Below are 56,266 nucleotides of genomic sequence, written 5' to 3' on the forward strand. Positions count from 1 at the left end.
TCCACGCAAAACTGCTGGACAAGGTCAAACAGCTCGAGCGCGGACATCAGGGAGAGTCCGGGCCGAATAGCAAGGAGCACTATGCGCGGGCGGTCGAGTCGTTGAGCCGGCTTCCCTATCTCATCGATCGGCTGGACCTCGCCAAGGAGACATTGCGCGGCGAAAACTTCTACGACATCGAGCAGTACCGCGATAGTCTCTTCTTGATCGATAAATGGCTCGAGGTCGTATCAACGCTCTACTTTCCGACCCGCATGACGGTCGTCGACAATCAATTCAGTACGTATTCCATTTATTCATCGAAAGATCTGCTCAAGGCGATCAAGGACGAGGAACAGAATCCCTATCTCGATCTGTTTCGCGACCGGTTCGTGGGATCAATTCTCGACTCCGCGCCGGATCTGATCGGCGTCTCGATTACGGCCACGTCTCAGATCATTCCCGGCTTGACCCTCTGTCGCCTCATTAAAGAGGCGAATCCGGACATCCACGTGACGATCGGCGGGAGCATCTTCACCCGTCTCGTGGACAATCTGAGGCGGTGTCCCGGGTTATTCGATCTGACCGACGACATCATCGTCTTCGAAGGTGAAACGGCGCTGCTGGAACTGGTCAATCAGTTGGACGGCAAGCGCGACATGACGAAGGTCCCGAATCTCATCTACCGGCAGAATGGACGCATCGTCGTCAATCAGCCGTTCTACTCGGAGAACATCAACGATCTGCCGGCGCCGAATTATGATGGGTTTCCACTCGGCCGTTATCTGGCGCCCGAGACGGTCTTGCCGGTGCAATTCTCCCGGGGCTGCTACTACAAGGATTGCGCGTTCTGCGCGCTGACACTGGACCATCAGAACTTCAGGCAGAAAGATCCCACCAAGACGGTGGACGATCTGCAGATGCTCTCGGAAAAGTACGACACGCCGTTCTTTTTCTTCACTGATGAGTGCCTCGCGCTGTCGCCGACCAAGCGCCTCTGTCAGCAGTTGATCGACCGTCGCCTGAATCTGCAATGGACCTGCGAGATGCGGTTCGAGAAAAATCTCGGCCGGGACCTGTTGACGCTGATGCGGGATGCGGGGTGTCTGAAGATCGTCTTTGGCTTGGAGTCCTTCAACCAGCGGGTGATGGACTTCATGAAGAAGGGCATCAAGCAGGAGAGCGTCCGTCGGATTACCGAGGATTGTTTGGACCTCGGCATCGCGATCCACTGCTATATCATCGTGGGTTTCCCCACCGAGACGGAAGAAGAAGCGCTGGAGACGATGAATTTCGTGGTGCAGAACACGCGGCTGAATTCGTCGTACGGGTTCTCCTGCCAACCCTGCTTGTTCGACCTCGAGAAGGAAGCGCCGATCATGAGCGATCCGGGCGGCTACGGCATTCGCCGGATCATGCGGCCGGCGTCAGAGGACTTGAGCCTGGGCTTCTTCTACGAAGTCCAAGGCGGGATGGCGCCGGACCAGGCCGAGCGCCTCTACCAATATGTGTACGAGAAGGTGAGCGAGGTGGTGTGCGAGCTGCCGTTCAACTATTCAATGGCGGACGGATTGCTGTACATCGCTCGCGCGAAAGCCCAGGCCGGGCAGGTCGCGCAGCCGGCGGGGTCCTAAGCTCAACGGACGGACGATGAGCGCATCCAACGTCGCTGTCTCAGAAAAGGCCGTCGGGCGAGTCGACGAGCAGGGGCTCCTGTTCGAATACGCGCTCAAATTCCTCCTCGTCGCGGCGTTTCTGGAACTCGTCCTCTATCGCTTGGTGTCTCGGCTCGGGATGCATTTGAGCAAGCTTGCCGCGCAATACGACTGGATCCGACTCCTGTTCAAGGGACTGTCGTCGATCGGGTTTACGCTGTTGAACGTCGTGTCGCTGCTCGTGTTCCTGTGTCTGGGCGTGCTGCTCATCGTGAAAGCCAAGCACCTGGGCCGTCGAATGTCGGAGACGCTGCTCGTCGGCGCCGTCTCGCTGCTCCTGGTGCTCACGATCGTCTTTTTGTTCCTGCCGCCGACCATGCTCGCCCCGATTGCCTACAATCTCGTGACGACGGTCGCGCTCGTGATCCTGGCGGGTCAGTATCTGAAGAGCCATGAGTCGATCGCCCAGCGTGTGATGCTCTTGACCTTCGTGCTCGGGATCGGCGGTTGGCTGTACTATCAGACCATCTCAACGATGTACGGGTTTTGGGAAATCCTTGATGCGCCGCCGCTCGCGCACGAAGTGAACCGGATCGGCGAAGCGTTGATGGTGCTCTCGAGCATCGTGGCGTTCTGGGCCTATGGCGGGGTGTCGTGGCGGACGACCAATAGGCGGCAACGGCGCCGCACGTGGATCGTTGCCGCTACCGCGGCCTCGATTTTCACGGGCCTTCTGCTACTCGACTATGTCCTCGGGCTGTACGATCGAACACTGGCCGATTCGATCCGGAAGGCGGGAGAGGGGATCGGGTGGATTTTTCAAATGGGGATGGGCTACACGTTCTATCTCCCGTTCGCCTTTTATGTGGCGGGCTTGTTTGGATGGTCGTACGCCGTGATCAAGCAGGTGTCGATGGGGCGGCTCGCGGGGTACGGTCTCGCCCTCATGTTCATGGCCGGCTACGCGCTGCAATTGTCGCATCTAACGTTGATGGTGGTCTTGGGACTGTTGTTGTTGAATGCGGACCGGCAGCGGCTCGCGATCAAGGTCTCCGAGTCTGTCGGACAAACGCCGCTCATGAACACGCCGGGCACAATGGTGGGCGAGCGGATTTAGGTAACTCAGCAGTGAAAGAGGAACGAGGACCATGGATCAGCAGAACGTGACGCAGGCGGAAGCGGGTGGCGCGATCAGCGAGCAGGAACGGCCCTTGTCGCCGGACGAAGAGATCGCTGAACTCGAAAAGCTATTGGCGACCGACGGCGAGGATTTCCAGGCGCGGTGCCGCCTGGGCGAACTCTATTTCAGCAAGGGGCGGCTCGATGACGCGCTGAACGAGGTCAAGAAATCGATCGAGATGGCCGAAGCGCTGCGCCTGGAGATGAACCGTTCGCTCGCCATGTACTATTCGAATCTCGGGACGATCTACGGGACCAAGGGGATGATTGATGAAGCCGAGGCTCAATTCAAGAAGGCCTTGGAAGTCTACCCCGACGACGTGCTCGCGCTGTTCAATCTCGGTCGTGTCTATTCCGACAAGCGCCTGTTCATGGACGCGCGCAAATACTATGAACGCTTGGTCGAAGTGACGCCGGAGGATCCGATTGCGTGGTACAACCTAGCCGGCGTCTATGTGGAGCTGGATAATCCTGCCGTCTCCGATTACAACACCATCGACATGGCGATGCAGTGCTACCTGAAGACACTCGAGCTGGACCCGCGGCACCTCGAGGCCAGCTTCAAGTTGATGGAGATTGCGCTGAACCACAAGAAGACGGATTTGGCGATCAAGGTGATGGAGGAGGCGGTCGAGCATAACCCCGACGAGCCGCTGGCCTACTACAACTTGATCAGCACTTACGACAAGTGCAAGATGTTCGAGCAGGCCGAGCAGACCCGGCAACGGCTCAAGGAGCGTTTTGCGAAGCGGACCCGCGAAAGCGGACGGTCTGCATAGCCATAAAGGAGAGTATCCATGTTTGGGAGCATCGGTTTTACGGAATTGATCCTCATCTTGGTCATCGTGCTGATTATCTTCGGCGCCGGCAAGCTGCCGCAGCTTGGCGAAGGTCTCGGGAAGGCGATCAAGGGCTTTAAGAAGTCCGTGCACGAAGCCGACGCCCTCGAGGCCGAAGCCCGACAGGCGCAAGCGCAGCCGGAGATGACGCCACCGCCGCCGCAAGTGACCGCGCAGCCGGCACCCGTCGCACCTCCTGTTCAAATGGCCATGGCCGAACCGCAGCCCGCCCAGAAGGGGTAACGCGCGAAGTCCGGTTCTCTGGCATCGAACGGGGGCACAATGGGTACGGAGCTCGAACTCGCAATCGGGCACATCGAAACGTTTGCGGGCAACGGAAAGGCACGCAGCACGGGGGACGGAAAGCTGGCCGTCAAGGCCGGGATTCCGTTGCCGCATCACGTCGCGCTGGATAAAGAGGAGCGTTATCTCTATATCGCCGAGTCCGGATCAGACCGCGTTCGTCGTGTCGATGTGCAGGAAGGGAAAATCTACAACTTCGCCGGCATCGGCGAGACCTGCTACAGCGGTGACGGCGGACCGTGCGGCGAAGCGGGTCTCTATCTCCCGCTCGACGTCGCCTTCGATTCCGAAAACAACCTGTATATTTGCGATTCCGGCAGCAACCGAATTCGTCGTGTCGATCGCGACACCGGCATCATCACGACGGTGGTCGGGACCGGGCAGCACGGGCTCAATGGAGACGGTCCCGCGCTCGAAGTGAATCTCACCTGGCCGGGCGCGATCGCGTTCGATCCCGACGACGTCCTGTACATCGCCGACACACAGGCCCATCGCGTGCGCCGCTACGATCCGCGTACCGGCATAGTGACGACAATTGCGGGCACCTGGTCTGCGGAGGATGATGCCCGCGAACAGCCGTTGGTGGCCAGAAACCTCGTCGTGCTGTCCGGTGATGCGATCGGGATCGACTTCAGCGACGATCACGGCTGGCTGATGCCCGTCTGCTCCGATGGCCTCGATCTGTCGCTCTATCTCGACGACGGCCGGTCGGCCATGGACGCACGGCTCTACGATCTGGTCGGGATCGCGACTGACAGCCAAGGCCATGTGTACGTGGTGGACAAGGGCAGCAATCGCGTGCGCAAAATCGACAAGTATACCGGCGTGATTTCGACGCTCGCCGGCGTCTGCCGCTACGGTTGGGATGGAGATGGAAAACCGGCCGTCAAGTCCATGCTCAACGCGCCGGAGGCGATCATCTTCGACTCTCACGACAACGCGTACATCTCGGACACGATGAATCATCGCGTGCGGCGGGTCGACGCGCAGACCGGCGTCATCACGACGGTGGCCGGCAGCGGTGACAGCGGGTACGAAGATAAGAATATGGGCGGATGCGGCGCGGCGCGATTCGTCGCCAAGGAATCCGCGGGACAGCTCAAACATGGCGACGGCCTCCTCGCCGTCGAGGCGGTCGTCAATTCTCCCGTCGGGCTTGCGCTGGCGAGCAACGGGGCGTTGTACATCTGCGAGCGCGGCGAGAACAAAGTCCGCCGTGTCAAACTCTGGTAGGGCGCAACCGCTGATCCGCTCCGAGTCGGTTCGGCGGCTCCGATCGCATGGGCGTTCGGTTCGTGCGAGGTCTCGATGGGACGATGGCAACGGGTGCGTGACGGACAAGACTCAGTCGTTCCTCTCTTCCTGGCGATTCTGATCGTTGCGTCGGTGCTCGGCGCGCTCGGCGTGCCGATGGTGAGTTCGCAAGGACTCGTCATTCGGTCGCATTTCCTTCCCGGTACCATTCCCATCACACCGGACGATCCTGCATGGGAGAAGGTCAGCCCGCTGACGCTGCCGTTGAGCGGCCAGGTCATCACACGGCCCGTCTGGCCGGAGCCCGCGGCGCGATCCCTCACGGTTCGCTCGATTCACAACGGCACCGACATCGCATTCCTGCTGGAGTGGCAGGACAATACGAAGAACGACCGCTTGACGCCGGGGACGTTTCGCGACGGCGCAGCCATCGGCTTCCCGCTCGGTGATGCGCCGGCCTTCTTTTGCATGGGGCAACTCGACCACTACATCAATATTTGGCATTGGAAGGCGGACTGGCAGAGCGATGTCGACCGGCGCGCCGCACGGACCAGCGAGCGAAAGGGCGAAGGCGAAGTGCGACGCTTTGAAGTGATCCCGCGTCGTGCCTCATCGGTCGAAGACCTGATCGGGGGCGGGTTCAGCACCCTGACGAGTAAGCAGTCGCAAGGGCGCGTCCAGGGAAAGGCCATTTGGAAAGACGGCATGTGGCGCGTAGTGATTCGTCGGCCGCTCGCCAGTACCGATATGGAGAACGAAGCGCGGCTCGAGCCGGGTCGTCTTCAGACCATCGCCTTTGCGATCTGGAACGGCGAAAACAAAGAGCGCAACGGGCAGAAGGCCGTGGCTCCCTGGTTTCAACTCCTGATTGATCCTGTGACGCAAGTGTGAGGGGCGAACGTGCAACCGAAGCCTCTCGACGGCTGATCGCAGAGCCATGGCAACCGAGAGGATGATAGGTCGAGGCCGAGCCCTCCCATGCATGGGTAGGGCTTTTTTCATAACTCTGTTGGCTTGGGTGACGATCTCTCTGCCGCTGCCTGTGGCATCGGGAGCGACAGGGGAGAACGGCGAGATGACGGAGGAGGAGGTGCTCGCGCTGGGCGAGCAGTTCGGAATCGTCGTGGGCCCGGTGGATGAAGAAATCCAGAAAGAGCTCAAGATGCAGAAGCCGGAAGGCGTCGTCGTCTTTGAAGTGATCGGCGGCACACCGGCCGATTTGGCGGGCATCAAGGTGCGCGCGGTGATCAAAGAAATCGACAAAGAAGAAGTCCGGACGCTGAAAGATTTTGGGCGGGCGCTGAAGCGCGCCATGCCGACGTGCAACTTTACGGTCGGGACCTATGAGCCGGCCGACCCGGAGACGCAGGGCGTCGGCGGGGTCCTGAACTTTCATTTCGTCGGGTGCAAGCGGGACTGAGCGGCGCACCAGGGCCGAGCGAACGGAACAGCATGAGGACTCGACACATCGTAGCGGCGCTCGGGCTGTGCAGTCTGATCGGTGTCGGCGCCGCCCTGCTCCAGGAAAAGGCGGCCGCTCAAAAAGCGAACGGCCAAGAACCGGAACCGTGGGTTGCCGAGATCGAAAAGGTCTTCATCCGCTCAGAGGATTGTAAGCAGTGCCACGACCGGCATTATGAAGAATGGAAGGGCATGCGCGAGCAGACGCCGGACCTCAAGACGTTCGGCCGGGTCGATGCGGCGCTGCTCCATGGGACATCACTTGAATCTCCGGTGTTCCGGACGGTGTTGGGCCTATGGCTCAAGACGAATCCCACGCCCGAGCAACGTGTGCAATGCCTCTCCTGCCATGTGCCCGCCGTCACCGTCTTTCCGAAGCATGTCGACAAGATCAACCGACAGGTGCTGTCGGGGAAGGTCGATGTCGAAGGCATCAGTTGCGCCTCGTGCCATTTGATCGGCTCTGTCGCAGACCATCCGGGACCGCCGCCCACGTTCAAGCTCAAACCCGGCGAGACGCTGTACGGCCCATATAACGATCCCGAGGAGAACCTCGTCCATCCATCCGAGCAGTCAGACCTGTTTCGAGGCGCCAATTACTGTACCTCGTGCCATTTTGATAAGGTGAAGGACGTCACACGCCGCGATCTGCCCGGCGAGATCCTGCAGGGCACGGTGTGTCAGGATTGCCATATGGAGCCGTCGACGGGAAGCTCGACCTCGAAGCGGGGCGCCATGACGCGATCGATCGGGCGGCACTGGTTCCGAGGCGTCGTGATCCCGGGCATCATGTTGCGGAATAGAAATCTGCAGGCCGAGTGGATGCCCCGGCTCGACATCGACGTGGCAAAAGGAAAGGACAAGATCGAGGGGACGGTGTTGGTGCGGACAGGCAGTTTGCCGCATAGTTTTCCTGATGGGGACCCGGTGCTCAAACAGTTTTTCATTACGATTTCCGTGAAGGATGCGAAGGGACGGACGCTCGTGTCGGAGGTCAAGCGCTTTGGCTTGTCCTATGAAGAGATTTTGCGCGGACCGATTCCCGAACCACTCGTCAAAGGTGGCAGCACGCGGCGTATTCCCTTCACGCTCGCCGTCGGCGCAGGCGACGCGCCAGCCACCGTCGAAGCTCTCCTGACCTACGCGTTGATCCCCGATCCCTCGCCCGACTTGAAAGCCGCGTATCTCTCGACCTTGCCCGGCGACAAGGAGCGCGACGAGGCGAGCAAGGTGATCGAGGACTACACGCAGCCGCGCGTACTCACGTTCCGAACCAAAGCACTCTAGGCCAAGAAGAGAAAGGGGACGGCGATCGTGACGAGAGCTCTGCGAATTGGTCTGATGATAGCCGCTCTGGCGGCGCTCTCCGCCCTGGTCGCGCAGTTTGGGCTCGCGCAAGACACCAAGGGTAAGGCCGTCGTCGAGAAGGTGTTCCCCAACTCGAATAAGTGCAAGCGTTGCCACGAACGGGCGTTCGAAGAATGGGAAACCTCGCCGCTCTCGAAATCCATTCACTCGCCGGTCTTTCGCGCGGCCCTCGATGAGTACCTGACGTTTTCCGGCGGCAAAGACAAAGGCCTGTGCTTCAAGTGCCACTCACCTCAGATCAACGAATTCATGGATCAGGCGCCGCTCTTCGTCCAACAGACGCAGGGTGGCGAACCGACGATCGACGGTGTGGGTTGTGCGGAATGTCACCTGATCAAAGCCATCGATCGCTCCAACCATCCGCCGGTGCCGAAGTATGAGCCCGGGAAGACACTCTTTGGTCCGTACAAGGACGCGGTTCAGAATCTGGCGCACCAGTCGATGGAATTGGACCTGTTCCGCAAATCGGACCTCTGTTTGAATTGTCATCTCACGGTGCCGGCCGCGGCGAACTTGGGCAAGAGCAATGATCTGCTCGGCAGTTGGGAGACGAGTAAGGCCGTGAAGTCGGGCAAGGAGTGTCAGACCTGCCACATGCCCGAGCAGGTCGGCGAATCGGCCAACGGCGAGAACAAGCGCAAGGTCGCGAACCACACGTTTCCGGGCCGCATCGGGAAACTCCGCCAGGAAGCGGCCAAGCTGGAGATCGCCACCGACATCAAGGGCGATCAGACGAAAGTCACCGTGACGGTCCAGAGCCTCGTCCCGCACAATTTGCCGACCACTCACCCCGGTTGGGCGAGCGTCGTCCTCGATCTTTCAATTCTCGGGAAAAATCTCAAAACGGTGTATACCGACAAGCGGGTTTACGGCCGCACCTATGCGGATGCGAAAGGGCAGAAGACGGTCTTCGATTTTCAAGCCGTCAAGGTGCTCGAGGATACCGTCTTGAAGCCGGAAGAAACCCGCGTGGAAACGTTTACCTTCCCGACTCCGAAAGACACGCGCTCGTTCGATGTCGAAGCCGCATTGAACTACGCTCCCGTCAGCGGCCCGCCGCCCTTCCTCCAGCGCATCGAAGCCGAGTCGCCAAAAGGCGCCCAAGACCCCGCCTTCCAACCGATCCCGATCGTGAAGAAAAGCGTGAACGTGCCGGTGACGAAGTAGGAACGGGGCGCGGCAGGGCCGCTTCGCTCGCGGTGCCTTCCGGAACGGCTGGCGGCGTCTTGCGGGACGGAAGCCTTCGGGTATTCTCTCGCCCACGGTCTTCGACCGCGATGGCTCGGTCAGTACCCGCTTTCCATCCCGCAAGACGCCGCTCAGCTTTTTCGTTCCTCACGGCAAGGCTCGCTTCGGGCCCTGCGCACGCCCTTTGAGATGAAAGTGAAGATAAGGAAGTAACAGCGAGGAGCGGGGTGGGCAGGGCCTTCCGCTCCGGCGCTTCCGGAGCGGCTGGCTACGGCCTCGCGGCACGGAAGCCTTCGGGTATTCTCTCGCCCACGGTCTTCGACCGCGATGGCTCGGTCAGTACCGCTTTCCATCCCGCAAGACGCCGCCTAGCTTTTTCGTTCCTCACGGCAAGGCTCGCTCCAGTCCCTGCCGCACCCCTTGAGAAGAATGAAAGAAGTAAAGGATTAGAAAGGTGAACGGTGCTGCAGGCCGCTCCGCTCGCAATGCCTCAGAAGCGGCTGCTTGCGGAGGCGCGTAGCGGAAGTCCTTCTGGAATTCCCGCCGGTCGCGATCTCCGATCGCGGTGCCTTTGGTCAGTTCCAGCTTTCCTTCCCCGCGCCTTCGCAAGCAGCTTTTTCGCTCCTCTCGGCAAGGCTCGCTTCAGCCTGCTGCACGCCTGTGTAGTTGAAAGTGAAGATAATGATGCCCGCATCAATTGCCTTAGTTAATTGCACTCAGAGAGGGAACAGCATAAACTGTTCACCAACACATAACTGCAGATGATCGATTTTTAGCCAAATGAGTCTAGAAGACGTTCTCCAGAAAATAGAGCCGGACCCTGAAGGAGAGCAGAAACGTCAACTATGCCTGGCTCGCGTCCGAGAGATCTCGTCGAGATCAATTAAACCTGCTGACACAGAACTGCTCCAACTCATTTCCGATCTCTTTCAAGATGTTCATGCAGAGACACCCTTCACCAGCAACGATTGTAAAGATTATGATCATCTAATTGAGAGCCTCTCTTTCACAACCAAAGACCTTTCTCAGGTCGATGCAGGCGAACTGAAAACGGCGTGGTCGAGATTTTTGAGCGTAGGTCGAGTTGAGTTCGGATGGCCTTTGAACGTAGGAGTGGCCGGATGGTATTCCGAACACGGCAAAGTCTCGCATGCGCTGGCGGTCTATGAACATTTGTACGCTCTGATTCGACAAGGTGAGTTACACGAAGAATGCGGGGAGGAATTTGAGGGATGGCTGATTGATCTTCTCAGTCTGCGCGTTGAAAGAGGACTTCATCAGCGAGCAAGGCATCTGTGCGAGGTCATTGAGGATTTCTATAATGATGGTTACATGTCACTTGAGGTGTACTTCGAAAGCTTATCTTTTCGGACAGAACTGGTACATGCTGCAATTAAGACACAGATTGCGGCAGAAAAGCAGGCTACTCAAGTCAGACTGGAACACGAAGGGATTCCTTTATTGGACTTTGGCCTTCTAACCCGAAGCCTCATCGTTGAAGCAGAATTATGGAGTAGTGATCACTGGAATCAGATTTACCCCGGGGGTGCCCCTCTATACTGGACCCTTGCCATCGAATCGGAATTTCACGATAAGGTATTCGTCCGAAACCGTGAGCGGCTTCAAAAACTTCTTGAGAAAGGCTTGCCACGTGGCCAGAAAGTGTGTGGGCTAAAGCAAATTGAACGAGTAATTGAGGAAGCTCGACAAATCTCTGGTTGAAATCAATCTTTGCTGATATGCATTTTTAAAATCATGGCAACCGAGACGGAATTGAACTTTATCTGAATACAGGGCCGAGCTATGGGCATCCCAGACTACCAGTCGATTATGCTGCCATTACTGCGTTTCGCTGAGGATGGCAAGGAACATTCGTTGCGTGAGGCGATCGAACGATTGGCTGAAAAGTTTGGGCTGACAGACGCTGAAAGGAAAGAACTGCTACCGAGTGGGCAGCAACCAACCTTCGACAATCGCGTTGCATGGGCTCGAACATATATGAATAAAGCCGATTTGTTGCGCGCTACTAAGCGCGGCTATTTCGAGATAACGGAGCGCGGCCGCGACGTCTTATCCAAGAAACCATCTGAGATCAATGTCAAATTCTTGGAGCAATTTCCCGAGTTCATCGAGTTCAGGGCGAAACGACGCGAACGCGGAGGGACAGCGGATTCAGGTCAAACGGAAATTCTTCAGACCCCCGGCGAACTTTTGGAAACGGCATATCAGAAACTCCGCGATGATTTATCCACCGATCTTCTAAAAACAGTCCAACAGTGCTCGCCCGCGTTTTTCGAGCGTCTCGTTGTCGATCTCTTAGTGAAGATGGGGTATGGCGGCACGAGGAAGGAGGCCGGTCAAGCAATTGGACGGAGTGGCGATGAAGGAGTTGATGGAATCATTAACGAAGATCGTCTTGGTCTGGATGTTATCTACATTCAGGCCAAGCGCTGGCAGGGTGCTGTTGGTCGTCCAGAAATTCAAAAATTTGCTGGAGCGCTTCAGGGTCACCGCGCGAGAAAGGGCATTTTTATCACGACGTCTTTACAAAGGATGCTGAAGATTACGTCGCCAAAATCGACTCAAAGATCGTCCTAATCGACGGGGAGCAATTGGCTCAACTCATGATCGATAACAATGTCGGTGTTGCGCCAGTTGGCTCATTCGAAACGAAGAGGGTTGATTTGGATTATTTCATAGAAGGCTAGTGTTGACTAACGGTCGCTTTAGGTAGAAAGGCTCTATCGAAGCCGCTACTCCGCCACAATACTCGAGCCCGGGGACTTCATCTTAAAAATCTGAATGGCGGAGTAGATGTTCTTGGCGGGTTGGTTGAGGATGAGTTCGGAGTTGGTGATGTGGGTGTCGATCAGTTCGAACGGGCCGCCGCTGTAGTAGACGCGGCAGTGGTCCATCTGGCAGTTCTTGTAGACGTGGTTGTCGAGCGGCAGGTCTTCCTTCTCGAACGTTTTCCCTTCGATGATGATGTATGACGGGCCCACGAGGTCTCTCCTGCTGCGCACTATAACAAACTCCTTCGACGCCTCGCAAACGGCGCTTGCCCGGCCCATCCATCGCACATCGTTTGATCTGTTGCGCCTTTTGGCTTGATCATTGCAGTGCGCCTGTATACAATGGGCGCGCTTTTCACATCGTTCACGCTTTCACTTGCTTCAACGAGGGGCGGCACGTTTCGCTGAGTAATCCAGCGCGGGGGTGCGCCTGCCTCACGCAGCAGTACACTGACGAGGAGGGAATTCTGTGGATTTGACAACGGGGGTCGTCCTGTTCGCCATCGTCTCGGCGGCCGCGGGCATCGCCTACGGCCTGTACCTGGCGTTCTGGGTCTTCAAGCTCGACGCGGGCAACAAGGACATGCAGGTCATTGCACAAGCGATTCAAGAAGGCGCGGGCGCGTACTTGAACCGGCAGTATCGCACGGTCGGCATGGTGGCGGTCGGCTTGTTTCTGTTGTTGTGGCTGGCCGGCTTCTGGTCTGACAAATTCGGGTTGACGACGGCCATCGGATTTCTGGTCGGCGCCGCCGCATCCGCGACGGCGGGCTATGTCGGGATGTACATCGCCGTGCGGGCGAACGTGCGGACCGCGCAGGCCGCGCATCAAGGGTTGAATGCGGCCCTGACCGTCGCGTTTCGTGGTGGGGCGGTGACCGGTCTCCTGCTGATCGGCTTGGGCCTGCTGGCCGTCACCGGGTTCTATGCAATTGGGTCGGCATTGGCGGGGCAGGAAAAGGCGGTGCACGCGCTGCTCAGTCTCGGGTTCGGCGGAAGCTTGATCTCGGTATTTGCGCGCGTGGGCGGGGGCATCTACACGAAGGCGGCCGACGTCGGTGCCGATCTCGTCGGGAAGGTGGAAGCCGGCATTCCGGAAGACGATCCTCGGAATCCGGCCGTGATTGCGGATAACGTCGGCGACAACGTCGGCGATTGCGCCGGCATGGCCGCCGACCTGTTTGAGACCTATGCGGTGACGACCGTCGCCGCGATGGTGTTGGCCTTTACGATGTTCAATGGAGCGGCCGAGCCGATCCTGTACCCGCTCGTGCTCGGCGGCATGACGATTTTGGCGACGATCATTGGAATCCTCTTCGTCAAGGTCGGTCCCGGCGGGGGGATCATGCCGGCCTTGTACAAGGGCCTGTTCGTCGCGGGCGGGCTTGCTGCGGTCGCCTTCTATCCTATTACGATGAAGATGATGGACGGCGCGGGAGGCGTGGCCGGCGGCAATTATTACATCGCGGCGCTATTGGGGCTTATCGTCACGCTCGCGATGGTGTTCATTACCGACTACTACACCTCGAAGAGCTTCTCGCCAGTGCGGGAGATCGCCAAGGCGAGTGAGACCGGCCACGCGACCAACATCATCGCCGGTTTGGCCGTCGGCATGCAGGCGACGGCGTGGCCCGTCGTCGTGATTGCCGCGGCGATTCTGATCAGCTTTTGGGCCGGCGGTCTCTACGGAGTTGCGGTCGCGGCAGTCTCCATGCTCTCGATGGCGGGGATCGTGGTTGCGATCGATGCATTCGGTCCGATCACGGACAACGCCGGCGGCATTGCGGAGATGGCGCACCTCGGCAAAGACGTGCGGAACATTACCGACCCCCTCGATGCCGTCGGCAACACCACCAAGGCCGTGACGAAGGGCTACGCGATCGGGTCGGCGGGATTGGCCGCGGTCGTCCTCTTTGCTGAGTACGCGCGGGCCGCCGCCGGACCGAATCCATTGGGCGGCGGCTTCGATCTCTCGAATCCGTCAGTGCTCGTCGGCTTGTTTCTTGGCGGCATGCTGCCCTTTCTCTTCGGCTCCTTGTGCATGAAGGCCGTCGGACAAGCGGGAGGCTTGATCGTCGAAGAAGTGCGCCGGCAGTTTCGGACGATCAAGGGCATCATGGAAGGCACCGGCAAGCCGGAGTACGGGACGTGTGTGGACATCGTGACGCAGGCCGCGATTCGGAAAATGATGGTTCCCGGCTTGATTCCCGTGCTGTCGCCGATTCTCGTCGGGATCATCCTGGGACCGCAGGCGTTGGGCGGTGTGCTGGTCGGAAGCATCGTCACCGGGCTCTTCGTGGCCATCTCCATGACGAGCGCCGGCGGCGCCTGGGACAATGCGAAGAAGTACATCGAAGAGCAAGGGAAGAAGGGAAGCGAGACGCACAAGGCTGCCGTCACCGGTGATACGGTCGGCGATCCTTACAAGGATACCGCTGGACCTGCGATCAATCCGATGATTAAAGTCATCAATATTGTAGCCTTGCTCATCATCCCCCTGATCGTGCGCTAGCGGACGCTGGCTCGTCAGGTCGTCGGGAGTCGTCTGCTTGACGCCACTACAGTGGCGGAGTATTGTTAGGTTCAAGCGCCTGTAGCAGGAGGCTCCCATGGAAAAACAAGAGCGGAGGCCGGAACGCAAGGAGACTCAGGCCAAGGAGGAGGTCAAACCGAATCCAAAGGTCGTTGAGAGCGGAAAGAAGCTCAAGGAAGACATCGATAAACTCGTCGACGAAATCGACGACGTGCTCGAAGAAAACGCTGAAGAGTTCGTCAAGAACTATGTCCAGAAGGGTGGGGAGTAACCCCCACCTTTTTGTTTTCCCTCCGGTCGCTTCGTGTCTCGCCGCTGCTCCTCACCCGTACGTTGTGTGGTTTGACAAAGGACAGGCCCGTCACTAGTATGCGCTCACTCATCCTCTCACCACACGAGGCGCATGCTTGCCAAACGCTGGGTTTTTCCTGATGTCGATCTCCGTCAATCCATAGCCCTCGCGCAGGCTCTCTCAGTCTCACATATCACCGCCGCGCTGCTGCTCGCACGTGGCGTGCTGACCAAGGAGCAGGCCGACCGATGGCTTTCTCCTCAAGAGTCGATCCGCCACGATCCCTTTCTCATTCCTGATTTGCCGGCCGCCGTCGACCGGTTGCATGACGCCGTCGTTCAGCGCGAACGCATCTGCTTCTATGGCGATTATGATGTCGACGGCATGTCGGCGACGAGCATCTATACAGAGTTTTTTCGCGGTCTCGGTGCCGATGTTTGTTGGTATATCCCGCATCGACTCCGCGAGGGATACGGGCTGAACGAAATGGCGGTCCGGGAGCTCGTGGCCGACGGTGTTCGCCTCTTGGTGACGTCGGATTGCGGGACGACCAGCCATCGAGAAATCGAGGCCGCCCGACGTCTCGGCGTCGACGTCATTGTCACCGATCATCATCAGAGCGATGCCCGCCTGCCGGATGCCTTGGCCGTGATGAATCCCCATCGGCCTGATTCCGCCTATCCGTTTGCGCATCTCTGTTCGGCCGGGCTGGCTTATAAAGTCGTTCATGCGTATGCCAGTCGATACGGAGCGTCCGCCACCGTTCGCCCCGAGTCTTTCCTCGACCTTGCCGCGCTCGCGACCGTTGCCGACATGGTCCCGCTTCAGGATGAAAATCGTGCCATCGTGCGGGCCGGCCTCGATCTCATCTCGTCCGGTGTACGACCCGGGCTCCGCGCGTTGAAACAGGTTGCGGGAATTAACTGTCCATGCAGTGCGGCGACCATTGCGTTTCGATTGGCACCTCGCATCAATGCCGCCGGTCGGCTGGCACACTGCGATCTCGGCGTTCGATTGTTGACGACCCAATCGGAGACAGAAGCGTGGGACCTCGCGACTCAGCTCGAGCAGCTGAACGCGGAACGCCAGCGGATCGAGGAGCAGATGACGCAGGAAGCCGTGACGGCTGTCGGTGAGGGAGAACCGCCCGCGGCCATCGTGGTGGCATCGCGCCAGTGGCATCTCGGCGTCGTGGGCATTGTCGCGGCGCGGCTCGTCGAGCGATTCCATCGGCCGGCAATCGTGCTGGCGGTTAACGACCACGGCCAGGCCAAGGGGTCAGCCAGAAGTGTGCCGGGGTTCGATCTGTATCGGGCGCTGGCCCAATGCCGTGAGGTTCTCCTAGGATTCGGGGGGCACCCGAGCGCCGCCGGGCTGACTTTGGAGGAAGCACGCATTCGGGAGTTTACACCGATGTTTCAACGTATTGCCGCCGAGTGGGCCGGTGGGGAGGCGCGTGATCCCTTGCTTCGCTTAGATGCGGAGGTTAAGCTGATGGACATTGATCCACGCGTTATTCGGGAACTGGATCTGCTCCATCCCTTCGGCGCCGGGAACCCGGAGCCGGTCCTTGCCGTTCGTCACGTCACGATCCTGAACGCCCGAACCGTGGGCGATGGTCATCTCAAGCTGATCGTCCGACAAGGGCGGTCGCTCCCGTTCGAAACCATCGGCTTCCGGATGGGTGCCTTGGCGGCGCGGGGATTGGCCACTGACCGGCCGGTCGATCTGGCCTTCATGCCCGAGTTGAGCCGTTGGAACGGATTCGATCGCATTCAATTGAGGCTTCGGGACATCAGAATCGCTGTCCCGCACTGACATGCCGACAGAGACGATTACCGATATCGATCAATTGATCAAACGGCTCCAGAGCTACAGCCCGGAAGCCGAGACGGACCTCGTGCGTCGTGCATACGAATTCTCTGCCCACGCACATGCCGGGCAGACCCGTCAGTCCGGTGAGCCGTACCTCAAGCATCCGCTTGCCGTCGCCGGCGTGTTGACGGCGCTGCGCTCCGATGTAACTGCGATCGTCGCCGGCTTGTTACACGACACGTTGGAAGATACCCTCGCGACGCCGGCCGAGCTCGAACAGCTCTTCGGCAAGGAAGTCGCGCGGCTCGTCGACGGCGTGACGAAAATCGGGAAGATTCAGTTCCGGAACTACGAAGAGAAGCAGGCGGAGAACTTCCGCAAGATGGTTCTCTCCATGGCGGACGACATCCGGGTCGTCCTCATCAAATTGGCCGATCGCCTGCACAACATGCGGACGCTCGAACATCTACACGAGGCGAAGCGTCAGCAAATCGCCCAGGAGACGCTCGAAATCTACGCGCCGCTGGCGAACCGGCTCGGCATCGGCTGGATCAAGAACGAGCTGGAAGACCTGTGCTTGAAGTACTTGAAGCCCGAGATTTACGCCATGCTGAAGATGCGCGTGTCGAAGCGCGACGAGGAGCGCCACGCCTACATCGAAACGGTCATCCAGCAAGTCAAGGCGGCGCTGGCCGAAGCGGGCCTCAAAAGCGACGTCCAAGGGCGGCCGAAACACCTGTACGGCATCTATCAAAAAATGGAGCGGCAGTCGATCTCCTTCGAGGAGGTGTACGACCTCACCGCCCTTCGCGTCATCACCGACGTGAAGATGAACTGCTACGCAATCCTCGGCCTGATTCACTCGCTCTGGCGCCCGGTGCCCGGCCGCTTCAAAGATTACATCGCCATTCCCAAATCGAATGGGTATCAGTCGCTGCATACGACGGTCGTGGGTCCTAAGGGCGAGCACGTGGAGTTTCAAATCCGCACCGAGGAGATGCATCGGATTGCGGAGTACGGCATCGCGGCGCATTGGAAATACAAGGAGCGCGGACAGATCGACGACAAGGAAGGGAAGGTCTTCAGTTGGCTGCGGCAGTTCGTCGAATGGCATCAGGATCTGACCGACAACCGCCAATTCATGGACACCGTCAAGCTGGATCTGTTCCATGACGTCGTCTATGTCTTCACGCCGAAGGGCATGGTCAAGGAGATGCCCAAAGGCTCGACGCCGCTTGATTTCGCCTACGCGATCCATACCGAGATCGGTGATCACTGCGTCGGCGCGAAGGTCAACGGCAAGATCGTCCCGCTCAAGCATCAGTTGAACAGCGGCGACACCGTCGAGATTCTGACCGCGCCCACTCAAGTTCCCCATAAAGATTGGCTGAAATTCGTTCGCACTTCGCGAGCAAAAACCAAGATCAAGCACTGGCTCAAAATCGAGGAGCAAAAGCGGAGCATCGAAATCGGGCGCCGCCTGCTCGAGCGCGAGTTTCGCAAGCACGATTTGCCGCCCGCGCAAATGTTGAAATCCGACCGGCTGCTACAAGTCAGTCGCGATCTCGGTCATGACTCGGTGGATGAGCTGATGGCCGCGGTCGGCTATGGACGGCTTGCCACGGCGACCGTGCTCGGACGATTGATGCCGAAGCCGGACGGCGAGAAGGCGCACGCGGTCGAGGAGGTGGCCGAGAGCAAGCCGTCGGCGAAATCGGCTGAAAAAGGCGTAAAGGTCCAGGGCGGCCGTGATCTCTTGATGCAGCTCTCGCGTTGCTGTAACCCGGTTCCCGGCGATCGGATCATGGGTTACATCACGCGTGGCCGAGGGTTGACGATTCATTCCGTCGGGTGTCCGAACCTCGAAGCACTGGATTACGACAAGGAACGGCTGGTCGAAGTCGATTGGGATACGAGTTCGCAGAGCATTCACAGTGTCAAGGTCTCGGTGCTGGCGGTAGACAAGCCGGGGGTCTTGGCGAATATTTCCTCGTCGATTTCAGGGAGCAACGCGAACATCAGTCGGGCGGAGATTACGACGCGCGACGATCAGAAGGCACAGCTCGATTTCGTCATCGAGGTCACGGACACGGGGCATCTCGATCGCGTTCTGAAGGCGATCGAACGCATCGAAGGCGTGATCCGGGCGAGGCGTGTTCGGGCGTGGCAGGAACGGTAGCGGCAGGATGTTGAAACCGCGGGCTCCGATTACTGCATCGGTACCTGGAACGAGAGCACGGACCCTCGCTGCAGTTTCAAGCTATCCGCCATCCCGGCAGCGAGTTCGAGAACATAGAGGGCGTTGTCGTTGGGTTGGTATTGCGGGCAGCCATCGTCGCTGCGGCTGCAGGTCGGCACGTTTCGTTCGACGTGGACCACGCGTTTTTTTCCGTCGAGCCAAATGATGTCTAACGGGATGCGGGTATTCTTCATCCAGAACGACCACTGCTGCGGTTCGGCGAACGTAAACAGCATGCCTCGATCCTTCGGCAACGCGTCTCGGAACATTAGCCCGCGGGCCCGTTTCTGTGGGGTGTCCGCGATCTCTGCCTGCACGACCGCGCCGTTCGGCATCTTGATGGCCACCAGTCCCTGGTCGTTCCCCGACGCGCCGGCCGCCGGCCAGGCCGATAGCAGCACAGCGAGCCATGTCGATAGGATCATCACCATGATGGCGCGATCCTAGCGGCGATCCTCCCCGCCGTCAAGCGAACGACAATGAAGCCAGTATGGTTGGACCAGTACGATGCGAACGTTCCCCCGACGCTGTCATATCCACGGATCACGCTGCCTGCGCTGCTCGGTGAGGCGGCAAGACGATACGGCGGCCGGCCGGCGGTCCGCTATTACGGCGCCACGCTCACGTATCGGCAACTCGACGAGATGACGGGCCGGCTGGCCGACGCGCTGTGTTCGATGCGCGGCGCATCGGGCGGCAAGGTCGCGCTCATGCTGCCCAACGTACCGCAGGCGATCATCGGCTACTTCGGCGCATTGAAGGCCGGTGCCGCCGTCTCTCCCATCAATCCACTCTATGTTGAACAGGAGATCGAACGGCAGGTGGTCGATGCGGGGTGCGAGACGATCATCGCGCTCCGGCAATTCTACCCTCGCATTGCACCGCTGCTCGGCCGTACCTGCCTGAAACACGTCATCCTGACGGGGCCGGAAGATTATTTGCCGTGGCTCAAGCGGCTGCTCTTTCCCTTCATCCAGCGCGGACAACGTGCGAATGTCGAGGTCGCAGAGGGCGGTGGAATTCATCACTTCCGGCGGCTGGTCAGCCGAGGGCGACCGACCTCCGTCTCCCATGGCTCGCCCGACGACGTCGCGCTGCTTCAATACACCGGCGGAACGACCGGGGTGCCGAAGGGGGTCGTGCTCACGCATCGGAACCTCGTCGCCAACACGTGGCAGTGCCGACATTGGATGCCCTCGTTGCGGTTGGGCGAAGAGCGGTTCTTGAGCGTGCTGCCGTTTTTCCACGTCTACGGCATGAGTGCCTGCCAGAATCTGGCAATCAGTATCGGCGCTGCGATGGTCCTTCTGCCTCGGTTTCAGGTCGGCGAGGTGTTGGAGACGATCGACAAGGAGTGCATCACGGTCTTCCCCGGCATCCCGGCGATGTATGCGGCGATCAACAATCACCAACGGCTGGAACGGTACAATCTGCGCTCCATTCGGTTGTGCATCAGCGGTGCCGGCGCGCTGCCGGCGGAGGTTCAGCGGAAGTTCGAGTCACTGGCCGAGGCAAGGCTCGTCGAGGGGTACGGCTTGACGGAGGCGTCGCCGGTGACTCACGTCAATCCAATTGAATCGAAGGGGCGGTCGCGCAGCATCGGCCTCCCGCTGCCGGACACCGAAGCCAAAATTGTCGATGCCGAGCGCCCGGAGCGGGAGCTACCGGTGGGCGAGATCGGGGAATTGGTGATTCGCGGGCCCCAGGTCATGCAAGGCTACTGGAATCGGCCCGACGAGACGGCGCAGGTTCTCAAAGACGGCTGGCTCTATACCGGCGATCTGGCCCGCATGGATGCTGACGGGTTCTTCTATATCGAGGATCGCAAGAAAGACATGATCAAGTCCGGCGGGGAAAACGTCTACCCGCGTGAGGTCGAAGAGGTGCTGCTCCGTCACCCGAAGGTCAAGGAGGCGGTGGTCGTGGGGTTACCCCAAGACCTGCGTGGTGAGCTCATCAAGGCCTATGTCGTCCTGCACGACGGGCAGCGTGTGGCGGCGGCGGAGTTGTTGGACCACTGTCGTCAGGAGTTGGCCAAGTTCAAGGTGCCGCGGAAGGTGGAGTTTCGCCAAGCGCTCCCGAAGACGATCATCGGGAAGGTGCTGCGGCGGGTGTTGATTGAAGAGGAACTGAAGAAGCGCGCCTCCGCCGCGCCTTGAATTGTGCGGGACCCGTATGCGATGCTGTCCCCAGATTGTGGAGGAGTTATGAAAGAAAAACGGCGCGTCCTGTACAAGAAAGGCGTCTTTGTCTGCCCGAAGTGCCGGCAGTCCTACGTCCAGGAAAAGTGGATCGAAGAGTGGCGGATTCGCTGCCACAAGTGTGACTATCGGGGGACGCTCACCGAGGTGTCCGTCGAGGAGCATATGGACGAGGAGACGATCCGGCACTAGTTCCCCGCTCTGTCGCTGTCGCTCATCGGACCTGTTCCTGCCTGTCCAGCGTCTACACCAGACACCAGATGTTGATGGAGGTTCGCGATGAAGCTGATCGCGCCGGCTGCTCTTCTGCTTGCATGCTTCTTTATAAACTCTGCGCGCGGCGCCGAGCCGACGATTACCGTCCTGGTCGCCTATCACTCGTTGACAGGGCATACCGAGCACATGGCCGAGGCGGTCGCCGAGGGGGCGCGCTCGGTGGCCGCGGCACGCGTGGTCATGAAGCGGGTCGGCGAGGTCACGGCCGATGAGTTGTTTGCGGCCGATGCGCTGGTCGTCGGGTCGCCCGTCTATTGGTCGAACATGGCGGGAGAGGTCAAGACGTTCTTCGATAACTGGCAATTCAAGTTCGGGGTGTTTCCAGAGTTTAAAATGCGCAACAAAGTGGGCGCGGCCTTCGCGACCGGCGGACAGATCTCCAGCGGGAAGGAGCTGACGATGCTGTCAATCCTGGCGGCCATGCTGGGCAATCAGATGATCGTCGTGAGCGGAGGCGGGGCCTTCGGGGCGTCGGCGACGACCGAGGGTGACAGCCCCGGGATCGACGAGCAAGAATTGGCGGCGGCCCGGCAACTCGGCCGCCGCGTCGCGGAGGTCGCGCGAATGCTGAAAGCCGGAATGCCATGATCCCTTAACTGTCCTTCTTGATCTGCTCGCTGAGATAGTTTTCGATCCCCACCTGCTTGATCGTCTCCAGCTGGGTCTCCAACCAATCGATATGCTCTTCCTCGTCCTTCACCATGTCTTCGAGGATGTGGCGGGTCGTGTAGTCGCCGACCTTGGCGCAGTGGGTGATCGCTTCGGTAAACAGCTTGACGGCATCTTGTTCCTGCTGGAGGTCGAGTTTGAGCTGCTCGAGCACCGTCTCTCCGACTTTGACCGTCCCCAGGCGCTGCATGTTCGGGACACCTTCCAGGTAGAGGATGTGCTCGATCGTCTTCTCCGCATCCTTCATTTCATCGATGCTGAACTCGCGTATCTTGTGATGGCGGCGTTCGTATCCCCAATTCTCCGACATCTTCGCGTGAATGAAGTACTGGTTGATCGCAGTGAGTTCATTCGTGAGGATGCGGTTGAGAAAGTCGATCACCCCTTCTTTGGCTTTCATCTGATTCCTCCTAGCGTGTCATCGGTTGGGTGAGGCGCGCTCGGGGAGCCGAGTGTGGGACAGCGAGATGTGAAAGGAGCGATGTGCGCCTGAATGGATTATCGAGCCGAACCAGGAGAGGTGTCAATACGGCGGGCAGGCAGTCAATAATGCTCCGAGAGTCAATCCTTTGATTGAGCAACAGTGCCGTGGCGACTAGGGGCAGCTCATCGAATTGGTGGCGATGGCGACGAGATCATGGATATTGCGCGCACACCGACCACAGCAATCATCATCCTCGAGGCCGAAACAGGCCTTCAACTTTTCCGGACATACCTGTCCGGTTCGACCCACCTGCTGAACATCCGCTTCCGTCAGCCCCTTGCACAGACATACATACATGCGCGGCTCCTTCAGGATGAATGGATGAACTGTGATGCCGGCAACAGCGAATCGATTATGAGAATAATTCTCAAAACCATAGCTAATAATAGGCTGCTCGGCCGGCCATGTCAAGAGCTTGTCGGACCGAGCAGCAGGGAGAAGGCCCAGGTGGGAAAACGTGTGAAGGTCTGCGGAATTAGCGCTGTGTCCGTTCGAGTTCTACGACCATCTCTTGGATGGTGTCGAATCCCGATTGCCAGAATGCTTCCGATGTCATATCCACGCCAATCCCGGCGAGGATCGTCGCCGGACTCTCTGATCCTCCTGCGGCCAAGAGATCCAAGTATTTCGGCACGAACCGAGGCCCTTGTTCTTTGTATCGCCGGTAGAGCGCGAGGACCAATAGATTTCCGAAGCTGTAGGCATAGCAATAGAACGGACTCGCGAAGATATGCGGAATCGTCATCCATTCCCAGCGGAATTCATCGGGAACTTTGACTGCCCGGCCGAATTGCTCACGCAGATTAGCCAGATAGGTCTCCGCCAGATCCTTGACGGTCCCCCCGTTGGCGACCAGGTCATGGGCCGCTCGCTCGAACAACACGAAATAGGCCTGACGCAGGATGGTCGCATACATGTCGTCGAGTTGGGCAAGGAGCAGGCTCTGCTTGACGGCCTTGTTGGACTCGTTCGCGAGCAGTGCCTCCGACAATAGCCGCTCGCCGAACACCGACGCGGTTTCCGCCAACGGCAGCGTCGAGTGAAAGGTAAAGACCGAGTGATCGGCCGCCATCATCGCATGGACCGCGTGGCCAAGTTCATGGGCGAGCGTGGCCACATCACGCGCTTCGCCGGTGTAGTTCAAGAGCACGTATGGCATGCCGCCTGGCACGACGCTGTAGCAAAAGGCGCCGCTCAACTTCCCAGGGATGGTCCGGGCATCGACATGGCGGTGCTTGAAAACTTGTTGAGCGAGTTCGGCCAACCGCGGAGCGAAGGCGTCATAGGCTTTCAGAACCATGCGCACGGCGTCCGCATAGGGATAGCGCTTTCGTTCGGCGCGGTGCGGAGCATAAATGTGATAACGGCTCATCGAGCGAATCCCGCAAATCCGCGCTTTGAGCCTGAAATACTGTTGAAAGACTTCGCCATTCTTCGCGCAGACGCGCAGCAATGCCTCGACCGCGTCATCCGGCACGTCGTTCCCAAGATTGCGCGCGGCGATCGGGGACGGAAAGTGCCGAAGGTGCGGATTCTCGCTTCGCCAATCGTTCACCAGGGCGGTGTACATCTCCCCGATGACGTCGCGTTGCGCTGCAAACACCCGGTACATCTCGTGGTATGCCGCTTCGCGCATCCGAGGTTCAGGACTGCGGATGTACAGGTTCAGTTCTTCGCGGGTGAGCTTTTTGCGGACCCCCTTCACCGTCAGTGTAAAGGTCATGGCGTTCGTCAGCACATCGTAGAGCGTGTTGATGGCGCTACGTCCCGTCGTGTTCTTGAGGTTGATGACCTTTTCTTCCGGTTCCGAGAGCGTATGAGTCTTGTACCGCCGGATCGACTCGAGGTAATAGCGGTAATCCCCTGAAGCGGCCAGCAATCGGGCCGCATTCGCGTCATCGACCCCTTGCCACCAGAGATCGAAGAACAGCATGCGGTTTTGCAACGCGGTCAGTTGCTCCTCAACTTTGCTTTTGAACGCGCGCGCGTCTATGTTCTTCGTGTCTTCCGAGAACCATAGATAGGCATAGGCGCTGATCGTCGCCGACTGACGAGCGATCGTCTCGGCGGATGCCAGGATCGACAGAAAGGTCTCTGTCTGCATCGACGGCGCAAGCTGCGATCGGGCCGACTCGAACTGCGCCACCTCATCATTCAGTTGAGCCATCAACTCGGCAAATTGGCGGTCGCGGTCCTCGAGTAAGTCTCGAAGGTCCCACCGGTCGGAAAGGCCGCGCGCCGTGGATCGGGGGGATGTCGGCTTGGCGCCGCTGTGGCGCTTGGGAACGGTGCGTTTCATGGCTCCCTCTTGATTGCCTTTCATGATAACATCACCTCACCCCACCTGAGTGAAGCAAAAGATGCGGTCTTTCAGTGTTTTAGGCGATTGAGCCGCGAGAAGGGCCTTGAGCCCCGGCTTGGCAGGGAGACCAGTATCGATGACTGAAAGCGAAATCAACCGAGCGGTGCAATATGTCGTCGCCCGCACTTCCTATGGCCGTGAGACGGTAGCCGACATCGTTCGGATCGGCTTTTCGGAACTGTCGTCCTTGGCTGCCAGCACGTCCCTCTCCATGAGGCGTGACACGCTCTTCGAATACGTCGTCAGGTGGACGATGGTGAAGACAGGGCAGCCGGAACCCTTGGTTCGCGAGGTGTTAGGATGCGCCGGACGATGGTTGGACGAGTTGTACGAGACGTTGATGAGGGAGCGTCCTGAATTGCTGCGGCCAGCCGATTCTTAGCGCCGAGGCATACAGGACAGACGAGGATGAAGAAGGTCGGACGAAGGACGATCGCTCAACGCGCCTTGTCTCGCTATGCGGGGTCCCGGTTTCCTCCACGGGCCTCAACGGAACGCGTAGAGAAGTGGCGGCGGGCCATGGAGCGGGCGTGCCGGGTCCTCGCCATGTCGTCTACTGATCAGACCAGCGAGGTGCGGCTTGCCCATTTGCGAGGACGTTTGCAGAGTCATGATCGTGGAGCCGTAGAATCGGCGTCCGCCGAACTCGAAGTGGCCATGCTGCTACTCGGTGCAGGGGCTCAGGTCAGTTTCTTGCCGGAAGCACGGGCGAGGACTGCAGACTTGGAATGCACGACCGGTGTGATCGGTTTTTCGTCGAAGTGACGGCTATGGTCGGACGCCGGAGGCGACGAAAGGCGAATCGAGGCGGACGTCCGCTCGTGGGGAGAGCCGAGAGTGACAATCCCCCCGAGCCGCTCACAGCCCGTGTTGCGGCCCGCGTCAATCAGAAGGCCAAGCAGTTACAGGACTATTGTGCCCCCGTGCTGTTGGCGATCACCCATCCACCTGCTGAACGTGGCGCGGCTGTACGCCCCGCGGCTCTTCGCAATGGCCACGTCGAGACCGAGGCAATCGATCTGAAGCGGCTGGCGGGGACGATGACGCTGCTGCTCGCGATGATTCTTCATGTTTCTGCGGTCCTTCTGTCGCTCTGGGACCTTCATTCGAATCCGCAACGATCAGCCGTGCGGTTGGCGAACGTTCATATCGTCGAGCGACCGCACGGCCGGCATGACCTTCCACCGCTTCGCATGCTCGTGGTGAATCCGAGCGCCAGGTATCAGTTGAGTGGGGAGCTGCTGGCGTCGCTCAGAGCGAGGCTTTAGGGAGAGGGGAGGGTTTGCTTCAGCGCCTCGAGATTCTTCGTCACCATGGCGTCGCCGTTCGCTCTTGAAACGTCGATGCCCTTGTCGCATACCGTCCGACAGTCGTTGATCCGCCCTAACCGTTGAAGCGATTGAGCCAGTGCGAAGTAGGCCGCCGAGTACGCCGGCTTGACGGCAATGCACTGCTCCAAGGCGCGGGCGGCTTCCTCGAAGTTGCCATCTTCCATGTAGGCCTTCCCCAGCCCGAACCAGGCGACATCGTCCCGAGGATCGACGGCCAGGACTTTTTTCAAGGGCTCGATACGGGGATTGGGCATGAGCGGGCGTCTCTGAGAGGACCGGACACTAGCATGGCGGTCGCCACATTGTCTATGGGATTTCCTGCGTGTTACGATCGCTCGCACGAGTTGAAAAGGTGCAACGGGAGCATGGGTCGGACGGGTTTGGTCACGCATCCAGCGTACTTGGAACACGACATGGGGTCGGGCCACCCGGAATCGCCCGAGCGTCTCCGCGCGATCCTCGCCCGCCTTGAGCGGAACCATCTGATGGAGCGGTTGGTGCGACTCTCACCGGTTCCCGCGGCGGATGAGTGGATCGCCCAGGTCCACTCCACCGCCTACATCGAGTCATTGAAGCGCCACGCGCCCACAAGGGGGCGGGTCTCCTTGGATCCTGACACGTCCATGTCCCCGGGATCGCTCCCGGCCGCCTATCTGGCCGCTGGCGGCGGGCTCACGGCCGTGGACAGCATCGTCAATGGTCAGATCGACCATGCGTTCTGTGCCGTCCGCCCACCGGGACACCACGCCGAGCACAATCGGGCAATGGGATTTTGTCTCTTCAACAATGTCGCGATTGCCGCTCAGTACGCCCAACGACGGCATGGCGTACACCGGGTGTTGATCGTCGATTGGGACGTGCACCACGGTAACGGCACGCAGCACACGTTCTATGACGATCCCTCCGTGCTCTTTTTCAGCACCCATCAGTATCCGCACTATCCCGGGACCGGACGGGCGACCGAACGCGGTAGTGGAGCGGCCGAAGGCTTGACGATCAACGTCCCGATGACCGCCGGGGACGGAGATGACGAATATCGAGAGGTGTTCCAAAAAGTCTTGATCCCGGCCGCCGACCAATTTCGCCCGGACTTCGTGATCGTGTCGGCCGGCTTCGATGCGCACAAGGACGATCCGCTCGCCTCCATGGGATTGACCGAGGAGGGCTATGCCGACCTGACCCGCCTGGTCGTCGGCATTGCACAGCGTCACTGTCGCGGCCGCCTTCTGTCGTGCCTGGAAGGCGGCTACAACCTGCAGGCGCTCGCGGCATCGGTCGAGCGCCACGTGTTGGCGCTTTTGGAGGCGTAGCCATGGCGACGGTGGAAGGTCCGGCTAGAGACAGCCAACGAAAAACGAGGCATCCATGAATCATCCATTGCTCATCGATACGGAAACATTGGAGCAAAACTTGGGGCGGCCCGGTCTTGTGGTCATCGATGTGCGAGGGAAGGCGGCCTATGCGTTCGGCGGCCACATTCCCACCGCCGTCCATGCGACATGGCACGAGTTCAGTGATCCCAACGCGGTGGCGAAAGGGTTGCTCGATCCGGATATCGGTCGGCTCGAACAGAAGATCCGGGCACTGGGGATCAGCAACGACAGCGATATCGTGATCTATTCGAACCCGTTCGACAATTGGGGTGACGAAGGGCGGATGTTTTGGATGCTGGAATACCTGGGCCTCACCCACTTGCGAATTCTCGACGGTGGCTGGGTGAAGTGGGTGGCCGAAAAGCGGCGGTATGAACATGGTGGCGCCAGCGTGAAGCCGGGCACGTTTAAGGCGTCCCCGCGATCGGAATTGATCGCGATGAAGGATGAACTCAAACAACTCGTGAAGCGGCCGCATCCGCATACCACGATTGCGGACGCAAGAAGCCTGGAAGAATACGCGGGCAAAGAAATCGCCGGTATCCCGAGGCCGGGGCATATCCCGTCCGCGATCAACATTCCCTGGAACGGGTTTCTCAATCCCGACGCCACACTGAAAGATTCGCGTACGATTCGCACACTGCTCGAGGACAAAGGGTTGCACGAAGGCCAAGAGGTGATCTGCTACTGCACGGGTGGCGTGCGCTCGGCATGGCTCTATTTCGTGTTGAAGGTCGTCGGATACGACAAAGTCCGCAACTATCCGGGATCCTGGTGGGAGTGGAGCCGCGATTTTGCCGCCCCCACGGAGACGGACACGAAGGTGCTGCACAGGATCCTCAATCCGGAGGCCCGGCCGTCATGACATCGCCTTGACACTCAGAAAAATCACGTGTTAAGGTCGACCGGTCCTCGCTGCATTCAATTCATCCGATCAAAACTCAAAGGAGGTGTGGGCATGAGGAGAAAATTTCTTCTTGGTGCATTGGCTCTGAGCGCGATCACCGGGTTCTTCAGCGTGTCGCTCCTCGCCGGGCTTGCTCTTGCGGCTGAAAACAAGCACGTGTCGGAAGCCGTTGAGCACGCCAAGGAAGCCGTGGAGCACGGAAAACAAGGGCATGCCGACGCGCTGGTGAAGCACGCGGAAGGCGCCCTGAAGCATGCCGAAGCCGCCCAGAAAGATATGAAGAATCCACACCTCACTGAAGGCATCAAAGGTCTCAAGGATGCGATCGAGCATGGCAAGGCTGGACATGCCGATGTCGCGACGAAGTCAGCGGAGGGGGCGGTCATGCACCTCTCCGAAGCCAAGTAAACATTCGACACTGCTCCTTCGGACGGGCAGGGGTAACCCTGCCCGTTTTTGTTTCTACCGCGGGAAGGGGACCATCCCTGAGGCGGGTGACAAAGAAGGCCGCGTACGGACATGAAGGTTGGGTTCTATCAATTCAATCCGACGTTCGGTGAGATCAAGCACAACCTCGACACGGTCGCTGCGCGTCTCGACACGGTGACGTCCGATCTGGTCGTCCTTCCCGAGCTTTTTGCGACCGGGTATCAGTTCTCGTCCGTTGAAGAAGTGCGGGCGCTCGCCGAACCCATTCCCCACGGGCCGACCACTCAACGGCTTCTCGACATCGCCCGTGACCGCCAGGTGTTCCTTGTCGCCGGTCTCGTCGAACACGATCGCGGGTGTATGTACAACTCGGCGGTCGTCGTCGGGCCGCGCGGCGTGATCGGCTGGTATCGCAAGGCCCACCTCTTTTTCGAAGAGACCTTATGGTTTACTCCAGGTGATACAGGATTTCGCGTGTGGGATATCGGCAGCGCAAGAATCGGCGTGATGATCTGTTTCGACTGGTTCTACCCAGAAGCCGCGCGGACGCTCGCGCTCGCGGGCGCTGAGATCATTTGTCACCCATCCAACCTGGTGTTGCCGTATTGCCCGGACGCCATGGTGACGAGATGTCTGGAGAATCGGGTGTTCGCCGTGACCGCCAACCGCATTGGGTTTGAAGAGCGAGGGAACAAGCCGCGGCTGAGCTTTATCGGCAGCAGTGAAATCGTCACGCCGCGCGGACGGATTCTCGCTCGCGCGCCCAGGGATGAAGAGGCGGTCACAGTCGTCGAGATCGATCCGGCCGAGGCACGGGAGAAGTCGCTCAACCCATACAACGATCTCATGAAGGACCGCCGGACGGACCAGTACCGACTGTAATGCGAACTTGCCTTCAGTACCCCTGGTGTTAACTAATGTCAGGACAAGGAATGACGTCGTGGAAGGTCAACTCGGCAAAGGTATGTTCCTGGTCGCCTCTCCGGCCCTCCGCGATCCGAACTTCCGGCAGACCGTCGTGTTGCTGTGTGAGCACGGCGCTGAGGGCGCGCTCGGAGTGGTCGTCAACCGCCCGACCGGCATGTTGATTACGGAGGCGTTGCCCCAGATTCCAGTGCTGGAGGGGCAGCGGCATGTTCTGTTTGCCGGCGGACCCGTTCAGCCGAACCAAGTTCTCATCCTCTATCGACTGACCGAACGCCCGACCGATACGCATCACGTCGTCGACGGAGTCTATCTCGGCGGAGACCTGGATACCGTCGAACGGGTACTCAGGGAACCGTCGGGAACCGAAGCCTTTCGCGCGTATGCCGGCTATTCCGGCTGGGGGCCCGGGCAGTTGGAACAGGAGATGAAGACCGGGTCTTGGCTCACGGTGCCGGCCGATCCCACAGTGATCTTTCAGCACGATCCGGCACACGTCTGGAGTGATATTTTGCGTTCGCTCGGAAAGCCATACGATTTTTACGCCGAGATGCCGTTCGATCCTTCCCTGAATTAAGCTGGCCATCACTATCCCGCCGCTCATGAGTCGGCCCTTGCTTCTCTTCAGCTGCCTTCGCCAGGGAGATCCTGCGCGGGATGGTCGGGTTCTGTCGGTGAGGCGAGTCGACGGGAACACTGTCCGTCGTTATGAAGAGCCGAGGACTTCCTTGAGGAATTGGCCGGTCTGTGATCCGTTCACCTTTGCGATGTCTTCCGGCCGGCCTTCCGCGATCAAATAGCCGCCAGCCTCACCGCCTTCCGGGCCAAGATCGATCACCCAGTCCGCCGTCTTGATGAAATCCAGGTTGTGCTCGACGACGATGACGGTGTGTCCCGCGTCGATGAGCCGACTGAGGACCGCCAGCAACTTTTTCACATCGTGCAAGTGGAGCCCGGTCGTCGGCTCATCGAGGATGTAGAAGACGTCCCGCGATCCGCTGTTTTTAAGTTCGGCGGCGATCTTCAATCGCTGGGCTTCGCCCCCGCTCAGCGTCGTGGCCGGCTGCCCGAGCCGGAGGTAGCCGAGCCCGATTGAGGTCAGGAGGTGGAAGGACGAGGCGACGCGCGGACTATCTCCGAAGAGCGCCAGGGCTTCACTCACGGTCAGCGCCAGAACTTGATCGATGGATGTGCCGCGATACCGGACGGTGAGCACGTCCGGATTGAAGCGACGCCCGTGGCAACGCTCGCACGTCACATAGATATCCTCGAAGAAATACATCTCGAGCTTTTCCGATCCGCTTCCTTGGCACCGTTCGCACCGGCCCCCCTTCGTGTTGAAGGAGAAATGAGCCGGCGTGAGCCCGAGGCGCCGTGCGGCGGGTTCGGCGGCAAACGGGCGGCGAATCTCGTCGAACGCTTTCAAATAGGTGACCGGGTTGGATCGCGGCGTCCGGCCGATCGGCTCTTGGTCGATCAGGCGGACGGTTCGAATGTGCTCCAAGCCCTTGATCGCCGTGAACCGTCCCATCGGAAGCGAGTCGAGCCGAAACGCCCGTGCGGCCGCCCGATACAGCGTGTCCTGCACCAGCGTGCTTTTCCCCGATCCCGACACACCGGTCACGCACGTCAGCATGCCGAGTGGGAAGCGCACCGTGAGGTCCTTGAGGTTGTGTTCGCGGGCGCCGGCGAGAACGAGGAACCGGCCGTTCCCTCGGCGGCGTTGCTTGGGAACGGAAATGCTGTCCTCGCCACGTAGGTACCGCGCGGTGATCGAGAGTGGATGCTGCACGAACTCATCCTTGCGCGCCGCCGCGACCACCTCGCCGCCTCGGTCTCCCGACCAGGGGCCCATCTCCACGATGTAGTCCGCCGCGGCCATGATCCGGCGGTCGTGTTCGACGGTGACCACGGTGTTTCCTACCGCGGCAAGGTCGCGCAAAATATCGGCGAGCATCGCGGTGTCACGGGCGTGCAGCCCGATGGTCGGTTCATCGAGCACGTAGAGCGTCCCGACGAGCCGGGCGCCGAGCTGGTTCGCGAGTGCGATGCGTTGCGCCTCGCCGCCCGAGAGCGTCCGAGTCTGCCGAGTCAACGTCAGGTAGCCCAGGCCGACGCGCGCGAGAAAGCCCAGCTTCGCCCTGAGCTGACGCAGTACGTCCTCCGCGACCCGTCGTTCGAAGTCCGACAGCGCCAACGTTTCGAGCCAGCGGAGCGTGACCGCGATCGGCCAATTGGAAATCGAGTGGATATCCTCACCGTCCACCTTCACGTGCAACGCTTCGGGCTTGAGCCGCGAGCCCTGGCACGAGGGGCAGGGGAAGGGGCTTCGGTACCGGCTGAGGAAAACGCGCACATGGAGCTTGTAGCGTTTGCGCTCGAGATATTCGAAGAAGTCAGTGATGCCATCGAAACGGCGGTCGCCCGTCCAAATCAGCGCCCGTTCCTGGTCGGTGAGCTTCGCATAGGGAGTTGACACATCGATGCCCCGACGCTTCATCGCGGTGAGCAGCTGCTTCTGCCACCAGGTCGTTCCGGGCTTCGTCCACGGTTCGATCGCCCCACCCGCCAACGAGAGGTTTTTGTTCGGGACGATCAACTCCTCGTCATAACGAAGGACATTCCCGAAGCCCGTGCACTCAGGGCAGGCGCCGAGGGGATGGTTGAACGAGAACATCACGGGGCGAAGCGCGGGAAACGACCGGCCACAGCGCTGGCACAGAAAGTTGGTGCTGTACGTGAGCCGGCCGTGACCAATGATCTCGGCTCGGCAGATCCCGCCGCCTTCGATGCACGCCGTCTCGACGGCTTCAGCCAACCGCCCTCGGCTCTCGTCCCTGAGGATCAGTCGATCCAGCACGACATGGATCGGCTGGCGCGGCGACCCTCGCCATGTGAAATCAGGATGAAGGTCGAAGACCTGGTCGCCACAGAAAACGCGAAGGAAGCCGCGGGACAGCAGGGAGCGCGCTAGCTCCTCGTCCACCTGGTTAGGCGCATCTACCGGGAACAGGATCATCGCGCGGCCGTTCGGGAAACGACTCAGCAGGTCATCGACGATCTCGGCCGGCGAAAAACTTCGTGCTTCCTCATGGCAATCGGGGCAGATCGGCCGCCCGATTTTCGCGAACAGCAAGCGCAGGAGGTCAGCAATTTCCGTGGCGGTACCGACCGTGGAGCGCGCCGTGCGCACGGGGTTCTTTTGCTCGATGGCGATAGCGGGCCGAATGTTGAACAGCCGGTCGACCTCGGGGCGGTTCACCTTTTCGAGAAACATTCGCGCATAGGTCGACAAGGACTCGACGTAGCGCCATTGGCCTTCGGCGAACAGCGTATCGAACGCGAGCGAAGACTTCCCGGACCCCGACACGCCGGTAATGACCGTCACGGCGTTGTGGGGAATGCGGAGCGAGACGTTCTTGAGGTTGTTTTGCCGGGCGCCTTCAATGATGAGGTCGCCGGTAGGTTCGGAAGGTCGTGGTGCGGTCACAGAAATTCCTGTTCTGATGAGATCATACTTACCCCTCGGGGCCGCGCGCAAAGGAGCCTTGCGATCCAGCGTATCATCGTAGAACCATGCGGAGCAGGCCGACACAGACCATATAAATGGTAAACCCGCCGAGCATGGCGATCCAAAATCCCAGCCGGGGGAGGACCAGGATGATAAAGCTCACGTAGGCAAGCCACGGCGGCACGAACCACAACAAATGCTTGGCATACGAGAGCGTGTTGTCGGCGCCCCCGTTGAGATAGATCAGCACGAACGTCATGCCGGTAATCGCCGGGAACGTACTCGCAAAGGCCGCGAGAAAGCCGCGCCCCATCGAGCCGACATAGGTCGATGTGCTGACCAGCAATCCCCCGAGGAGGAAGTAAAGCCCGTACTTCACGATGTCATTCATTCCGTCCCCCTGCCGTCACGGATCTCTTCGGCTCCCGTCACGTCCCTGTCGTCATCCTACCTGAATCCTTGTAGCGGCCGCTTGCGGTCGATGCAATGCCGTACCGCTCGTCGGGTGGGCGGCAGATCGCCTGTCTGTCAGATTACTGAATTGCCACGGCTTGCCGTGCGCCGTCCTCGGCGGGTAGGCTGAAACAGCAACGACGCGTATGAGACCTCGTCGCACACATTCGTCGCTGAAGCACCACCTCGGCATCCTTGGGGGACTGACCCTCGTCCTTCTCGCCGCCACGCTGGGCCTGGCGATCTTGCTGCTCCGTCAAACCGAGTCGGCCCGCTTGCACGAGGCCGACAGGCTGTTGACTGCGTCCGTCGACGAACTCGTTCGCCGATACGATGATGTGCGGGGGGCCTTCGCCGATCCGCGGCTCCCGTCGCATGTAGACTCTCAGGACGAGAATGTATTGCAGGCCGTGACGCAGGCGACATTGGCCGGTGTCCCCGGCGCCGAAGGCGGATTTTATGCCGTCGAAGGCCATCGCTTTGTAGGATACGCCTATCCCACGTATCCCGGATCGGGGCGCAAGACCGACGTGCCGGCGGCCGAGCGGAATACCATTGAGCGGGTCGTGCTGGCGGCGGTGAGCCAGAGTCGGCACGCAGTCGATCACGTCGCCGCCGGGTCCGACGTCATCCTCTTTCACGCGCGGCCGCTGCCCCGGCATGGCGATTCCATCGCCGCGGCATGGGTCATGACGCGCCTCAGCGGCCTTCATGGCACTCCATCGGTCGTCTCTACGATGGCGATGCTCGGGGCGCTCGTCCTTGCCGCGGTGATTCCCCTCACGGCGTGGTTGACGATCCGACGGCTCGACGCCGGGGTGGCGACCGTCGAAGCGGGATTGAGCGCGATGGAAAAGGAGTTGGGACGGTCATTGCCGCCCATCGGCATTGAGGAATTGGATCGAATCGGATCGGCGATAAGCCGTCTCGGTATGACACTCGAGAAGCAGCAGGCGGACCGGCGGGAGCTGGAACAGCGGCTCCATCACGCGGACCGCCTCGCCGCCGTGGGTCGGCTGGTGGCCGGCGTGGCCCACGAACTGCGAAACCCGTTGGCCTCCATCAAGCTCAAACTCCAGCTACTGGAGCGGGGCCCGCTGAACGAGGAGCGGGTGTCCGGCACGCGTCACGTCCTGTTGGCCGAGGTGGGCAAGCTGGACCGACTCGTTCAACGACTGCTCACTCTCGCCAAGCCGCAGGCAGCCCCGACCGTCACCGACGTGAGCCGCTTTCTGGCCGAGCGTCTCGAGCCATGGCGCGTCCGTGCGGAGGAGCAAGGTGCCGCGGTGACCTGCGAAGTGGATCCGGCCGTGAACACGCTCTCGCTCGATCGGGACCGGCTGGGTCAGATCCTCGACAATCTGGTCGCCAACGCACTCGATGCCGTGAAGGATCGTTCCGGACGCGTGCTCATTCAGGTGGCTCGCGATGAAGGTCATCAGGTCGTCCTGCGCGTCGTCGATAACGGGCCGGGTCTGCCGGCGGATGTCCTCGAGCGACTGTTTGAGCCGTTTGTCACGACGCGAGCGGAGGGGACCGGGCTGGGCTTGTTCCTATCCGCCGAGTTGGCCCGTGCGCTCGGCGGGCATCTTCATTATACCGGCTCGTCGGCGGGCGCTCGCTTCGAGCTGAGATGGCCATGCTGACTCGGCCCACCACCGTGCTGATCGTCGATGATGAACCGCACCTGCGTGCGAGCCTCGTGGAACTGCTCAAAGGGGGAGGGTACCACGCGGAGGAGGCAGGGAACGGGGATGACGCGCTGGCGATGATCGGCGCACGCGGGATGGTCCCCGACGTCATCGTGCTCGATCTGAAAATGCCGGGCCGAGGAGGCCTCGCCGTGCTCGACGCGTTGAAGGCCGGGGAAGAGACCCGGAACGTTCCGGTCGTCGTCTTGACCTCGTACGGCGGAAGCGAGCCGACGATTCAGGCGATGAAGGCCGGCGCCTACGACTATCTCACGAAGCCGTTCGACGCCGACGATCTCATGCGGTTGATCCGACGTGCGACCGAGGTGAGCCGCCTCAATCGTGAAGTGGCGCGGCTGACCCGCGTGCGGAGCGAGGGGGAGCAGGAGGGCATAGTGGGCCGGCATCCGCTCATGCAACACGTCTTCAAGGTCATCGGCAAGGTGGCGGGCACGGATGCGACCGTGTTGCTCACCGGCGAATCGGGGACCGGAAAGGAACTGGTTGCACAGGCGATCCATCGACACAGCCCGCGCGCCTCACGGCCCTTCGTCGCGGTGAATTGCGCCGCGATTCCCGACGCCCTCTTGGAGAGCGAATTGTTCGGTCATGAGCGCGGCGCGTTCACCGGGGCCGTGCAGAGTACGGTGGGCCGGTTCGGAGCCGCCGACGGAGGGACGCTGTTCCTGGATGAAATCACCGAACTTTCCGCCGGGCTCCAAGCGAAACTGCTCCGGGTCTTGCAAGAGCGTGTGGTCGAGCGACTCGGGGGCGCGCGTCCGTACCCGGTCGACCTTCGCGTGATCGCCGCGACCAATCGCGACCCGACGCATCTCGTGCGCGAAGGCCGATTCCGTGAGGATCTCCTCTATCGCTTGGACGTGGTCCGGATCGACCTGCCTCCGCTCCGCGCGAGGCGGAGTGATATTCCATTGTTGATCGACGCCTTTCTGCGTCGCTATCGGCACGAGCACGGAGCGGGGCCGTCCGCGCTCGGCGATGACGCGCTCCATGCGCTGCTGTTCTATGAGTACCCCGGAAACGTCCGCGAGCTTCACAATCTGATCGAGCGTGCCTGTGTGTTGGCCCGGGGACCGCTGATCCGCCTCGAGGATCTGCCCGGTCTGCAGTCGGGCGGTCCGGCTCGCGGCCTCGATCCAGAACTGCGTGATCTGTTGACGATGCCGTTGCCCCAAGCGACGGCCTCGTTGGAGCGTCTGCTTATCAGCCGCGCCTTGACTACGGCCAACGGCAACAAGGCCGAGGCCGCGCGTCTCCTCAACATTCACCGTCAGCATCTCTACGCCAAACTCAAAGAACTCGGGCTCGATGACCCCGCGACCTGACGGGAGCGAGGTGACCGGCGGGAAGCTTGCCCGCCTGTCCGCCTTCGCGACGCACGACCGTTTGCAATCCGGACATCCTTCACGTTCGTTCGACGCCATCCCAAGCATCGGCGGGCCATCGAGCGTGGTCCGCTCCATGCTACGGCCTTGCGGCGAACGGTATGAGAAGGATATGTTTCATTCTGATCATCGTCGCGGGGACGCTCGATCTGTCCGCACTTCCGTGCTCGGCGTTCGACTGGGTGCCGTCCGCAAGGGAACTCGACCGCTATCGCAACAGTTGGAATCCGATGTCCAACGGCCCGATCCTCCTGACGGCCGTGGACATCGATCCGAAGGGCCAGTTCCACAGTCAATATTTCGTCTTCGCCGAATCCGGCCATCAGCAATTCGGCAATACCTTCACAACGCACCGCTTCGACTCGTCGTTTCATTTGAATGCCGTCGAGCCGCTCGTCGTCGCGGGCTATGGTCTGACCGATCACGTCGAGCTGAACGCGGCCTTTACGGGCCTGTATTGGAACGCGACCCAGCGGACGGTCGAGGGCTCACGCACCTCCACCTCGTCGATTGGGTTGGGGGATACGGCGCTCTATTTGAAGTATCGGCCGATCGTCCAGGACCCCGGCGGCTGGCGGCCTTCCATCACCATTTACAATCAAATCACGGTGCCGACGAGCACCTACGCCGGGACTGCGCAGATTCCCGGCAACTTCTCTCCATTGGGGAAACTGCCGGCGTCTCCGTTCGGCGGCCTCGCCTTGACCGAAGGGGTGCTCTTTCGAAAAAACCTCCGGCCCTTTCGCATCAGCGGGGGCGTCTTCTACACGTACACCGCCCCGGGCCATACCACCGACTCGACCTCGTACGTCGGCGATATCGTGAATACCCGCGTGGTGGTCGAGCATATTCTGAACGAGGAGCGCGGGTTCGGTACGAACATCGAGTTCGTGAGCATTCACGGCCTGCCGTTTCGGGCGGATGGGCACGGCCTCACCCTGCCGCCGTCCAGCTTTCAACTGTTCGGCGTCGAACCGGCCGTGGAGTACAAGTTCAGCAGCACCTGGTTGGGCGGTGATCTGGTCGGCGCGGTCGGCGTCCTGTTCACGATCGCGGGGCAAAACGACATCGCCGCGATCTATCCGAACCTCTCGCTGTACTACTACTGGGGAAAAGGCGGCAAGGCGGTGATGCGGTGAGGCTGCGTTCAACCCCGGAAGGCCTCCCGGGCTTCATCGACGATCGCCTGGCCGATCCCCGTGTAGCGTGGCGAGAAGTGAAACACGATGAGCTCGCGGACGCCCGCTTTCTTCGCCATCAGTCCGGCTTGGCGGGCGGTCAGGTGATAACGCTCGGCGGCTTTGGCCGCGTCGCGATCCAGGTACGGGGCTTCACAATAGAACACGTCCGCACCCTGCGCGAGGTGGACGATCTTCGCTTCATTGCGCTCGTCGTATCGGAGGTCGACCACGTACGCCACCTTTTGCCCCCGCGTGATCGTGACGAACGCCTCGCGCACGTCCCCCAGGCGAAACTCCCGCTCCTCCTTGCGGTGCTCGAAGTAGAGCGTCGCCCGAAATCGGAAATCGTCCGGGCGGCCATCCCACAGGTGCTGCTTCACGTCCTTGAGCCACGAGCCAACCGGGAGCCCGGCCGCATGCAGCTTCTCTTTATTGATGTTGACATGGAACTGCTCCTGCAGCGCGTAGCCGAAACACGGGATACGATGATTGAGGGCGACCGCGCGCACGGCGAACATCGGGTCGCTGAGCACGGTGAACGGTTCATCCCCGGCCACCGGGTGCTCTGCTTCTCGTATGTCCCGGCCGCGGAACCCCTCGGCAGCCAGAAACTCGGTTGCGCGCAGCCGGCCGCCGTCGAACTCGGTCACCTCGATGGTCAACGGATAGCCGTCGACGAGGTTCCAAGTATAGCCGCGTAACTTCCCCGCCACGTTGTCAATCAAGCCCGGCGGACCGTGCAGACGCAAGGTCTTGCCGCGCCCGAGGGCGATCCGCAACACCCGGTCGAAGCCAATGAAGTGGTCCATATGCGTGTGCGAGACGAAGACATCACTCGCTCGAAGCAGGCGGGTCGGACTGACCGGCGCGTTGTCACCGAGATCGAAGAGCAGGCCGCGCCTGGCCCATTTAATCTCGACATAGAGTCCCGGATCGCCGAATGGATCATTGACGAGATAGCACGAGAAGGACGGTGTCATGTCAAGACGAGCTTCAGCACGCCATACATCACGAAGACCTCGACCGCGTGCGCCGCGATCGTGGCGGTGAGGCTGCGCAGTCGTACCCACATCATACCCCACACGAGTCCGTCCCAAACGGCGATCCAATGCAGATGGCGAAACGTCGAGACCATGAAGGGATCGAAGGAGAAGGCCAGGGCGCTGAGCGCGATCGCCGCGGCGACGGTGACGGGCCCGGGAAGCGGGGCTTGTTGAAGGAGCATGAGCAACCGTCCGAGAAGGAACCCTCGAAAGTTGACCTCGACGAACACGGCGATCAGGCCGATGAACCACGGCACCATGATGGCCGCCGGCAGGCGAGCGTGCGGGGTGTCGCGTAAAAACTGAATGTCCGCCCCGAGCGCGGGCACGATGGACAGGATCACCGCCGTGTTGACGGCGCCAAGCAGCAAGCCGACAAGGATACCTGTGCGGAGGCTGACGACGATGGTTGCTGGGTCGAGCCCCAAACGTTTCAATGGGTGGTCGTTGGACCCGGCCCAAAGGATCAAACACGCGTAGGCGACTCCCTGTGGCGCAAAGACAACGACCGCTGTTTCTTGCCAGCAGGCGGGAAGAAGGTAGAACAGGCCGGTGGCGCCAATGGGCAAGAGTGCCAGCCAGGCGAGCCGTTCGCCATGCACGCCGGCCATTGTGGCTACTGCAGGACGATACTGTACTTGTCGAGCGTGGTCGCCTTCTGGCGTGCGAGGTTGGACAGCGACTTGTTGTAATCGACGATGGCGCGCAGTTCGTTCGCGCGCGCGGTGGCAAGATCACGCTGGAATTGCAGGACGAAGATCGTGGTGCTCAAGCCGACCTTGAACCGCTCCTGTTCGGCGGCCAATTGCTTTTCCGCCAAAATCCGGGCCGCCCGGGTCGTTTCGATCCGCTTGAAATCGGTTTGCACGCGCCGAACCGCTTCCTTGACCGCGACGATGACCTGTTGCCGCACGCTCTGCAGCGTGGCTTTCGCATTCAGCGCTTCCAGTTGGCGCTTGTTGTACTGACTCCACGCCGACCGATTGCCGAGCGGGTAGCTCAAGACGAGGCCCCCGCCGTAGTTGTAGAAGTCGCCGCCGAAATTTCGCGAAAACATATCGCCCGTATTCGCACCCAGTCCCGCCAAGCCGACGGTGCCTTGCGCCGCCAGGCTCGGCAGCAGTTGGTTCTTGGCGAACTTGGTATTCAAGTCGCTGGTCTCGATGTTCTTGTTCGCTTGGAGAATCTCCGGCCTGCGGTCGATGGCGGCATCGATGGCCTCCTCGAGCGTCAACGGCTCAAGCATCTGAACCGGCTGATCCAGGGGGATGAGCCGGACGTCCTGGCGGAGATCGAACTCGTCGGGATTCAAAAGACGCCGAACTTGGTCTTCTTGATCCCGAATGGTCTTCTCGGCGACAAGGATGGCTTCGACCTGCGAGGCCACGCCGGCCTCGGCTTGCAGGACCTCGACGGCTGACAGAACGCCGGCCTTGGCCTTTGCTCGATTGCCCGCCAGCAGTTCTTCGGCGGCCTTCAAGGCCGCCTGCGCGACCTTCAGGTTCTCATTGGCAAAGACCAATTCCCAATAGGTCTGCTCGACCGTGGCGATGACCGTCAAGACGCGATCCGTGAAGGCCTGCTGTTCGTTTTGCGCATTGTTCTGAGCGATGCGAATGAACGTCTTGTTGATCTCGACACCGGCGCCGCGCAACAACGGTTGCGTCAGCGTAAAGGCCAGGCCGCCGGTATACGCGGGATTGAACAAGAAGGTGTTCCGTCCCGCGACGAAGGTCCGCTGGGGGCTGTAGTTGATGTCGTAGTTGGCGCCGGTCAACAGGTTTTGGGTGAGGTCCAGGGTCACGGAGCTCGTGTTTTGATCGAAGGTCGTAATTTGGTTCAGCGCGGAGCCGGTGAACCCGAGGACCGGTCGGTTCAACGGCTGGACCAATCGGTTGTATTGCGCGTTGAGGCTCATGGTCGGATCGAACTTCGATTGCTCGAAGATGATGTCCGTGAGCCTCGACTCTTTCGTCTGCCGGCTGATGGTGATATCGAGATTGCGCTGCAGCGCTTGGAGCACGGCATCTTTGACGGTAATGGCGTCGCGACGCTCCGCACGCTGGTCACCTGCGTCCGCGGGCCAACCGTCATGCGGCAGGCCAAGGACCGTCCACAACACGGCGCACGAGACTACGAGATGGACAGCACGCATAAGTCCCCCTAGTTGCAGATGACGACCGGCGCTATACTAGAGCATTCGCAATTCAGTGTCATCTCACTCCACACTCCATGAGGTCATCATGCACGTGAAGCTGAGCGTCGGGCCGAGTCGGTGGGGAGGAGTGATTGGGCTCACCATCGTCATCGGTCTCATCAGTGCGGGAAGCCTGGGCGCGCAAAGCGTGTCGGGTGTGCGCGCCTTCGGCGGCGGCGTGGCACCGTTCTTCAATTTGGTCGGCCCCGGCAACTTGTACCTCGACAATCAGGGGACGACGGGGTTCATGTACAACCCGGGGAACAATTTCGAATCGTTCAACTTCCGCAATCCATCGACCGGCCAGGCGTGGAGCGGGGCGATTATGACCCTTGGCCCGCAGTTATCCGTCGGCCTCATCCAAGGCGCGAATCAGACCGGAACGCCGACTCTACTCGTGCCGCCGCCCCGCATCCCGCCGCCTGTGGCGCCAATTCAATCGGACCTGTTAGACATCCCTTGAGGTCGTGTTGGGTGAGGGCTCCGAGGGAAGAGGGCAATCCTCACTGAACGCTATTCGTTCGCGAGTTGCCATGTTAGGACGGCGACGTATCGCGTGACAGCCGCAAGAACGTCGGGGTTGATCGTTTCCACGGTGTCCCCCGGCTGGTGGAAGTTCGGGTGCGCGCCGCCGCTCACGATCGTCACCGTCGGCACTCCAGCTTCCTTGAACGGCACGTGGTCGCCGCCCGGGAAAAAGCCGAAGACATCGATGAGCTGGCTAAGGTCCGCCTCGTCGGCCGCCTTCAGCGCCACATCCTTCGGGCGTCCGGCGACTCCCACCGTCAACCGACCATTTCCGATCCCGGCATGATCGACATTGATCATCGCACGCGTGACGGCTAAGGGCACCACCGGGGTGTCGACATAGCGCTTCGATCCCAGCAGCCCTTGCTCCTCCCCACTGAACGAGACAAAGAGAATCGACCGCTTCGGTTTCTCCGCCAAGTCGCGCAGGAGCCGCGCGACTTCGAGGAGGACTGCGGTGCCAGAGGCGTTGTCATCTGCACCGTGAAAGACCAGCCCCGCTTGCCGGCCAAAGTGGTCGCGATGCGCGCCGACAATCACCGTTTCGCCGCCGTCGAACCGGTTGTCACGTCCCGGCAGGAGACCGACGACGTTGTACATCGTGCCGCTCGTCTCGTACCGTTCCCAGCGCAGGGTGACGGTGACCGGCATCGCGCGTGATCGCGGCGTGAGAGTATTGAGGTCTGTCTGAAGCATCCGTAGGGGTGTCTTCGTCGGCCCTTCAGAGGCTTCAAGCAGACGTTCCGCCAGGTCCGTACTGATCCACGCGCCCGGCAACATGTCCGTCGCCGGCACGCCGCCATACGCGGCCTTGGGCGCGTGGCTCGGATCCCGGCGGGCTTCGTATCCCGTCATCACCGGTGGAGTCGCCGTCATGACTCCCACCGCACCGTGAGCGCGCGCGATTCGTGCCTTGTCCGCGTGCGTCAGGAAGGTCGGATAGCGTTCGGGCTTCCCACGGAGGACCAGGACCACCCGGCCGCGCACGTCGACATCGGCGTACTCGTCGAATTGCCGATCGGGATCGGAAATTCCATAACCGACGAACACGAGCGGTGCGGTGAGGTCGACGGATGGCGAATCGAGGATCGGAAGGTAATCGGAACCGGGCTGCGCCAGGAATGCTGTGCCGCCAGCATGGAATTCGAGCCGTGGAGCGGGGGCAATTGTCGTGACGCTGGCGGGCGCGGCCATCAGTGCGGAAGAGCCGGGCGGTAGCTGCAACCCGAGCGATGAAAACCGGTGTGCGACGAATTCCGCCGTCGTGCGGTCAGCCTCCGTCCCTGTTTGGCGTCCTTCAAACGTCGCGCTGCTCAATGCCGCGACGTCGGCCAACAGCCGGGCTGTGGAAGGAGAAGGAGAGGGAGAAGGAGAAGAAGAAAGGATGGGGAGAGTCGGCAGATCGGCGGCTATTGCGGAGGCCCAGAGGGCGAGCAACGCCAGCCCTCGCGTCCCGTGCTGCCATGTGATCAACGGTCGGCGTGTCCCGTCTTCAGCATCGCCAATTCTCGTTGAAGCTGGGCGACCTGCTTTTCCAGCGCCATCATCTTCAATTCACGGCCCACGACGACGTCCTGAAACGTCTCCAGGTCCACCACCTTTTCCTGGAGCTCCGACTTGGATGCTTCAAGGTCATGGACGACCTTCGTATAGGCTTGCGTTCGCTGATCGAGCTCTGCATGCAGGGAGGTAATCGTCTCTTCCGTCCGCTGGCGATCCGTCACGTCGATGCCGATGCCCAGCACATAGCCGTGCTGCCCATCGCCGCCTTGAATAGAAATGCAGCGCCACTCGATCAGCCGCTCCTCGCCCGACTTCGTGAGCCAGGGGCTCCGATGCGGAGCCGGAGGGCTGTCGTTCGGTGCCTTCAGCCGCTCCTGGACGTCGGTGGCACGTGAGGGAGGAATCAGCAGATCGAAGATCGACCGGCCGAGCACTTCGTCGCGACCGTACTTCGTCAACGCCTCCGCCGCGCGATTGAACAACAGCAGCCGACCCTCGCCGTCGACGACGACCAAGACATACGGAACCGCGTCGATGATCGATTCGAGCAGGCGTCGACTGTCACGGAGGCTCTGCTCGATGCGCTTGTGCTCCTCGGCCTGCCGGCTCAGGTGACGCACATGGATCGCCCGATTGACCGAGCCGAGCAGGTAGTCGCGATCGACCGGTTTGAGAATGTAATCATAGGCGCCGCCGCGTAACGCCTGCATCGCCAGCGTTTGATCGCCATAGCCGGTCACCAGGAGGGTCGGCGTCTCCGGTCGCATGGTCTTGATATGCTCGAGGAGCGTCAGGCCGTCCATATCCGGCATGCGAATGTCCGAGATGATGGCATCGTAATCGGTCGTCTCGATGCGGTCCAAGGCCAGCCGCGCCGAGCCGCAGAGGTCGACGACGGCACCGGGCATCCAGAGACGAAACATTTCAGGCAGGGCGGTCAACACGGCGGGATCATCATCGATGATGAGAATGTGTGCGGTAGACATGAGCCGTTCGTACCTTACGCTCGTTCGCTTAGCCGGTCAATCGGCAGGTCGGCGTACGTGTTCTTCCCCGGCTCGGCCGGCTGTGCTTCAGTTGCAGGTCGGCGAATGATCCGGGTACTATTCCGCCCGATCATCAGAGTGGGGGATGACGATGGCAGGTGAGTCGCCATACTTCGATCGATACCGGAAGTTCTTCGCGGAGCGGGAAAAGGCGGAAGGATACGAATTCCATGAGGCGACGGCAGAGAACGTGCCACCGCCAAAGGTCACCTTTCTGGAGCGCCTCCGGTGGTGGACCTTGAACCGAGGTGAGCGAATCAAGAAGATCCGAGCCGAGCGGGATCGCCGGCAGCAGGAGATCTTCGACATCAAGCGATCGCAGTCGCGGTCCACCCACTCATAAATTTCCCACAGCGTACCGACAGTGAACAAGGGCGCGAGAGTCACTCCGTTGCGCTGTGGCTGCTCGGTCTCGTTGGCCGTGGTCGTTCTGATGAGCATAACGAGACGCATCTGCGCTGGACCGTGAAGCGGGCCGTGCAAGGCGATGACCTTGGGCGCGCCGACCGCATCGTGAAGAAGGAGTGATGGGAATGCCTAGCAAGCGACCGGTGGACGAGAGCGAGCGACCGCTGTACGAGAGATGGAGAGGTGTGGTCCTGTTGATCGCGATGGTCATGATCATTGCGTCGACAGCCAGTGGCGAAGATCGTGGGCAAGAGATCGGACCCACCCGGCGCCCCGTGCCGCTCGACCTGTTCAAGACCTGGAATTTCGACAAGCAGCCGGCGGCTCAGCCGCCGACCGGCTTTTCTCCGCTGACGGTCGGCGCGGGCGAGGCGGCGCTGTGGCTCGTGCAAAGCGATCCCAATGCGCCGTCGCCACCGAACATCGTCCGGCAATCCGCGCCTTGCCCGTCGGACGAGTGTTTCCAAGTGTTGCTCGTCGATGAGCTGGTGTATGAATACCCGGATGTGTCGGTGCGCTTGCGACTGGCCGAATCACCGGCCGATGCCAATGGTGCCGCGGGCATCGTCGTTGCCGCTGACGACGGGAAGCGCTTTTACGCGGCGACGGTCGATATGGCCGGTCAACAGATCGAACTGCTCCGCGTCGAGAACGGAGTGGCCACGGTTGTAGGGCGAACGCCTGTCAAACCGAAATCTATTCCGTGGCACGTCTTGCGCGTTCGCCGCAATACAATCATCAGCAAGGAATTCATCGAGGTCGTCTACGACGGCGTTCAGGTGCTGTCGTACGAGAGCAAGAGCCTTCAACCGGGTCAGATCGGTGTGGTGACACGAGGCCCGGCCATGGTCGGATTCGATAATTTGAACGCCGCCCCGCTCTACTCCCAGCGACCGCTGTCTCCGCCCGCTGCCTATTGACTCCGTACATCTCGTGGCGTCGGCGTTTTCTCATGCGGTCGTCGCGCTCGCGCTCGGGAAGACGGTGGTCGGCGTCCCGATCGCCAGGCGATTTTGGGCGCTCTCCGTCGGCTGTTCGATCCTGCCGGATGCCGACGTCCTCGGCTTTGGCTTGGGCATTCCCTATAGCCACATGCTGGGGCACCGCGGGCTGTCGCATTCATTGGCCTTCGCGCTCGTCCTCGCCGTGGTCGTGGTCCGTTATGGGTTCCGTGAGGTGGCGGTCGGATCGACGCGATGGTGGCTGCTCCTAAGCCACTTCTTCCTCGTCGCGGCTTCTCACGGCCTGCTCGATGCGATGACGAACGGCGGACTCGGCGTCGCGTTCTTTGCGCCCTTTGACGACACGCGATACTTCCTGCCCTGGCGCCCCGTGTACGTATCGCCGATCGGCATCGCGCCGTTCTTTAGCCGTTATGGCGTGACCGTCCTGGCGAGTGAAGTGCTGTGGATCTGGGTTCCGGCCCTCCTCATCACCGCTGCCGCCGGCGCGGCTCGCAAGGTCTGGCGCTGAGCGGGCGGACAGATCCGTCCGGTCATCGAGCCGACCTCTATGATAAGATGACCGCCATGCCGCGATTCACATTGGAAGCACCGTTTACGCCCAAAGGCGATCAGGGACCGGCGATCGAGAAGCTGGCGATGGGGGGCAAGGCCGGCCTGCAGCACCAGGTGCTGCTGGGCGTCACCGGCTCAGGCAAGACCTTCACGATGGCGAATGTGATCGAGCGGGCGCAGAAGCCCACGCTCGTCTTGGTGCACAACAAAACGCTCGCGGCGCAGCTCTACCAGGAGTTCAAATCATTCTTTCCGCACAACGCGGTCGAATACTTCGTCAGTTACTACGACTATTACCAGCCCGAAGCGTACATCCCACAGAGCGACACCTACATTGCCAAGGATGCCTCGATCAACGACGCGATCGATCAGATGCGCCACTCGGCGACGCGGTCGCTGCTCGAGCGCAATGATGTGGTGATCGTCTCCTCGGTGTCCTGCATCTACGGCCTGGGGTCGCCCGAGGTCTATCACGGCATGCTCCTCTATCTCGAGGAAGGCATGGAGATCCGCCGGGAGCAGATTCTCTCCAAACTCGTCGAGATCCAATATTCGCGCAACGACACCGACTTTCATCGCGGCACGTTCCGCGCGCGGGGCGACGTGATCGAAATCTTCCCGGCGTCGAGCGATGCGATTTCGGTCCGGATCGAGCTGTTCGGCGATACCGTCGATGCGATCCATGAGATCGATCCCTTGGCCGGGAAGTCGATCCAGCGGCTGCCCAAAGTGCCGATCTATCCGAACACGCACTATCTCATCGCGCCGGATCGCTATGAGCGTGCGCTGACCGGCATCGAGGAGGAACTGGAGGAGCGCATTCAGTATTTCAAGGATCACGGCCAATTGCTGGAAGCGCAACGCATCGAGCAGCGGACGCGCTTCGACCTGGAGATGATCCGCGCGATGGGCTACTGCCACGGCATTGAAAATTATTCGCGACACTTGAGCGGACGGCAGGCGGGCGAGCCGCCGCCCACGCTGATGGACTATTTCCCGAAGGATTTTCTCCTGATCATCGACGAGTCGCACGCGACGATCCCCCAACTGCAAGGGATGTATGAAGGCGATCATTCGCGGAAGAAGGCGCTCGTCGAATACGGCTTTCGGCTGCCCTCGGCGTTTGACAACCGGCCGCTGAAATTTCCCGAGTTTCAGACATTCATGACGCAAGTCGTCTACGTGTCGGCGACGCCGGGTCCGTACGAGCTCAAGCACGCCGGCTCCCAGATCGTCGAGCAGATCATCCGGCCGACCGGCCTGATGGATCCGGTGATCGAGGTGCGGCCTGCCCGGGGACAGGTCGATCACCTCTTAGGCGAAGTGCGGGCGACGATCGAACGCGGCGGTCGGGTGCTGGTCACGACGTTGACGAAGCGGATGGCGGAGGATCTGACTGAGTACTACCACGATCTCGGGATCAAGGTGCGGTACCTGCATTCCGACATCAAGACGCTGGAGCGGGCCGAGATCGTGCGCGACCTGCGGCTCGGCGTGTTCGACGTGCTCGTCGGCATCAATCTGCTGCGCGAGGGGCTGGACATTCCCGAAGTCATGCTCGTCGCGATCCTGGATGCCGACAAGGAAGGCTATTTGCGGTCCCATCGGTCGTTGATCCAAACCGCGGGCCGGGCGGCCCGCAACGTCGACGGCCGGGTCATTTTTTATGCCGACGCGATCACGGATTCGATGCGGCACGCCCTCGACGAAACGGCACGGCGCCGGGCGATCCAGGCGGCCTTCAACGAGGCGAATGGGATTACGCCCGAGACGATCAAGAAGAGCATTGGGACGCTCGAGTATCAGATGGCGGAGGCCGACTATCTCGAACTCCCCATGGCCGCTGATGGGAAGGTGGAATACGAGACACCCGATGCGATCGAGGCCGCGATCCGGAAGCTTGAAGGTGAAATGAAAGCGGCGGCCAAGATGTTGGAGTTTGAAAAGGCGGCGCAGCTGCGCGACCGGATCAAGGCGCTACGGATCAAGGAGCTGCAGGTGGAAGCGTGAGGGAGAGGTTGTGGCTGAGATTAAGGTTGAGCGGAGCCGAATGTCGACCTCAATCTCAACCTTCCTCCTAGGCCTGCTTATAGAGGTAGATGCCGAGGAAGATGCCGAGAAAGGTCAGGAGGTTCATTTTGACGACGATGCCAAAGGTGATCTTGAGCAGCACGAGGTTGACCGTGACGGGCGGCTCGATCCCCGGCATGATAGCTTGTGTGAAGATGTTTTGAATCGTCCCTTTTGGCGCCATCACGCGCAGAATCTCGCCGAGAATTCCTCCCAGCAACCCGCCCAGCAGGATAAAGACGAGCAGGATCCATGGTGATTTGCGCACCCGCGCCTCCCTCCGGCCAGAAATTGCGGCGCACCTTAGCGAAAGCTCTCTAGGAAGTCAAGAAATCAGCGTCGACCATTCGATCGACGTTTCGATGCGCGATCGCCTTGGAAAGACGGCCATTCCCTTGACTTCAACCCCCTCGTTGTTTAGACTGCCGTGTTGCCCTTTTTGTAAGTTTTTCTAAGTGCTAGGAGATGTACGGTGCTCGACGCGCTGAGCGAAAAATTTGAGCGCATCCTGAAGAAGCTGCGCGGCCACGGCGTCTTGACGGAAGACAACATCGCCGAAGCGCTGAAAGAAGTGCGGCTCGCGCTGCTCGAGGCCGACGTCAATTTCAAGATCGTCAAGGAGTTTCTCGATCGCGTTCGGCAGCGCGCCGTTGGCCAAGAGGTGCTGCAGAGCCTGACCCCGGGCCACCAGGTTGTGAAGGTCGTGTGGGAAGAGCTGTGCGCCTTGATGGGGCAGGGCCAAGCGGGCCTCACGCTCGCGCCGGTGCCCCCGACGATCATTATGATGGTGGGTCTGCAGGGATCGGGGAAGACCACGACGTGCGGCAAGCTGGCCCGGTACTTCAAGCAACAAGGACGCCGCATCCTGCTGGTAGCCGCCGATCCGCGGCGTCCGGCCGCGACCGAGCAGCTCGTGAGCTTGGGACGTGATCTCGATGTTCCGGTGCATCGCGCGGATCGGCCGGGGACGTCGAAGGCCGATGTTGTGGCCGTTTGCGCGAGTGGCGTCGAGCGGGGTCGCGATCAAGGCTGCGATGTCGTGATCCTCGATACCGGCGGGCGGTTGCACATTGACGATGAGTTGATGGATGAACTCGTCGCGGTCAAAGCGTCGGTCCGTCCGCACGAGGTCTTGTTGGTCGCCGATGCGATGACCGGGCAGGACGCGGTCACGATGGCCGATCGCTTCAATCAGAAGGTCGGCGTGACCGGCATCGTCCTAACCAAGGTCGAGGGCGATGCACGCGGCGGGGCCGTGCTGTCCATCCGCGCCGTCACCGGCAAACCGGTGAAGTTCCTGGGCGTCGGTGAAAAGCTCGATGCGCTCGAAGTGTTTCATCCCGACCGGTTGGCGTCCCGTATCCTCGGAATGGGCGACGTTCTGTCGCTGGTCGAAAAAGCTCAGCAGGCCTATTCCCGGGAGCAGGCCGAAGCCGTTCAGAAAAAACTGACGTCCAAGACGCTGACGCTCGAAGATTTTCGGGATCAGATCAAGCAGGTGAACAAACTCGGGTCCTTCGATCAAATCCTCGGCATGCTGCCTGGCGGACAACGGCTGAAGGATATGGCGGCGGGCGGCGTCCCGGATCGTGAAATCAAACGGGTCGTCGCGATCATTGATTCGATGACGCCGCGGGAGCGTCGCGACCATACGATTATCAATGGCAGTCGGAAAAAGCGGATCGCACGGGGCAGCGGCACGAACGTGCAGGACATCAACCGCTTGATCAAGCAATTTCTCTCGGCCCGCAAGATGGTCAAGGCCCTCACGGCCGGCGGCGGCCGACGGCAACTCGCTCAACTGTTACGAAGCCAAGGTTAAGCCCGACGTGAGGCTGAGTTTCAGTAGGCAACGGTGAGCACAGGCGTGTAACTTTTCGGTCATCCTCAACCTTAGCTTCAATCTCAACCTCAACGCAAGGGAGTGACACGTGGCAGTTCATCTACGATTGACGAGAGCAGGACGACACAAACGGCCCTTCTACCGGGTGGTGGCGGCCGATTCCCGGATGCCGCGCGACGGCCGGTACCTTGAAGTGCTGGGCACCTACGATGCGCTCAAGAATCCGCCGGTGGCCGAGCTGAAAGCGGACCGGGTGCAGTACTGGCTCACACATGGCGCGCAACCGAGCGTCACCGTCCGTACCGTTCTGAAGCGCGCCGGTCTTCTCACCCCAACGGCGACCAAGAGCTGACGGCCCGTTCGCGTGACTCGTATGGGGAATCCGGTGATGGCGGATCTCGTGGTGATTGGCCGCATCCTCAGGCCCTTTGGGGTGAAGGGGGATGTCCGCGTGCAGTCGCTCACCGATGTGCCGGGGCGCTTCGAATCGCTCAAGCAGGTGACGTTGCTGACGCGATCGGGCCAGTCGGTGGCGACGAAGATCACTCGCCTTCGCAAGGATCACGACTCCTATGTCGTCGGCTTCGATCTCTTTTCCACGCCCGAAGAAGTCGGGAGCTTCCGCGGCGCGCTGATCCAGATACCCGAGGAACCGGTTCCGCCTCTCGGCGAGGACCACTATTACGAGTTTCAGCTCATTGGCCTCACGGTGCAGGATGTGGATGGGCACGTGATCGGAACGCTCGAGGAAATTTTGGAGACGCCGAGCCGGCCGGTCTTCGCCGTCCGAGCCGAGGGGCGAGAGCGACTCATCCCTGGTACCAGACAGGCGGTGTCGTCAATCGACCTCGCGCGCCGGGTGATGGTGGTTCGGCAATCGGCCTTGATGGAAGACGATGATGCGGTGTGATGTCCTGACCCTCTTTCCCGACATGGTGGCTCCCGTGCTCGGGCAAAGCATTCTCAAGCGGGCGCAGGAGAAGGGCCTGCTCGACGTGCGCGTCCACAATCTGCGCGACTATGCCACGGATCGCCACCAAGTAGCCGACGATACGCCGTATGGCGGCGGTGCCGGAATGGTGATGAAGGCGGAGCCCGTCTTCCGAGCCATCGACGCGCTTCGTGCACAGTACGCCGACGAGGCGTCGTTCCGGATCATCATCCCATCGCCCCAGGGTCGGGTGTTGACGCAAGGCATCGCCCGAGAACTGCGAGACGAGCCACGGCGCCTGGTCTTTCTCTGCGGCCACTACGAAGGATTTGACGAGCGCGTTCGTCTCGGCCTGGGCGCGGAAGAGCTGTCGATCGGCGACTATGTCGTGACCGGCGGAGAGCTGCCGGCACTCGTCATCATCGACGCGGCGGCCCGTTTGATTCCCGGCGTCCTCGGCGATCCAACCTCGGCCGAGTACGACTCGTTTTCGGAGCCGCTGCTTGATTATCCTCAGTACACCCGGCCGCCGGAGATTCGGGGACTCACGGTGCCGGACGTGTTGCTGTCCGGCAATCATGAAGCGATTCGCCGATGGCGCCGAAAGGAGGCGTTGCGAACCACGTATCGAAAACGTCCGGAGTTGTTGCAGGATCGGCTTCTGACCGAGGAAGATCGACGATTGTTGGATGAAATTCTAAAGGAAGAGCCGAGAGCGCAGTCTGTGTTGTGCGGAGAGGAGGAGTTGCGACCATGAACCAGTTAGAACGAATCCAACGATCGTTGGCCAAGAAGACGATACCGCCACTTGAAATCGGTGACACCGTGCGTGTGCACGTCAAGGTCGTGGAAGGCGAAAAAGAACGCATCCAGGTGTTCGAAGGCACGGTCATCGCCCGCAAGGGGACACGGAACAGCGAGACCTTTACCGTCCGGAAGCTCTCGTACGGTGTCGGGGTCGAACGAATTTTTCCGGTCCATTCGCCGACGATCGCCCGGATCGACGTCGTCCGCCAAGGCAAAGTTCGGCGCGCCAAACTGTACTATCTCCGCACGAAGAAGGGGAAGATGGCCAAGGTCGGAGAACGAGAGTTCTCGCCCGAGGCCAAGCAGCAGGCCGCGGCGAAGGAGGCGAAAGCCGCAGAACCGGTCGCCGCCGAGCCTGTTCCTGCCGGGACGTGATCTGAAGAGGGTTAGGTCGAGGTGAAGGGCGACAGGGGAAGCGCGTTCCTCTTGTCGCGTAGCCTCAACCTGAACCTTAACCTCAAGCTGCTGCACGCACGTTGTGGAGCCGACCGACTTTTTTGAAGCGGAAGCCCGGCGGTGCGGCTATGACGCGATCGCGGGGTTGGACGAGGCGGGCCGCGGCCCGCTGGCCGGCCCGGTCGTCGCCGGTGTAGTGATTCTGCCTCGTCGCCTCACCCTTCGAGGCCTCAACGATTCGAAGCAAGTTCCAGAGGCCGACCGTGAACGTCTCTACCGAGACATTCTCAAGAAGGCGGTTGCGGTCGGCGTTGGGACGGCCAGCGAGCGTGAGATCGAAACGCTGAACATCTTGCAGGCGACGAGGCTGGCGATGTGCCGGGCGCTCGCCGCATTGAGTGTCTCGCCGGATTTCCTTCTGCTCGATGCCGTGCGCCTTCCCACAGTCCGCCTTCCCCAACGACCGATCATCAAAGGCGATGCGTTTTCCGTGTCGATCGCGGCGGCGTCGATTGTCGCGAAGGTCACTCGTGATCGGCTGATGCACGAATACCACCACCGCTATCCCGATTATAATTTTCGCTCTCATAAAGGTTACGCGACGCCCGAACACTTGCGCCTCCTCGATCGGCATGGGCCTTGTCCGGCGCACCGCCAAACCTTCAGGCCCGTTCTCGCTGTGCAAGACGTCGATCAGTGGGAGATGTTCGAATGACGGACAGCAAGGCGTTCGGGCAACACGCGGAATCGGCGGCGGAGCGGTACCTGCGCCGCCGTGGGTACCGGATCGTCGAACGCAATGCGCGCTCCTCGTATGGTGAATTGGATCTGGTCGCCGAGCACGGCAACATTCTGGTGTTCGTCGAGGTCAAAGCCCGGCGAACGTCGGCGTTCGGCGGCGCCCCCTACGCGGTGGACGGACGCAAACGGGACCGGCTGATTCGGCTCGCCGCCAACTACCTGGCGCAGCGCAAGCTGAAGGAGCGGCTGTGCCGGTTCGACGTCGTCCTGTGCACCGGCGACGGCGATCAGCCGGGGGATATTCAGCATATCGAGAACGCGTTCGAGGTCCCCGGGGACGAACTGCAGTGGTAAGAACCAGCAATGGGCACGGCGGCGCCATGACGACCGCGGAGCCTGGTCCCGCGTGATGATCGAGATCGATCACGTATCCAAGCAGTATGGCGGCCGGCTGGCGCTCATCGACGTCAGTGTGCACATCGGCAAAGGAGAATTCGTCTTGCTGATGGGACCGAGCGGGGCGGGCAAGACGACCCTCTTGAAGTTGCTGTTCGCCGCCGAGCGGGCCGATGAAGGGCAGGTCTTCGTGCAGAACCGCAATGTCGGCCGCATGGGTGCCTCGGAGATTGCCGAGTTCCGGCGGTCGATGGGATTTGTCTTTCAGGATTTCCGGCTGTTGCCGAAGAAGAACGTGTTCGACAACGTCGCGATGCCGCTCGTCGTCCAGGGCGCCTCGTACGCCGAGACGCGGCGCAAGGTGATCGAGGCGCTGAAAGCGGTCGGGGTCGAGCACCGTAAAGAAAGTCGCCCGGCCATGCTGTCGGCCGGTGAACAGCAGCGGGTCTGCATCGCGCGCTCCATTGTCAATGGCCCAACCGTGCTCCTCGCCGATGAACCGACCGGCAACATGGATGCGGCGTTGGCCGCCGACATCATCGACTTGTTCAAGTTGATCAACGCGCGCGGTACGACGGTGGTGATTGCGACCCACAACCGGGAGGTCGCCGAACGGGTGAAGCGCCGCATCATCGTGTTGGACCAAGGGCGGCTGATCTCCGACAGCGGAGGCGGATCTTGAGGCGGCTGAGCTATTTCATCAGCGAGGCGCTCGCCAACATCCGGTTGAACCAGACGACGACGATCGTGGCGGTGGCGACGACGGCCTTCACCATGGTGTGTTTTGGAGTGTTTCTGCTTCTCTATCTCAACCTTCGTGCCGCGACGGCTTCATTGCAGGACGATATTAAGGTGATCCTGTACGTCCAGGACGGTCTTTCACTGGCCGAGTTGTACGAGGTCGAGAAGCAACTCAAGGGGGAACGAGAAGTCGCAGCGGTCGAATATGTCTCCAAAGAGCAGGCGCTCTCGGAGTTCCGGCAAGATTTTCCGGCCGACAGTGTGTTGCTGCAAGGGTTGGGCGAGAACCCGCTGCCGGCGTCGTTCGTTGTGACGATCCGGCCGCAATATCGCTCCTCGGAATCGGTGACACACTGGGTCGAACGAGCGAGAGCGCTGCCCGGCATCACTCAAGTTCAGTACAATCAGGACTGGATCGAGAGTCTGGCGACGGTCGTCCGCTATATCGAGTGGACGGCGATCGCCGTGGGGGCCATCTTATCGGCGGCGGCGACAACGATCATTGCCAGCACGATTCGGTTGGCGCTCTATGCGCGCCGGGACGAAATCGAGATCATGCGCTTGATCGGCGCGACGCCGATCTTCATTCGTGTCCCGTATTTGATCGAGGGGGCGGTCCTCGGAGCTCTGGGAGGCGCGCTGTCCGTGTCTCTCTTGAAAGCCGGATTCGAATTCTTCAAACTTCAGCTCGGGAGCCACGGCCGGCTGTTGGCCGGTCCGTTGTCGTTTGCCTTCTTGCCGCTTCACGTGTCCTTGGCGATGGTCGCCGCGGGATTGACGCTCGGCTCGATCGGCAGCTTTGTCTCGCTGGCGGCGTTCGAGCGGACCCGCTCATGAAACAACGAACGTCCATTGTCCTCTGGCTGCTCTGTGCCGGCGCCCTCCTTGCCCCGATGGCTTTGGCGAAGGACCGGTCCCCGGATCCGATTGCCGAGAAGTTGGAACGCGAGCGGCGTGCGCTGGAGAAGCTCCAACAAGAGATCGAACGAAAAAGGCAGCACGCGCACGAGACGGAAAGGAAGAAGGAGTCGGTGCTCCAGGCGATTCAGGATTTGGACGATGATCTCACGAGCAAGCGGCAGGAACGCGCGGCCATTAGTCGCAAGTTAAAGGAAAAGGATCACGAGATTGAACGCATCACGGCGCAGTTGACTCTCGTCCGCGCGCGATTGGACGACCGCCGCCAGTCGGTCCTGGCCCGCCTCCGGGCTCAGTATATGGAAGGGCGCTATGGCCACCTCGCCGCCCTCCTGACGGCCGACACCTATGAAAGCCTGCAGCGCCGCCTCCGGTATCTTTCCGCAGTATCACAGCGCGAGTATGATTTAGTAGAATCGTATCGCGAAGACGTCGGCCGCTTGGAGCAGATGGAACGGCAGCGCGAGGCTGTCCGAAGCGAGATGCTGGCCTATAAGGCCCATACCGAGCGTCAGTTGACGGAGATTCAGGGCCTCAAACGGCACAAGCGGATCTTTCTCGCAAAGATTACTCAGGAGAAGGAGTCCTATGACCGGGCCGTCGCCGAATTGGAGCGGTCCGCGGCGCGAGTAGACGGCTTGATCAAGGAGATGGAGCAGCGGCGACGGGCCTTCGCCGTCGTGCCGCCGAAGAATGTGGGCGGCGGCCATGTGCTCAAAGGCGCGCTGCATTGGCCGGCCGACGGGGAAGTGGTCTCGTTCTTCGGCCGTCAAAAACATCGCACGTTCGATACCTACGTTCAGCGCAAGGGCATTGAAATCCGAACGGATGAAGGAACAGCCATTCGGGCCGTGATGGCCGGCACGGTCGTGTACGCGGATTGGTTGAAGGGCTACGGACAGGTCGTCATTCTCGACCATGCCAACGGCTTCTTTTCGCTGTACGCCCATGCCTCCAAATTATCGGTGAAGGTTGGCGAGCAGATACCCACCGGCCACGTCATCGGGGAGACCGGGGACACGGGATTTACGGGGGACAGCACGCTATACTTTGAACTTCGAGAGGGTGCGGAGCCGGTTGATCCGC

Annotated in this window: 57 protein-coding genes and 1 pseudogene (2 of these 58 only partly in view); 44 read left to right on the top strand and 14 right to left on the bottom strand. The window is 60.7% G+C overall.

From position 1 onward, the window contains the following. The 11 genes and pseudogenes from AC1U7K_RS01045 to AC1U7K_RS01095 form a co-directional block, all read left to right on the top strand. Positions 1 to 1,613, top strand: the 3' portion of a protein-coding gene (locus AC1U7K_RS01045) for a B12-binding domain-containing radical SAM protein (RefSeq protein WP_480248963.1). 169 nt of this gene lie to the left of the window's left edge; only the last 1,613 of its 1,782 coding nucleotides appear in the window; its start codon lies off the left edge, out of view; the stop codon is at positions 1,611 to 1,613. Between the two features lie 16 nt (positions 1,614 to 1,629). Then, complete coding sequence (locus tag AC1U7K_RS01050) at positions 1,630 to 2,751, top strand: hypothetical protein (RefSeq protein ID WP_480248964.1); 1,122 nt, start codon at positions 1,630 to 1,632, stop codon at positions 2,749 to 2,751. A 31-nt stretch (positions 2,752 to 2,782) separates the two neighbouring features. Further along, positions 2,783 to 3,592, top strand: a complete 810-nt coding sequence (locus AC1U7K_RS01055) for a tetratricopeptide repeat protein (RefSeq protein ID WP_480248965.1) — start codon at positions 2,783 to 2,785, stop codon at positions 3,590 to 3,592. An 18-nt stretch (positions 3,593 to 3,610) separates the two neighbouring features. Continuing rightward, on the top strand, positions 3,611 to 3,895 hold the full coding sequence (gene tatA, locus AC1U7K_RS01060; protein ID WP_480248966.1) for a twin-arginine translocase TatA/TatE family subunit: 285 nt from the start codon (positions 3,611 to 3,613) through the stop codon (positions 3,893 to 3,895). A 39-nt stretch (positions 3,896 to 3,934) separates the two neighbouring features. Next, positions 3,935 to 5,188, top strand: a complete 1,254-nt coding sequence (locus AC1U7K_RS01065; RefSeq protein WP_480248967.1) for an NHL domain-containing protein — start codon at positions 3,935 to 3,937, stop codon at positions 5,186 to 5,188. 75 nt (positions 5,189 to 5,263) lie between these two features. Beyond that, positions 5,264 to 6,100, top strand: a complete 837-nt coding sequence (locus tag AC1U7K_RS01070; RefSeq protein WP_480248968.1) for an ethylbenzene dehydrogenase-related protein — start codon at positions 5,264 to 5,266, stop codon at positions 6,098 to 6,100. A gap of 127 nt (positions 6,101 to 6,227) precedes the next feature. Then, complete coding sequence (locus AC1U7K_RS01075) at positions 6,228 to 6,629, top strand: hypothetical protein (RefSeq protein ID WP_480248969.1); 402 nt, start codon at positions 6,228 to 6,230, stop codon at positions 6,627 to 6,629. Between the two features lie 32 nt (positions 6,630 to 6,661). Further along, a complete protein-coding gene (locus tag AC1U7K_RS01080; RefSeq protein WP_480248970.1) occupies positions 6,662 to 7,957 on the top strand; it encodes a multiheme c-type cytochrome in 1,296 nt (431 codons plus the stop codon). Positions 7,958 to 8,011: 54 nt separating this feature from the next. Next, positions 8,012 to 9,205: a multiheme c-type cytochrome gene (locus AC1U7K_RS01085; protein WP_480248971.1), complete on the top strand. Its 1,194-nt coding sequence runs from the start codon at positions 8,012 to 8,014 to the stop codon at positions 9,203 to 9,205. Positions 9,206 to 10,006: 801 nt separating this feature from the next. After that, complete coding sequence (locus AC1U7K_RS01090) at positions 10,007 to 10,948, top strand: hypothetical protein (RefSeq protein WP_480248972.1); 942 nt, start codon at positions 10,007 to 10,009, stop codon at positions 10,946 to 10,948. A gap of 81 nt (positions 10,949 to 11,029) precedes the next feature. After that, a pseudogene (locus tag AC1U7K_RS01095) lies at positions 11,030 to 11,934 on the top strand (restriction endonuclease). 45 nt (positions 11,935 to 11,979) lie between these two features. Here the strand turns inward: AC1U7K_RS01095 and AC1U7K_RS01100 are convergent. Further along, entirely contained in the window at positions 11,980 to 12,228 is a 249-nt protein-coding gene (locus AC1U7K_RS01100; RefSeq protein ID WP_480248973.1) for a hypothetical protein, read from the bottom strand. Between the two features lie 265 nt (positions 12,229 to 12,493). On the opposite strand from AC1U7K_RS01100, the gene AC1U7K_RS01105 reads away from it, so the two are divergent. From AC1U7K_RS01105 to AC1U7K_RS01120, 4 genes are all read left to right on the top strand, one after another. Beyond that, positions 12,494 to 14,530: a sodium-translocating pyrophosphatase gene (locus tag AC1U7K_RS01105; protein WP_480249039.1), complete on the top strand. Its 2,037-nt coding sequence runs from the start codon at positions 12,494 to 12,496 to the stop codon at positions 14,528 to 14,530. Positions 14,531 to 14,627: 97 nt separating this feature from the next. Then, positions 14,628 to 14,822, top strand: a complete 195-nt coding sequence (locus AC1U7K_RS01110) for a ubiquitin-like protein Pup (protein WP_480248974.1) — start codon at positions 14,628 to 14,630, stop codon at positions 14,820 to 14,822. A 132-nt stretch (positions 14,823 to 14,954) separates the two neighbouring features. Next, positions 14,955 to 16,661, top strand: coding sequence for a single-stranded-DNA-specific exonuclease RecJ (gene recJ / locus AC1U7K_RS01115; protein WP_480248975.1), 1,707 nt, complete (start codon positions 14,955 to 14,957; stop codon positions 16,659 to 16,661). A gap of 1 nt (position 16,662) precedes the next feature. Beyond that, a complete protein-coding gene (locus tag AC1U7K_RS01120; RefSeq protein WP_480248976.1) occupies positions 16,663 to 18,837 on the top strand; it encodes a RelA/SpoT family protein in 2,175 nt (724 codons plus the stop codon). A gap of 29 nt (positions 18,838 to 18,866) precedes the next feature. On the opposite strand, the gene AC1U7K_RS01125 is transcribed toward AC1U7K_RS01120, so the two are convergent. After that, entirely contained in the window at positions 18,867 to 19,328 is a 462-nt protein-coding gene (locus AC1U7K_RS01125) for a DUF192 domain-containing protein (protein ID WP_480248977.1), read from the bottom strand. A 48-nt stretch (positions 19,329 to 19,376) separates the two neighbouring features. Here AC1U7K_RS01125 and AC1U7K_RS01130 point away from each other — a divergent pair, with 48 nt between their 5' ends. The 3 genes from AC1U7K_RS01130 (at position 19,377) to AC1U7K_RS01140 (ending at position 21,962) form a co-directional block, all read left to right on the top strand. Next, positions 19,377 to 21,056 (top strand): long-chain-fatty-acid--CoA ligase, encoded by a 1,680-nt coding sequence (locus tag AC1U7K_RS01130; RefSeq protein ID WP_480248978.1) that lies wholly within the window; start codon positions 19,377 to 19,379, stop codon positions 21,054 to 21,056. Between the two features lie 48 nt (positions 21,057 to 21,104). Continuing rightward, positions 21,105 to 21,290, top strand: coding sequence for a hypothetical protein (locus AC1U7K_RS01135; protein ID WP_172834056.1), 186 nt, complete (start codon positions 21,105 to 21,107; stop codon positions 21,288 to 21,290). Positions 21,291 to 21,377: 87 nt separating this feature from the next. Next, positions 21,378 to 21,962, top strand: a complete 585-nt coding sequence (locus AC1U7K_RS01140; protein ID WP_480248979.1) for a flavodoxin family protein — start codon at positions 21,378 to 21,380, stop codon at positions 21,960 to 21,962. A 4-nt stretch (positions 21,963 to 21,966) separates the two neighbouring features. Here AC1U7K_RS01140 and bfr read toward each other — a convergent pair whose 3' ends face one another. The 3 genes from bfr to AC1U7K_RS01155 form a co-directional block, all read right to left on the bottom strand. Further along, positions 21,967 to 22,443 (bottom strand): bacterioferritin, encoded by a 477-nt coding sequence (gene bfr, locus AC1U7K_RS01145; RefSeq protein ID WP_480248980.1) that lies wholly within the window; start codon positions 22,441 to 22,443, stop codon positions 21,967 to 21,969. 195 nt (positions 22,444 to 22,638) lie between these two features. Further along, on the bottom strand, positions 22,639 to 22,824 hold the full coding sequence (locus AC1U7K_RS01150; RefSeq protein ID WP_480248981.1) for a (2Fe-2S)-binding protein: 186 nt from the start codon (positions 22,822 to 22,824) through the stop codon (positions 22,639 to 22,641). A gap of 178 nt (positions 22,825 to 23,002) precedes the next feature. Further along, positions 23,003 to 24,826 carry a M3 family oligoendopeptidase gene (locus AC1U7K_RS01155; protein WP_480248982.1) on the bottom strand — a complete coding sequence of 608 codons (1,824 nt, stop codon included), beginning with the start codon at positions 24,824 to 24,826 and terminating at the stop codon, positions 23,003 to 23,005. A 139-nt stretch (positions 24,827 to 24,965) separates the two neighbouring features. On the opposite strand from AC1U7K_RS01155, the gene AC1U7K_RS01160 reads away from it, so the two are divergent. From AC1U7K_RS01160 to AC1U7K_RS01170, 3 genes are read left to right on the top strand one after another with little or no spacing between them, the layout of a single operon-like run. After that, positions 24,966 to 25,271 carry a hypothetical protein gene (locus tag AC1U7K_RS01160; protein ID WP_480248983.1) on the top strand — a complete coding sequence of 102 codons (306 nt, stop codon included), beginning with the start codon at positions 24,966 to 24,968 and terminating at the stop codon, positions 25,269 to 25,271. 26 nt (positions 25,272 to 25,297) lie between these two features. After that, positions 25,298 to 25,654, top strand: a complete 357-nt coding sequence (locus AC1U7K_RS01165) for a hypothetical protein (RefSeq protein ID WP_480248984.1) — start codon at positions 25,298 to 25,300, stop codon at positions 25,652 to 25,654. Next, positions 25,618 to 26,157 carry a hypothetical protein gene (locus AC1U7K_RS01170; protein ID WP_480248985.1) on the top strand — a complete coding sequence of 180 codons (540 nt, stop codon included), beginning with the start codon at positions 25,618 to 25,620 and terminating at the stop codon, positions 26,155 to 26,157. The genes AC1U7K_RS01165 and AC1U7K_RS01170 overlap by 37 nt, the downstream gene beginning before the upstream one ends. Here the strand turns inward: AC1U7K_RS01170 and AC1U7K_RS01175 are convergent. Continuing rightward, on the bottom strand, positions 26,154 to 26,474 hold the full coding sequence (locus AC1U7K_RS01175; protein WP_480248986.1) for a tetratricopeptide repeat protein: 321 nt from the start codon (positions 26,472 to 26,474) through the stop codon (positions 26,154 to 26,156). The two genes, AC1U7K_RS01170 and AC1U7K_RS01175, sit on opposite strands and share 4 nt — an antisense overlap. A 111-nt stretch (positions 26,475 to 26,585) precedes the next feature. Here AC1U7K_RS01175 and AC1U7K_RS01180 point away from each other — a divergent pair, with 111 nt between their 5' ends. The 5 genes from AC1U7K_RS01180 (at position 26,586) to AC1U7K_RS01200 (ending at position 30,430) form a co-directional block, all read left to right on the top strand. Then, positions 26,586 to 27,530 (top strand): histone deacetylase family protein, encoded by a 945-nt coding sequence (locus AC1U7K_RS01180; protein ID WP_480248987.1) that lies wholly within the window; start codon positions 26,586 to 26,588, stop codon positions 27,528 to 27,530. Positions 27,531 to 27,585: 55 nt separating this feature from the next. Then, positions 27,586 to 28,458: a sulfurtransferase gene (locus tag AC1U7K_RS01185; RefSeq protein ID WP_480248988.1), complete on the top strand. Its 873-nt coding sequence runs from the start codon at positions 27,586 to 27,588 to the stop codon at positions 28,456 to 28,458. Positions 28,459 to 28,551: 93 nt separating this feature from the next. Beyond that, the gene (gene smbP, locus AC1U7K_RS01190; protein WP_480248989.1) at positions 28,552 to 28,908 is read left to right on the top strand and encodes a small metal-binding protein SmbP; all 357 of its coding nucleotides are present in this window, start codon (positions 28,552 to 28,554) and stop codon (positions 28,906 to 28,908) included. Between the two features lie 111 nt (positions 28,909 to 29,019). Continuing rightward, positions 29,020 to 29,811, top strand: coding sequence for a nitrilase-related carbon-nitrogen hydrolase (locus AC1U7K_RS01195; protein ID WP_480248990.1), 792 nt, complete (start codon positions 29,020 to 29,022; stop codon positions 29,809 to 29,811). A 58-nt stretch (positions 29,812 to 29,869) separates the two neighbouring features. Then, positions 29,870 to 30,430, top strand: a complete 561-nt coding sequence (locus tag AC1U7K_RS01200) for a YqgE/AlgH family protein (RefSeq protein ID WP_480248991.1) — start codon at positions 29,870 to 29,872, stop codon at positions 30,428 to 30,430. A gap of 129 nt (positions 30,431 to 30,559) precedes the next feature. On the opposite strand, the gene uvrA is transcribed toward AC1U7K_RS01200, so the two are convergent. Further along, the gene (gene uvrA / locus AC1U7K_RS01205) at positions 30,560 to 33,343 is read right to left on the bottom strand and encodes an excinuclease ABC subunit UvrA (RefSeq protein ID WP_480248992.1); all 2,784 of its coding nucleotides are present in this window, start codon (positions 33,341 to 33,343) and stop codon (positions 30,560 to 30,562) included. A gap of 73 nt (positions 33,344 to 33,416) precedes the next feature. Further along, positions 33,417 to 33,755 (bottom strand): DUF3147 domain-containing protein, encoded by a 339-nt coding sequence (locus AC1U7K_RS01210; RefSeq protein ID WP_480248993.1) that lies wholly within the window; start codon positions 33,753 to 33,755, stop codon positions 33,417 to 33,419. Positions 33,756 to 33,963: 208 nt separating this feature from the next. Between AC1U7K_RS01210 and AC1U7K_RS01215 the strand changes: the two genes are divergently transcribed. The 3 genes from AC1U7K_RS01215 to AC1U7K_RS01225 all read left to right on the top strand — a co-directional run bounded on the left by AC1U7K_RS01215 (position 33,964) and on the right by AC1U7K_RS01225 (position 38,053). Continuing rightward, positions 33,964 to 35,463 (top strand): sensor histidine kinase, encoded by a 1,500-nt coding sequence (locus AC1U7K_RS01215; RefSeq protein ID WP_480248994.1) that lies wholly within the window; start codon positions 33,964 to 33,966, stop codon positions 35,461 to 35,463. Continuing rightward, positions 35,457 to 36,854 (top strand): sigma-54-dependent transcriptional regulator, encoded by a 1,398-nt coding sequence (locus tag AC1U7K_RS01220; protein ID WP_480248995.1) that lies wholly within the window; start codon positions 35,457 to 35,459, stop codon positions 36,852 to 36,854. Before AC1U7K_RS01215 ends, AC1U7K_RS01220 begins: the two co-directional genes overlap by 7 nt. A 161-nt stretch (positions 36,855 to 37,015) precedes the next feature. After that, the gene (locus AC1U7K_RS01225; RefSeq protein ID WP_480248996.1) at positions 37,016 to 38,053 is read left to right on the top strand and encodes a hypothetical protein; all 1,038 of its coding nucleotides are present in this window, start codon (positions 37,016 to 37,018) and stop codon (positions 38,051 to 38,053) included. Between the two features lie 8 nt (positions 38,054 to 38,061). Here the strand turns inward: AC1U7K_RS01225 and AC1U7K_RS01230 are convergent, their stop codons facing one another. The 3 genes from AC1U7K_RS01230 to AC1U7K_RS01240 are packed head-to-tail and all read right to left on the bottom strand — an operon-like array spanning position 38,062 to position 41,293. Then, complete coding sequence (locus tag AC1U7K_RS01230) at positions 38,062 to 39,075, bottom strand: ribonuclease Z (protein ID WP_480248997.1); 1,014 nt, start codon at positions 39,073 to 39,075, stop codon at positions 38,062 to 38,064. Further along, positions 39,072 to 39,749 (bottom strand): hypothetical protein, encoded by a 678-nt coding sequence (locus AC1U7K_RS01235; protein ID WP_480248998.1) that lies wholly within the window; start codon positions 39,747 to 39,749, stop codon positions 39,072 to 39,074. The genes AC1U7K_RS01230 and AC1U7K_RS01235 overlap by 4 nt, the downstream gene beginning before the upstream one ends. 5 nt (positions 39,750 to 39,754) lie before the next feature. Beyond that, positions 39,755 to 41,293: a TolC family protein gene (locus AC1U7K_RS01240; protein ID WP_480248999.1), complete on the bottom strand. Its 1,539-nt coding sequence runs from the start codon at positions 41,291 to 41,293 to the stop codon at positions 39,755 to 39,757. Between the two features lie 88 nt (positions 41,294 to 41,381). Between AC1U7K_RS01240 and AC1U7K_RS01245 the strand changes: the two genes are divergently transcribed. Continuing rightward, positions 41,382 to 41,798, top strand: coding sequence for a hypothetical protein (locus AC1U7K_RS01245; RefSeq protein ID WP_480249000.1), 417 nt, complete (start codon positions 41,382 to 41,384; stop codon positions 41,796 to 41,798). 50 nt (positions 41,799 to 41,848) lie between these two features. Here the strand turns inward: AC1U7K_RS01245 and AC1U7K_RS01250 are convergent, their stop codons facing one another. Both AC1U7K_RS01250 and AC1U7K_RS01255 read right to left on the bottom strand, forming a co-directional pair. Then, a complete protein-coding gene (locus tag AC1U7K_RS01250) occupies positions 41,849 to 43,336 on the bottom strand; it encodes a M28 family peptidase (protein ID WP_480249001.1) in 1,488 nt (495 codons plus the stop codon). Then, the gene (locus AC1U7K_RS01255; protein ID WP_480249002.1) at positions 43,333 to 44,352 is read right to left on the bottom strand and encodes a response regulator; all 1,020 of its coding nucleotides are present in this window, start codon (positions 44,350 to 44,352) and stop codon (positions 43,333 to 43,335) included. The genes AC1U7K_RS01250 and AC1U7K_RS01255 overlap by 4 nt, the downstream gene beginning before the upstream one ends. A 145-nt stretch (positions 44,353 to 44,497) precedes the next feature. Here AC1U7K_RS01255 and AC1U7K_RS01260 point away from each other — a divergent pair, with 145 nt between their 5' ends. From AC1U7K_RS01260 to uvrB, 4 genes are all read left to right on the top strand, one after another. Next, complete coding sequence (locus AC1U7K_RS01260; RefSeq protein ID WP_480249003.1) at positions 44,498 to 44,755, top strand: hypothetical protein; 258 nt, start codon at positions 44,498 to 44,500, stop codon at positions 44,753 to 44,755. Between the two features lie 190 nt (positions 44,756 to 44,945). After that, positions 44,946 to 45,740, top strand: a complete 795-nt coding sequence (locus tag AC1U7K_RS01265) for a hypothetical protein (RefSeq protein ID WP_480249004.1) — start codon at positions 44,946 to 44,948, stop codon at positions 45,738 to 45,740. Between the two features lie 13 nt (positions 45,741 to 45,753). Then, complete coding sequence (locus AC1U7K_RS01270; RefSeq protein WP_480249005.1) at positions 45,754 to 46,293, top strand: metal-dependent hydrolase; 540 nt, start codon at positions 45,754 to 45,756, stop codon at positions 46,291 to 46,293. 56 nt (positions 46,294 to 46,349) lie between these two features. Beyond that, entirely contained in the window at positions 46,350 to 48,347 is a 1,998-nt protein-coding gene (gene uvrB / locus AC1U7K_RS01275; protein WP_480249006.1) for an excinuclease ABC subunit UvrB, read from the top strand. A gap of 67 nt (positions 48,348 to 48,414) precedes the next feature. Here uvrB and AC1U7K_RS01280 read toward each other — a convergent pair whose 3' ends face one another. After that, positions 48,415 to 48,675, bottom strand: a complete 261-nt coding sequence (locus AC1U7K_RS01280; RefSeq protein ID WP_480249007.1) for a DUF4321 domain-containing protein — start codon at positions 48,673 to 48,675, stop codon at positions 48,415 to 48,417. A gap of 204 nt (positions 48,676 to 48,879) precedes the next feature. Here AC1U7K_RS01280 and ffh point away from each other — a divergent pair, with 204 nt between their 5' ends. The 10 genes from ffh to AC1U7K_RS01330 form a co-directional block, all read left to right on the top strand. Then, complete coding sequence (gene ffh / locus AC1U7K_RS01285) at positions 48,880 to 50,229, top strand: signal recognition particle protein (RefSeq protein ID WP_480249008.1); 1,350 nt, start codon at positions 48,880 to 48,882, stop codon at positions 50,227 to 50,229. A 109-nt stretch (positions 50,230 to 50,338) separates the two neighbouring features. Then, a complete protein-coding gene (gene rpsP / locus AC1U7K_RS01290) occupies positions 50,339 to 50,602 on the top strand; it encodes a 30S ribosomal protein S16 (protein WP_480249009.1) in 264 nt (87 codons plus the stop codon). Positions 50,603 to 50,623: 21 nt separating this feature from the next. Beyond that, positions 50,624 to 51,160, top strand: a complete 537-nt coding sequence (rimM, locus tag AC1U7K_RS01295; protein ID WP_480249010.1) for a ribosome maturation factor RimM — start codon at positions 50,624 to 50,626, stop codon at positions 51,158 to 51,160. Continuing rightward, the gene (gene trmD, locus AC1U7K_RS01300) at positions 51,147 to 51,938 is read left to right on the top strand and encodes a tRNA (guanosine(37)-N1)-methyltransferase TrmD (RefSeq protein ID WP_480249011.1); all 792 of its coding nucleotides are present in this window, start codon (positions 51,147 to 51,149) and stop codon (positions 51,936 to 51,938) included. Before rimM ends, trmD begins: the two co-directional genes overlap by 14 nt. Beyond that, positions 51,935 to 52,363, top strand: a complete 429-nt coding sequence (gene rplS / locus AC1U7K_RS01305) for a 50S ribosomal protein L19 (RefSeq protein ID WP_480249012.1) — start codon at positions 51,935 to 51,937, stop codon at positions 52,361 to 52,363. Before trmD ends, rplS begins: the two co-directional genes overlap by 4 nt. A 103-nt stretch (positions 52,364 to 52,466) precedes the next feature. After that, on the top strand, positions 52,467 to 53,099 hold the full coding sequence (locus tag AC1U7K_RS01310) for a ribonuclease HII (RefSeq protein ID WP_480249013.1): 633 nt from the start codon (positions 52,467 to 52,469) through the stop codon (positions 53,097 to 53,099). Further along, positions 53,096 to 53,479: a YraN family protein gene (locus AC1U7K_RS01315; protein ID WP_480249014.1), complete on the top strand. Its 384-nt coding sequence runs from the start codon at positions 53,096 to 53,098 to the stop codon at positions 53,477 to 53,479. Before AC1U7K_RS01310 ends, AC1U7K_RS01315 begins: the two co-directional genes overlap by 4 nt. 55 nt (positions 53,480 to 53,534) lie before the next feature. After that, positions 53,535 to 54,203, top strand: coding sequence for a cell division ATP-binding protein FtsE (ftsE, locus tag AC1U7K_RS01320; RefSeq protein ID WP_480249015.1), 669 nt, complete (start codon positions 53,535 to 53,537; stop codon positions 54,201 to 54,203). Continuing rightward, positions 54,200 to 55,099 (top strand): cell division protein FtsX, encoded by a 900-nt coding sequence (locus tag AC1U7K_RS01325; RefSeq protein WP_480249016.1) that lies wholly within the window; start codon positions 54,200 to 54,202, stop codon positions 55,097 to 55,099. The genes ftsE and AC1U7K_RS01325 overlap by 4 nt, the downstream gene beginning before the upstream one ends. Continuing rightward, a protein-coding gene (locus AC1U7K_RS01330; RefSeq protein ID WP_480249017.1) for a murein hydrolase activator EnvC family protein crosses the window boundary here: on the top strand, positions 55,096 to 56,266 show its 5' portion. It continues 26 nt past the right edge of the window; 1,171 of the gene's 1,197 nt are visible here — the first part of the coding sequence; it begins with the start codon at positions 55,096 to 55,098; its stop codon lies off the right edge, out of view. Before AC1U7K_RS01325 ends, AC1U7K_RS01330 begins: the two co-directional genes overlap by 4 nt.

The organism is Nitrospira sp. Vd2 (assembly GCF_979581665.1).

Bases quoted from the DNA above. Each gene is read 5' to 3' on its own strand.
- tatA (WP_480248966.1), top strand. From the start codon at position 3,611: ATGTTTGGGAGCATCGGTTTTACGGAATTGATCCTCATCTTGGTCATC.
- AC1U7K_RS01120 (WP_480248976.1), top strand. From the start codon at position 16,663: ATGCCGACAGAGACGATTACCGATATCGATCAATTGATCAAACGGCTC.
- uvrB (WP_480249006.1), top strand. From the start codon at position 46,350: ATGCCGCGATTCACATTGGAAGCACCGTTTACGCCCAAAGGCGATCAG.
- AC1U7K_RS01135 (WP_172834056.1), top strand. From the start codon at position 21,105: ATGAAAGAAAAACGGCGCGTCCTGTACAAGAAAGGCGTCTTTGTCTGC.
- rplS (WP_480249012.1), top strand. From the start codon at position 51,935: ATGAACCAGTTAGAACGAATCCAACGATCGTTGGCCAAGAAGACGATA.
- AC1U7K_RS01265 (WP_480249004.1), top strand. From the start codon at position 44,946: ATGCCTAGCAAGCGACCGGTGGACGAGAGCGAGCGACCGCTGTACGAG.
- AC1U7K_RS01090 (WP_480248972.1), top strand. From the start codon at position 10,007: ATGAGTCTAGAAGACGTTCTCCAGAAAATAGAGCCGGACCCTGAAGGA.
- AC1U7K_RS01110 (WP_480248974.1), top strand. From the start codon at position 14,628: ATGGAAAAACAAGAGCGGAGGCCGGAACGCAAGGAGACTCAGGCCAAG.
- AC1U7K_RS01185 (WP_480248988.1), top strand. From the start codon at position 27,586: ATGAATCATCCATTGCTCATCGATACGGAAACATTGGAGCAAAACTTG.
- AC1U7K_RS01130 (WP_480248978.1), top strand. From the start codon at position 19,377: ATGAAGCCAGTATGGTTGGACCAGTACGATGCGAACGTTCCCCCGACG.
- smbP (WP_480248989.1), top strand. From the start codon at position 28,552: ATGAGGAGAAAATTTCTTCTTGGTGCATTGGCTCTGAGCGCGATCACC.
- AC1U7K_RS01065 (WP_480248967.1), top strand. From the start codon at position 3,935: ATGGGTACGGAGCTCGAACTCGCAATCGGGCACATCGAAACGTTTGCG.
- AC1U7K_RS01255 (WP_480249002.1), bottom strand. From the start codon at position 44,352: ATGTCTACCGCACACATTCTCATCATCGATGATGATCCCGCCGTGTTG.
- AC1U7K_RS01170 (WP_480248985.1), top strand. From the start codon at position 25,618: ATGCACGACCGGTGTGATCGGTTTTTCGTCGAAGTGACGGCTATGGTC.
- AC1U7K_RS01240 (WP_480248999.1), bottom strand. From the start codon at position 41,293: ATGCGTGCTGTCCATCTCGTAGTCTCGTGCGCCGTGTTGTGGACGGTC.
- AC1U7K_RS01220 (WP_480248995.1), top strand. From the start codon at position 35,457: ATGCTGACTCGGCCCACCACCGTGCTGATCGTCGATGATGAACCGCAC.
- AC1U7K_RS01215 (WP_480248994.1), top strand. From the start codon at position 33,964: ATGAGACCTCGTCGCACACATTCGTCGCTGAAGCACCACCTCGGCATC.
- AC1U7K_RS01175 (WP_480248986.1), bottom strand. From the start codon at position 26,474: ATGCCCAATCCCCGTATCGAGCCCTTGAAAAAAGTCCTGGCCGTCGAT.
- AC1U7K_RS01140 (WP_480248979.1), top strand. From the start codon at position 21,378: ATGAAGCTGATCGCGCCGGCTGCTCTTCTGCTTGCATGCTTCTTTATA.
- AC1U7K_RS01235 (WP_480248998.1), bottom strand. From the start codon at position 39,749: ATGGCCGGCGTGCATGGCGAACGGCTCGCCTGGCTGGCACTCTTGCCC.
- ftsE (WP_480249015.1), top strand. From the start codon at position 53,535: ATGATCGAGATCGATCACGTATCCAAGCAGTATGGCGGCCGGCTGGCG.
- AC1U7K_RS01260 (WP_480249003.1), top strand. From the start codon at position 44,498: ATGACGATGGCAGGTGAGTCGCCATACTTCGATCGATACCGGAAGTTC.
- AC1U7K_RS01080 (WP_480248970.1), top strand. From the start codon at position 6,662: ATGAGGACTCGACACATCGTAGCGGCGCTCGGGCTGTGCAGTCTGATC.
- AC1U7K_RS01230 (WP_480248997.1), bottom strand. From the start codon at position 39,075: ATGACACCGTCCTTCTCGTGCTATCTCGTCAATGATCCATTCGGCGAT.
- bfr (WP_480248980.1), bottom strand. From the start codon at position 22,443: ATGAAAGCCAAAGAAGGGGTGATCGACTTTCTCAACCGCATCCTCACG.
- AC1U7K_RS01085 (WP_480248971.1), top strand. From the start codon at position 8,012: ATGATAGCCGCTCTGGCGGCGCTCTCCGCCCTGGTCGCGCAGTTTGGG.
- AC1U7K_RS01165 (WP_480248984.1), top strand. From the start codon at position 25,298: ATGAAGAAGGTCGGACGAAGGACGATCGCTCAACGCGCCTTGTCTCGC.
- recJ (WP_480248975.1), top strand. From the start codon at position 14,955: ATGCTTGCCAAACGCTGGGTTTTTCCTGATGTCGATCTCCGTCAATCC.
- AC1U7K_RS01195 (WP_480248990.1), top strand. From the start codon at position 29,020: ATGAAGGTTGGGTTCTATCAATTCAATCCGACGTTCGGTGAGATCAAG.
- rimM (WP_480249010.1), top strand. From the start codon at position 50,624: ATGGGGAATCCGGTGATGGCGGATCTCGTGGTGATTGGCCGCATCCTC.
- AC1U7K_RS01225 (WP_480248996.1), top strand. From the start codon at position 37,016: ATGAGAAGGATATGTTTCATTCTGATCATCGTCGCGGGGACGCTCGAT.
- AC1U7K_RS01150 (WP_480248981.1), bottom strand. From the start codon at position 22,824: ATGTATGTATGTCTGTGCAAGGGGCTGACGGAAGCGGATGTTCAGCAG.
- AC1U7K_RS01245 (WP_480249000.1), top strand. From the start codon at position 41,382: ATGCACGTGAAGCTGAGCGTCGGGCCGAGTCGGTGGGGAGGAGTGATT.
- trmD (WP_480249011.1), top strand. From the start codon at position 51,147: ATGATGCGGTGTGATGTCCTGACCCTCTTTCCCGACATGGTGGCTCCC.
- AC1U7K_RS01070 (WP_480248968.1), top strand. From the start codon at position 5,264: ATGGGACGATGGCAACGGGTGCGTGACGGACAAGACTCAGTCGTTCCT.
- AC1U7K_RS01315 (WP_480249014.1), top strand. From the start codon at position 53,096: ATGACGGACAGCAAGGCGTTCGGGCAACACGCGGAATCGGCGGCGGAG.
- AC1U7K_RS01180 (WP_480248987.1), top strand. From the start codon at position 26,586: ATGGGTCGGACGGGTTTGGTCACGCATCCAGCGTACTTGGAACACGAC.
- AC1U7K_RS01050 (WP_480248964.1), top strand. From the start codon at position 1,630: ATGAGCGCATCCAACGTCGCTGTCTCAGAAAAGGCCGTCGGGCGAGTC.
- AC1U7K_RS01160 (WP_480248983.1), top strand. From the start codon at position 24,966: ATGACTGAAAGCGAAATCAACCGAGCGGTGCAATATGTCGTCGCCCGC.
- AC1U7K_RS01125 (WP_480248977.1), bottom strand. From the start codon at position 19,328: ATGGTGATGATCCTATCGACATGGCTCGCTGTGCTGCTATCGGCCTGG.
- AC1U7K_RS01055 (WP_480248965.1), top strand. From the start codon at position 2,783: ATGGATCAGCAGAACGTGACGCAGGCGGAAGCGGGTGGCGCGATCAGC.
- AC1U7K_RS01210 (WP_480248993.1), bottom strand. From the start codon at position 33,755: ATGAATGACATCGTGAAGTACGGGCTTTACTTCCTCCTCGGGGGATTG.
- AC1U7K_RS01155 (WP_480248982.1), bottom strand. From the start codon at position 24,826: ATGAAACGCACCGTTCCCAAGCGCCACAGCGGCGCCAAGCCGACATCC.